Raw genomic sequence first — 57,671 nt, 5'->3', positions numbered from 1 at the left:
ATGCGGGGCCAAGTACTCAGAATACATTCCGGAGAAATCCGGTTACGGAGGAACTGTTGGTGGATGCCCCTATGAGGAACTATGCCCGGACTGTGTGGATGTATGCCGGAGCAGGACGCCGGAGATGAAAGAAATCCAAGAAGGTCATTGGGTGAGATGTCACAAAGTGGGCTGACTGGCAGATAGAATATAATATTGAATTTATAATAAAGTATGGAGGTATGAGATGTTAAATATTAAATACGATATTGTGGGGTCATTTTTAAGACCTGGGAAGATTAAGAAGGCGAGACAAAAATATGCAGACGGCAATCTGTCCTTGGAAGAGTTGAGAAAAATTGAAGATGAGGCTATTAGAGAACTGGTTTCGACGGAGGTTTCCCATGGCCTTGAATTTGTGACAGATGGTGAATTCAGACGAAGGTGGTGGCATCTGGACTGGCTTAAGGAATTTGACGGTTTTACCACAAAGCATTTGGACAAGGAACGCAACGGTGTGGTGAATCATATAGAACTTGGATATATTACCGGAAAAATTTCTTATAGTCAGGAACGTGTGCATCCGGAGATTGAGGCGTTTGATTTTCTTCTCTGCGAGGCTGAAAAATATCCGGGTGTGACAGCAAAAAAATGTATTTCCGGTCCCAATATGATGCTGGTAGATAATTATCTTCAGATGGGGATTAAAGAGGTACCATATTACGGCAGCAATATAAATGCATTGATTGAAGACATCGCTCTTGCATATCAGGATGCCATAAAAGATTTGTATGAACATGGATGCAGGTACCTTCAGATTGACGATACTTCCTGGACCTACATGATTGATGAAAAATTTTTGAAGAAGGTTGAATCCCTTGGATATAAAAAATCAGAAGTGCTGGAGTGGTTCAAGCGTGTTTCCACCAGGGCTTTGGAAGACAGGCCGGCGGATATGGTGATTGCAACACATTTCTGTAAGGGTAATTTTAAAGGGAATCCACTTTTTTCCGGTTTTTATGATTCCGTGGCACCGATTATCAGCCAGATTCCTTATGACGGATTCTTTGTGGAATATGACGATGAACGTTCGGGTTCCTTTGAACCCTGGTCCATATTAAAAGGGACTGGAGCAACCTTTGTTGCAGGACTTATTTCAACCAAAAACCCCGTATTGGAAAGCTACGATGAGATTAAACGAAGATACATGAAGGCGAAAGAAGTTGTGGGCGCCAATATCGCCTTGTCACCACAGTGCGGATTTGCTTCTGTTGAGGAGGGCAATTGTATTGATGAGGATACTCAATGGAAAAAGATTGATCTGCTGGTTAGATGCAAAGATTTCCTGTAATGCTGTTATTTTTCTATTTTGCAATATAACTGCGATTTGGGGATGCTGCCCGCATCCCTGTTGAGAACATGGGGAGCGCCGCTGGGATTTTATATCTGAGCAGGCGCTTTCAGTGATTATATAAAAATTTATACGGAAAAAGATTGAAGAATGTGTCCGGCTTCAGGAAGAAATCGGCCTGGATATACTGGTACATGGGAAATATGAGCGCAATGACATGGTGGAATATTTTGGTGAGTGTCTGGATGAATTCCTGTTCGCGGAAAAGCATGGGTACAGTCCTAGGGGACATGATTTATAAAGCCTTCTATTGTCTGGGAGATGTATCCAGAAGCCGGCCCATGACAGTAGAATACACTGTATATACTCAGAGTCTGACAGAAAAACCGGTTAAAGGTATGCTGACAGGTCCTGTTACAATATTTAACTGGTCCTTCCCACGGTGCTGGAATAGACTTGGATGTGGCATTTATTCTATCAAAGTTGTTTATTATGCTTAGGTAGTTTAGGTGCCATTTATGATTTCTCCTGCATATAGAAAAACATATACCGTTATATGGGTTTTAGATGTGAATAAAAAAAGATATAATGTTAAAATATAACAAAAGATATCATGGACAAACATAAAAAAATAGCAATATTCACAAAAGGAGGTAGTACATGTTAGGGGAATCATTTTACAAAAAGGCGGATGAAATCATTGAGATGCATACGCGGGAGGAGCGGTCGCTGATACCAATCATTCAGGACATTCAGGAGGAATACCGGTATCTGCCCCCGGAACTGCTGACATATGTGGCGAAAGAGATTGGCATAACAGAGGCAAAAGCTTACAGTGTAGCCAGTTTTTATGAAAATTTTTCATTTGAGGAGAAAGGGAAATACATTATCAAAATATGTGATGGCACAGCCTGTCATGTAAGAAAGTCAATGCCTATCTTGGATTATCTATATAAGACGTTAAAACTAAATGCGAAAAAGCATACCACGGAGGATGCACTTTTTACGGTGGAGACCGTTTCTTGTCTGGGAGCCTGCGGTCTGGCTCCAGCGATCACCGTAAATGAGAAGGTTTATCCTAAAATGTCACCTGAGAAAATGAAGAAGCTGCTGGAAGAAATCAAACGGGGGGAGCCAGATGCGGGTTGAGGACAGAACACAATTAGAAATGCTGCAGAGACAGTGCAGGGACAGAAAGGATGGGTATACTTGCAGGATTCTGGTGTGCGCAGGAACCGGCTGTGTTGCCACTGGTTCTCTGGATGTGTATAGTCAACTGCGGGAACTGTGCAAAGAGGACGAGGGCATACGCGTGGAGCTGGAAAAGGACGTTCCTCATATCGGTATCGTGAAAAGCGGGTGCCAGGGTTTCTGTGAATTAGGTCCCCTTGTGAGGATAGAGCCGCAGCACTGTCAGTATGTTAAAGTGCAGCCTGAGGACTGTGAGGAAATTGTTGAGAAAACGGTAAAACAGGGAATACCTGTAGAGCGCCTGTTCTACAAAAAAGAGGGGATTTCTTACGGAGCAGTGGATGAAATCCCATATTTTGCCCGTCAGACCAGAATCGTGCTGGAACAATGCGGAAATATTGATGCAGAATCCGTGGAGGAGTATATGGCTGCAGGCGGATTTAGCGCGTTGAAAAAAGCATTGTTTGCCATGACGCCGGAAGCTGTGATTGCAGAAGTAGAGTTTTCAGGGCTTCGGGGACGCGGCGGCGGCGGATTTCCAGCAGGCCGGAAATGGAGACAAGTGGCTGCCCACAAAGAGGAGCCCCTTAAGTATATTGTGTGCAATGGCGATGAAGGGGATCCGGGAGCCTTCATGGACGGAAGCGTTATGGAGGGAGACCCCTGTCGCCTTATCGAAGGCATGATGCTGGCAGGATATGCAGTTGGTGCATCGGAAGGCTTCATCTATGTACGTGCTGAGTACCCATTGTCCGTGGCAAGATTGAGGCAGGCCATAGGGCAGATGGAGGAAAGAGGACTGCTTGGAGATTCCATTTTAGGCACTGGTTTTTCATTCCATCTGCACATCAACAGAGGGGCAGGCGCGTTTGTATGCGGGGAAGGCAGCGCCCTGACCGCATCTATTGAGGGGCACAGAGGTATGCCCAGGGTTAAGCCGCCCAGGACTGTGGACCAGGGTCTGTGGGGAAAGCCTACCGTGCTCAATAACGTGGAGACGTACGCTAATCTGCCGGGTATTATTGTCAACGGAGGGAAATGGTTTCGCACTATAGGCACAGAAAACAGCACCGGAACAAAGACTTTTTCTGTCACTGGATGTATTGAGAACACGGGCCTGGTGGAGGTCCCTATGGGGACGACCCTGCGGACAATCATTTATGATATCTGCGGAGGGCTGAAAGAGGGAAGTGAATTCAAGGCAGTACAGATTGGCGGACCGTCAGGTGGGTGTCTTACGGAAGAACATTTAGATGAACCCCTGGATTTTGATTCTGTCCAGAAATTCAATGTAATTATAGGATCCGGTGGTTTGGTGGTCATGGATAAGCATACTTGTATGGTGGAAGTGGCAAGATTTTTCATGAATTTTACCCAAAGGGAAAGCTGCGGCAAATGTGTACCGTGCCGGGAAGGAACAAAGCGGATGCTGGAGATACTTGAACGAATTGTGGAAGGGAAAGGGGAGCCAGATGATATTGAACGGTTGGAACAACTGGCGGATATGATATCCAACACTGCGTTGTGTGGACTTGGAAAGAGTGCTCCTCTTCCTGTTATCAGTACCATAAAAGCATTCCGGAAAGAGTATTTGGAACATATTAATGAGAAAAAGTGCAGGGCAGGAGTCTGTCAGAGCATGAAGACGTATATCATTGATGAGGAAACATGCAGGGGATGTTCTAAATGCGCAAAGGGATGTCCGGCAGGGGCGATTGCAGGAGAGTTAAAGCATGTATTTACAATCCGGCAGCAGCAGTGCATTAAGTGCGGGGCCTGTGCGGAGGCATGCCCATTTGGTGCAGTTCATATCCAATCATAGAGCATAGGGGGGGGGGCAGAAAAAATTATGGGATTTATGACAATAGACAGAATACGGGTTGAATTTACGGATGAACCCAATGTTTTATCTGTGATTCGAAAGGCAGATATTGATATTCCAACGCTGTGTTATCATTCGGAGTTATCCATTTATGGAGCCTGCAGGCTGTGTACGGTGGAGAATGAACGAGGGAAGACATTTGCATCATGTTCCGAACCTCCAAGGGATGGAATGGTCATTTATACCAATACGCCGCGTCTCATGAAATACCGGAAGATGATACTGGAGCTATTACTTGCAGCTCATTGCAGGGATTGCACCACCTGTATCAAGAGCGGGGAATGCCATTTGCAGGAATTGGCCCACCGTATGGGAGTGACTCATGTAGGTTATGAAAATACAAAAACGCAGTATCCCATCGATATGAGTTCTCCGGCTATTGTGAGAGACCCAAATAAATGCATACTCTGCGGCGACTGCGTTCGCATGTGCGACAATGTACAGTCCGTCAATGCAATCGATTTTGCCTATCGGGGAACGGAAGCCCTGGTGACACCTGCCTTTAACAAAAACATTGCAGAGACGGATTGTGTGAATTGTGGACAATGCAGGGCAGTCTGTCCCACAGGCGCAATCAGCATCAATACTAATATTGAAGTCATATGGGAGGCATTGGCTGACCCAAATACAAAGGTGGTGGCTCAGGTGGCTCCAGCGGTAAGGGTGGCAGTAGGAGACTTTTTTGGTATGGCGCGGGGAGAGAACGTGATGGGGAAGATTGTAAATGTGCTCCACCGGATGGGATTTGATGAGGTGTTTGATACGGCCTATGGTGCGGATCTGACAGTAATTGAGGAATCCAAAGAATTTCTGGAACGGTTGGTTTCGGGAAAAAACCTTCCACTCTTTACTTCCTGTTGTCCGGCATGGGTAAGCTTTTGTGAAAACCGGTATCCTGAGTTCAAACAAAATCTGTCCACTTGCAGGTCACCCCAGCAGATGTTCGGTGCGGTCATACAGGAGTATTACAGGAATCCCCAGAAAAGTGGTGGAAAGAAACTACTGTCAGTATCCATTATGCCGTGTACAGCAAAAAAGGCAGAAATACTGCAGGAGGAATCCAAGACAAACGGAAAGGCAGACGTGGACTATGTACTGACCACTACAGAACTGGTTACGATGATTAGAAAGTCGGGCATCAGATTTGAAAACATAGACATTGAATCTTCGGACATGCCCTTCGGGATTGGATCCGGGGCAGGTGTCATTTTCGGAAACACAGGCGGAGTAATGGAAGCCGTTTTGCGCCGGTTATGTGAAGGGCATGACAGGACAGAGATGGACCAGATTCGGTACAGTGGTGTAAGAGGGGAAGAGGGATTGAAAGAGATTACTTATGATTACAACGGAAGGAAAATACGGGCAGCCATTGTAAGTGGTCTTGCAAATGCAGACATGCTGATGAAGCGTATCGGGAACAAAGAAGCGGAGTATGATTTTGTGGAGGTCATGGCTTGCAGAAGGGGATGCATCATGGGCGGCGGTCAGCCGGTTCCGGCCGGTCCAAGGACCAAGGCGGCGAGGGCAAAGGGGCTGTATGACACTGATATCAATACACAGATAAAGAAATCCAATGAGAATCCCCTTGTGCTTTCTTTGTATGAGAATCTCCTGAAGGGAAGGGAACATAAGCTGCTGCATCGCAATATGGCAATGGGAGACATTCAGGGCTAGAAGGATTCTGTCACATTTAAACCGGATTAGGTGGCTGCAGGTGGAAAAAAGGTGCGGAATGTGTTATGCTTGTAAAAAGCATTGGAGGGAGTTATGAATCTGACAGACTTAGAATTTGTGATTGCAGTGGAACGGCATGGTTCCATCTCAAAGGCGGCCAAGGAGTTGTTTGTGGCCCAGCCCAATTTGAGTAAGGTAATCAGAACCTTGGAAAAAGAATTCGGGATTGTCATCTTTGAACGGACCTCAAAAGGAGTGGTTACCACCAGCGAGGGGCAGGCATTCATTCAAAAAGCTAAGAATATCATGAAAGATGTGGCCTCCTTGAAGGGCGAGTTTGAGGATACGGCGGTAAAGCAGGAAAAGCTGAGGATATCGGTACCAAGAGCCAGTTATATTACATATGCATTTACAAAATATGTAAATTCAATCCCCCATGAGAGCCAGCTGTCCATATCCTTTGTGGAGTGTAATTCCACTACGGCCATTAATAATATATTGTCGTCCAAATATGGGTTGGGGATTATACGGTATGAGATGACATACGAGGATTATTTCCTTATGTTCCTGCAGTTAAAAGGGCTTCAGCACGAAACGGTTATGGAGTTCGATTACCAGATTCTCCTGTCAGCGGACAGTCCCCTGGCATTGTATCCGGTCATTGCGGAGAAGGACCTGGATGGTTATATTGAAATAGTCCACGGGGATACCCAGCTCCCCAGCGGTGAATATCTGGAGCTGCCGCCGGACAGTGGCCGGGGGAGCCAGGCCGACCGGATTTACGTGTGCGAGCGGGGAAGCCAGTTCGACCTTCTGGCCATGGTGCCCCATACATATATGTGGGTATCCCCCATGCCAAAGCAGACATTGGAGCGGTATGGCCTGGTCCAGAGAAGCAGCGCAGGCAGGCCCAGGAAGATGAAGGACCTTTTGGTGTACCAGATGGAACACAGAAAGAACCGAAGCGAGAAGGCGTTTATTGAGATGCTGAAAGGTACCAGGGATGAAATTATGACACCTGCTAAGCTATAAGGGAAAATATATAAAAAAAGAGTGAAATGGATAGAAAAAAAAGAAACAGTATGGTGATTGTGCTGTTTCTTTTTTGTTGTCATTGTGTAAATGGCACAAAAAATAGAGAATATCTATACATAAAACATATAGGTCGCATATAATTTATAAATGTGAAATAAATAACAAACCGTGCTATAGTTAAGATATCAATAGTGATAAATGAAAGGAGACATCTGAATGGAACGGAAAACAGCGCTTTACGATTGTCATGTGGCTTGCGGAGGGAAAATGGTTCCCTTTGCCGGTTATTCACTGCCTGTTCAGTATAAGACTGGGGTCATTAAGGAGCATATGGCAGTCAGGACACAGGCGGGATTATTTGATGTGTCACATATGGGAGAGGTATTGTTTGAGGGGCCGGATGCACTAAAGAATATCAACTACATACTGACCAATGATTTCACAAACATGTATGATGGTCAGGTCCGCTACAGCGTAATGTGCTACGAGGACGGCGGAGTGGTGGACGACCTGATTGTATACCGTTATAACCAGGAGAAATATCTGGTGGTTGTGAATGCGGCAAATCGTGAAAAAGATGTCAATTGGATGAAGGACCATTTGAATGGGGACGTGGTATTTACAGATATCTCGGACGAATTATCCCAGCTGGCAATCCAGGGCCCTAATGCAGATGCCATCCTGAGAAAACTTACAAAAGATGAAGATATTCCTGAAAAATACTACAGCTTTGTTCCGGAAGGCATTGTAGGCGGCATCAAGTGCATCGTATCCCAGACTGGCTATACAGGTGAAAGCGGCTACGAGCTGTACGTGAACAATGAGGATGCACCTAAATTATGGAACATGCTTCTGGAAGCAGGGGAAGCAGAGGGCCTGATTCCATGCGGACTGGGAGCCAGAGATACTCTTCGTCTGGAGGCAGCCATGCCATTATATGGTCATGAGATGGATGCCGCCATTCACCCATTGGAGACAGGACTTAAGTTTGCAGTGAAGATGCAGAAGGATGATTTCATCGGAAAGAAAGCACTGGAAGAGAAGTCCGTCCTCACACGCAAGCGCGTAGGTCTTAGGATGATTGGAAGGGGCATTGCCAGGGAGAATGAGAAGGTATACGCAGGTGACAGGGAAGTGGGATGGACAACATCGGGGACCCATTGTCCATTCCTGGGTTATGCCATAGCAATGGCCATTCTGGATTTGGATTGTACGGAAATAGGGACAAAGGTGGAAGTGGAGGTCCGCGGGCGCCGCATTGAGGCCGAGGTGGTGGCCTTGCCATTCTACAAAAAAGCAAAATAATATATATAATATTAATTTTCATAACAAAAATCAGGAGGAGGAACAGACATGAACGTTTTAGAGAATTTAAAGTACAGCAGGTCACATGAGTGGGTGGAGGAAGTGGATGAGACCACGGTAAGAGTGGGGCTTACGGACTTTGCACAGCATGAGCTGGGAGATTTGGTTTTTGTAAACTTACCTGAGGTGGGGGATACGGTTACTGTGAAAGAGGCGTTTGCGGACGTGGAGAGTGTAAAGGCGGTTTCCGACGTGTACAGTCCTGTTACAGGCGTTATATCCGCAGTGAACGAGGATATCCTGGACAGCCCGGAGATGATTAATGAGGCCCCATATGAGGCATGGCTTATAGAGGTAAAGGAAGTATCTGAAAGAGAAGAATTAGTGGACAGCGCAGCATATGAGAAGATATGTGAAGAGGAGGGCTAAGGCATGGGAAAATATGTTCCATCTACCTCTGAGGAACAGCAGGAGATGCTGAAGGCCGTGGGAGTCAGCTCTTTTGACGAGCTGTACACAGTAGTACCATCCGGCATGAAGGTTGACAGGCTTGCCATACCGGAGGGGAAGTCGGAGCTGGAGGTCAGCGGAATCGTCAGGGCCATGGCAGCTAAGAATAAGGTATACAGCTCCATTTTCCGCGGGGCAGGCGCCTATAACCATTATATACCATCCATTGTAAAGAGCATTACAGGCAAAGAAGAATTCCTGACGGCATATACCCCTTATCAGGCGGAAATCAGCCAGGGAATCCTTCAGTCCATCTTTGAATACCAGACCATGATTTGTGAACTCACCGATATGGATGTATCCAATGCCTCTGTTTATGACGGCGCGTCCGCAGCCGCAGAGGCCATGGCCATGTGCCATAACCGCAAGAAAAAGAAAACGGTGATATCCGGGGCAGCCAATCCCATGACCATACAGACCATACAGACATACTGCGAAGGAAACAACACAGAGGCTGTGGTGGTTCCGGCCAAGGACGGAAAGACCGACCTTAAAGCCCTGATGGAGGCCATGGACCAGACCACCTCAGGCGTGTTCATCCAGCAGCCCAGCTATTTCGGACAGATTGAGGATGCGGCTGCCATTGGTGAGGCGGTACATGCCGCAGGCGCCAAATTTGTGATGGGCATATACCCCATTGCGGGCGCCGCCCTTAAATCGCCAAGGGAGTGCGGCGCTGATGTGGTCACCGGTGAAGGCCAGCCCCTGGGTATGTCCCTGGCATTCGGCGGCCCTTATCTGGGATTTATGGCTTGTACCCATGACATGATGCGTCAGCTCCCCGGACGTATTGTGGGCGAGACAAAGGATGTGGACGGAAGGCGGGCGTATGTGCTGACGCTTCAGGCAAGGGAGCAGCATATACGAAGGGAAAAGGCATCCTCCAACATCTGTTCCAACCAGGCCCTCTGCGCCATGACGGCAGCGGTTTACATGGCATCCATGGGAACGACCGGCGTCAGCCAGGTGGCTTCCCTGTGCTATTCCAAGGCGCACTATGCAGCGGCAGAAATCAGTAGGATTCCGGGATTTGAGCTGGTAAACCAAGGGGATTTCTTCAATGAATTCGTCACAAAGATTCCCTGCGATGCAGATGTGCTGCTTAAGAAACTGAGCGACCATGATATATTGGGCGGATACCCAGTAGAGGGAGGCATACTCTGGTGTGTCACCGAGATGAATTCCAAGGCGCAGATTGATGCTCTGGCAGAGTGTTTGAAGGAGGTGCGTGCATAATGGAACTGATTTTTGAGAAAAGCAGAGTGGGGCATGGATGCTCACTGCTTCCGGCCTGCGATGTACCTGTTGCAGAGATTCCGGCCCGGGAGGCCAGAAAAAAGGCTCCCAGATTTCCGCAGATGGCTGAAATTGATATCTCCAGACATTATACAGAACTGATGAAACGTACACATGGTGTAAATGACGGATTTTATCCTCTGGGCTCCTGTACCATGAAATATAATCCAAAGCTGAATGAAGAGATGGCAGCCCTTCCTGGCTTTACAGGCGTCCATCCCCTGCAGCCGGAAGAAACAGTCCAGGGATGCCTGGAAGTGCTGGTAAAGGCAGAGGAACTGCTCTGTGAGATTACAGGCATGGACCAGATGACATTCCAGCCCGCGGCAGGCGCCCACGGCGAATATACCGGGTTGCTGCTGATTAAGGCATACCACAAAGCCAGGGGCGATATGAAACGCACCAAAATCATTGTACCGGATACCGCTCACGGAACCAACCCTGCTTCCTGTACCATGGCGGGATTTACCGTAATCAGCATTCCGTCCAATGATGAGGGCTGTGTGGACCTTGATAAGCTGAGGGAGGTTGTGGGAGATGATACGGCTGGACTTATGCTTACCAATCCAAACACAGTGGGTATATTTGACCGCAATATACTGGAAATCACAAAAATCATGCATGAGGCAGGAGGACTGAACTACTATGACGGGGCAAACCTGAATGCCGTCATGGGAATCGCCCGTCCGGGCGATATGGGATTTGACGTGATTCATCTGAACCTGCATAAGACCTTCTCCACGCCTCACGGAGGCGGCGGGCCTGGTTCAGGCGCTGTCGGGTGCAAGGATATACTGGCTCCGTTCCTTCCCAAGTATCATGCGGTGAAATCCGAAAAGGGCTATGCATTTGAGAACCCGGCCCAAACCATTGGTTCCGTAAAGGAGTTTTACGGTAACTTCCTGGTGGTAGTGCGCGCCCTGAGCTACATATTGGTCCTGGGCAATGAGGGTATACCGGAAGCAGCCGAAAATGCAGTGCTCAACGCCAATTACATGCGTGTGAAGCTGCAGGACACCTTTGATATTGCATTCAACAATATCTGTATGCATGAGTTTGTTATGAGCATGACCAGGCTCAAGAAATTGAATGGGGTTTCTGCTCTTGATTTTGCAAAGGGACTGCTGGACCATGGAGTCCATCCGCCGACCATGTACTTCCCGCTGATTGTGGATGAGGCTTTGATGGTGGAGCCCACGGAGACAGAGTCTAAGGAGACTCTGGACAACGTAGTGGATATTTTCAAGGAGATTTATAAAAATTCCGTGGAGAATCCGGAAGCCATGCATGAAGCTCCCCACTCCACGCCGGTACGCCGGCTGGATGAGGTTGGCGCTGCGCGCAATCCGGTGCTAAAATATTCCGGCTGGAAGTAGAGAGAAAAGCAGAGGGTAAAACACCTAGCATACATGTAAGAATGCGCCTGGGGCGCTGACAGCCGTAGTCCGCTACGTCTGGTGTCCCAGGCATGTTTTATATAAGGAGAAGAGTAAAATGGGTGAGAGATATGAATTAATTGTGCTGGGAGCTGGCCCGGGCGGCTATGTTGCGGCCATCAAGGCAGCACAGATGGGGCACAGGGTGGCTGTGGTGGAAAGCCGGGATGTGGGCGGAACCTGCCTGAACCGGGGATGCATCCCCACAAAAACCCTGGTACATGCGGCAGAGGTGCTGGAGGAGATTCGTTCCTGTGAGAAGCTGGGCATTCATGTAGGGCAGGTATCCTATGACTTTGCCGGGATGCATGAGCGCAAGGCAGAGGTGGTGGAACAGCTGCGAGGAGGAATCGAGGGCCTGTTTAAGGCCTATAAGATAGACTTAATCAGGGGATGCGGCATTATACTGGATTCCAACAGAATACAGGTGGGGGACCAGGCTTACGAGACAGACAGGATTCTCATTGCAACTGGTTCCAAGCCTGCCATGCCCCCAATTCCAGGACTGACTCTTCCGGGAGTGGTGACCAGCGATGAAATGCTGGAGGGGAAAGGTGTTTACTGTAAAAAACTGGTAATCATAGGCGGAGGCGTGATTGGCGTGGAGTTTGCAACCATTTACCATGCTCTGGGATGCGAGGTTACAATCATTGAGGCCCTGGACCGTATCCTGCCCACCCTGGACCGGGAGGTTTCACAGAACCTGACCATGATTCTTAAAAAAAGAGGAATCAAGGTGTATACAGGCGCACGGGTGGACCGGGTAGAGCATACGGACCAGTCAGTACAGACAGCGCAGGAGAAGGGGCTGGCGGTGTATTTTATGTCTAAGGAAAAAGAACAGTGTGTAGAGACTGAGCGGGTCCTGGTTTCCATTGGCCGAAGGGCCAATACAGAGGGAATCTGTCCTCCTTCATTAAATTTGCAGATGCAGAGAGGAATGATTCCGGTGGATGACTCTTTTGAAACCTGCATTAAGGGGATCTATGCCATTGGTGATATTGTTCTGGGAGGCATACAGCTGGCCCATGTGGCTTCCGCCCAGGCAGTCAACGCGGTGTGCTCCATGTTTGGGGAAAGGGCACCCATGAATCTTTCCTGTATCCCGTCCTGCATTTACACCAATCCGGAAATTGCAGCGGTGGGCATGACGGCTGATGAGGCCAAGATGCGGGGAATCAGGACCATCACAGGCAAGGCCATCATGTCGTCCAATGGAAAGACTGTGATTGAAATGGCGGACAGGGGTTTTGTAAAGCTGGTCTTTGAGGAAGAAAGCAAGGTGCTTCTGGGGGCGGTGCTTATGTGCTCCAGGGCAACAGACATGATTACCGGACTGAGCGACGGGGTTGCGGGTAAGCTGACCATGAGTCAGCTGGCTGCCACGGTCCGGCCCCATCCCACCTTCAGCGAGGCAATAGGTGAAGCCATTGAGGATGCAGACGGCGGTGCAATTCATGCTGCGCCCAGAAGAAAATAGAGGAGGAAGATAAAATGGGATATAAGAGTGATATTGAGATTGCACAGGAAGCAAAGGCAAGACCAATCAACGAGATTGCAGGCGCACTGGGGATTCCGGAAAAATATATTGAAAATTACGGACCATACAAGGCTAAAATTGACTACCGCTATTACAACGATGCATTAAAGGACAGACCTGATGCAAAGCTGGTGCTGGTGACAGCCATCAATCCCACGCCTGCAGGTGAGGGCAAGACAACCGTGACCATCGGTCTGGCAGACGCCCTGAACCGTCTGGATAAGAAGGCCATGATTGCCATGAGAGAACCTTCCCTGGGACCTGTTTTTGGAGTTAAGGGCGGGGCTGCCGGCGGAGGATATGCGCAGGTTGTTCCTATGGAGGATATCAACCTTCATTTTACAGGCGACCTCCACGCCATCGGAGCTGCCAACAACCTGCTGGCGGCTATGCTTGACAACCATATCCACCAGGGAAACGCCCTGCGCATCGATACCAAGCGCATTACCTTCAGAAGGGCGGTGGACATGAACGACCGCCAGCTTCGGAATATTGTGGACGGATTAGGGGGAAAGCCGGACGGTACAATCCGTCAGGATGGATTTGATATCACGGTGGCTTCTGAGGTAATGGCCGTATTCTGCCTTGCAAACGACATCATGGACTTGAAGGAACGCCTGGCCAGGATTATAGTAGCCTATGACCTGGACGGCCAGCCGGTAACCGCCGGACAGTTAAAGGCCCAGGGCGCCATGGCAGCCCTTTTAAAGGACGCCTTGAAGCCGAACCTGGTGCAGTCCTTGGAGGGAACCCCTGCCTTTGTGCACGGCGGCCCCTTTGCCAATATTGCCCACGGATGCAACAGCGTCATTGCCACAAAGATGGGCTGTAAATTAGCGGATTATATGGTGACTGAGGCAGGATTCGGAGCAGACCTGGGGGCGGAGAAATTTGTGGATATCAAGTGCCGCATGTCCGGGCTGCGTCCAAATGCAGTTGTTCTGGTGGCCACAATACGCGCTTTAAAATATAACGGCGGAGTACCTAAGGCAGAACTGAATAATGAGAATCTGGAAGCCCTGAATAAGGGAATTCCCAACCTGTTAAAGCATATTGAGAATATCACTACCGTATACCATCTGCCGGCAGTGGTCGCTATTAATAAATTCCCGTCCGACACAGCGGCCGAGTTGGAGCTGGTTGAGAACAAGTGCAGGGAGCTGGGAGTCAATGTGGCCCTGACCGATGTATGGGGCAGAGGCGGAGCAGGCGGGGAAGCCCTGGCAAAGGAAGTAATCCGGTTGTCTGAAGGCAGGAGCACCATGGAATTTGTGTATGACACCAATCTGCCTATCAAGGAGAAGATAGAGGCAATTGCAGCCAGGGTGTACGGTGCGGACGGGGTGGAGTTTGCTCCAAAGGCATTAAAGGAAATGAAGAATCTGGAGAGCCTGGGATATGGAAATCTGCCTGTCTGTATGGCTAAGACACAGTATTCCCTTACGGATAATGCCAAGCTTCTTGGCAGGCCCCGGGGCTTTAAAATATCCATTAGGGACATCACTGCATCTGTGGGAGCCGGATTCCTGGTGGCCCTGGCAGGTGATATTATGAAAATGCCGGGACTTCCAAAGGTGCCTGCGGCTGAAAAAATCGATGTGGATGAAAATGGATCTATCTCAGGATTATTCTAAAATGGAGAATGACGATATGATGCTGGATAAGAAGGTAACGGAGTTTCTGGATGTACTGTCAAGCAATGAGCCTGTTCCGGGCGGCGGAGGGGCATCGGCCACAGTGGGGGCCATGGGGGTCGCCCTTGGAATTATGGTTGGCAACTTGACGCTGGGCAAGAGGAAGTATGCGGATGTGGAGCCGGATATAAAGGAACTGATTGAAAAGTCACAGAGTCTCATGGATGAGTTAAAGCATTTGACAGACGAGGACGCAAGGGTGTTTGAGCCTCTATCCAGGGCCTATGGATTACCCAGGGGAACAGAGGAAGAAAAAGCCGCCAGAGAGGCTGTCATGGAACATGCGCTGTTGGAAGCCAGTCTGGTTCCACTGCAGATTGTGGAAAAGGCGTATGAGTCACTGACCCTTTTAGAGGAGCTGGGAGAAAAGGGGACCCGGATTGCTTTAAGCGACGTGGGAGTAGGCGCATTGTTTGCCAGAGCTGCCCTGGAGGGGGCATCCCTGAACATTTTTATCAACACAAAGCTGATGAAGGACCGGACCCAGGCAGAGGATTTGAATGCCAGGACAGAGGAACTCATAGACAAGGGCAGGGCGCTGTCCGACAAGGTGTACGGCGCTGTGCTTAAACACATCAAGTAGCAGGGAGGATGCAATGACAAAGACGAAACATATGGTATGGATGGGTATCCTGATTGCTGTATCCATTGTATTGTCAAGATTTCTATCCTTTTCAGCATGGAATGTTAAAATTGGTTTTGCATTTATACCCATAGTTATTGGCGCGGTTCTCTTCGGACCTGTGCAGGGAGGCATAGCAGCAGCGGCTGCAGATTTTCTGGGGGCCATACTGTTTCCAATAGGAATGTATTTTCCGGGTTTTACAGTAACTGCATTTTTAACCGGACTAACCTATGGAATCCTGCTGCATAAAAACAGGTCTATGTTTCGGATTGCATGCGCCGTGCTGATTGTACAGCTGGTCTACGGGCTTCTGCTTAATACCTGCTGGATTTCACTGCTGTACGGGGCACCCTACCTGGCCCTTTTGTCCACCAGAATCGTCCAGTACGTGGTTCTGATACCGGTGCAGTTTGTAATCATTGCAAGGATGTATGTCCTGGGCAGCAAGAAATACCATATACTTCAGGAAAACTCATAAAAATGATTTCGGGAGGGGGAAAGATATTCCCCTCCTGATTCATCATATACCTGCATTGCCAGAAAGGAGATTGGATATTATGAAAGAGATAAAGGGTTCAGATGTGGCCAGACAGATGAAGGAGCAGATGACGGTCCAGATAGAGGAATTGAAAGGATATATTCCCCATCTGGCAATTATCCGGGTGGGAGAACGCCCGGACGATATCTCTTATGAGAAAGGAGCCACAAAACGTGCCCAGAGATTGGGACTGCGCTGCATATCCTTTTTGTTTCCTGCTGAAATCAGTCATGACCAGTTTGTGGAGGAGTTCCAGAAAATCAACCGGAATCCGGATGTGGACGGAATCCTCATGCTGAGGCCACTTCCAAAGCAGATTGACGAGAAGGAAATCGAGAGCCTGATTGATGTTAAAAAGGATATTGACTGCATCAGTCCCATAAATCTGGCAAAGGTTTTTGCCGGTGATTCGGATGCATATGCGCCCTGTACGGCCGAGGCAGTAATGGAGATGCTTGCATATGAGGGAATTGAGCTGAAGGGCAAGCGTGTGACTGTGGTGGGAAGAAGCCTGGTGGTGGGAAAACCCTTGGCAATGCTGATGCTGGGACAGCACGCGACCGTAACCATATGCCACACAAGGACCGCGGACTTTACAGGGACCTGCCGGAATGCGGAGATTCTGGTGGCTGCAGCGGGTAAGGCCCGCATGATTAAGGCGGAGCATGTGGCAGAGGGGGCTGTGGTCATTGATGTGGGAATTAACGTGGATGAGGACGGAAGCCTGTGCGGCGATGTGGATTTTGACCAGGTGAAGACAAAGGCAGGAGTGCTGACGCCAGTGCCGGGAGGCGTGGGAAGCGTTACCACACTGGTGCTGCTAAAACACCTGATTCGATCTGCAAAAGAAAAGATTGGATAAGCCATGGGGGAACATGTAAAAACATTTTTAGATGCTTTTTTGGCAGGAATCGTCATTGGTATAGGCGGGGTGGTTTACCTGGGTGTAGAGAACCGGATTGCAGGCTCCCTTCTGTTTACTGTGGGCCTTTATGCCATTGTGCTGAATCAGTTTGCTCTCTATACGGGTAAAATAGGATACGCACTGGGGCGTCCACTGGCATATATGGCTGAGATGGGAGTTGTCTGGTTTGGGAATCTGTGCGGAACCTTTACCACCGGCACCCTGGTATCCTTTACCAGGCTTAAGACAGCCCGGGCCGCCGCTGGGATATGCGCCGTGAAACTGGAGGACAGTCTGTCAGGCATATTGATACTGGCCTTTTTCTGCGGGATGCTGATGTACATTGCTGTGGACGGATACAAGTCAAAGGGGAATCCGGTTATCCTGTTTTTGGGAGTCAGCGTGTTCATACTGGCTGGATTTGAACATTGTATTGCCAATATGTTTTATTTTACCGTGGCAGGTGTGTGGTCCCTTAAAGCACTGGTCTATATTCTGGTTATGACACTGGGAAACAGCGCAGGAGGAATGTTCATACCATTTATTCGGAAAGTGGGTCAGAGGACATAAACACACGAATGGCAGACGACCTCCCCTGGTCAGGAATACGAAACCAGGGGAGGTCTTTGCTTTGTTATGTCAATTATTCAGGCATCAGCTGTCTTCTTGAGACAGGACATGATGTGTTCGCAGACCATAACCAGCTGCCCGTTCTGGTTGAAGATTTCCAAAGCCTCTGTTATAAAGCCTCTGTCAGGATGCTTTGGATTTTCGCGTTTTTCTTTTAAGGTAACTTTCACATGGATGGTATCCCCTATGAAAACCGGATGGATAAAGCGCATATGGTCATATCCATAGGAAAAAGCAGCCGGATTAATCAGGTTGGCAGTCATGCCCACTGCAATGGAGAAGGTGAGTGTGCCGTGGGCGATACGTTTTCCGAATTCAGTGGTTTTTGCAAATTCCGCATCCATATGGTGGGGAAAGAAGTCTCCTGTCTGACCGGCATGAAGGACAATGTCCGTTTCTGTAATGGTGCGTCCAATGGATTCGCGGACGCTTCCTATTTCATATTCTTCAAAATAAATAGTCTGTTCCATGTTGATTCTCCTTGTAATATATATATTGATTGTTATGCTGTCCTATAGCAGGGGCAGCTTTTGCGCTTTTATAATGTTCCCTGTCAATGGTAATTGGGCACCGGGTGGTGGCAAACTCTGTTCCGCCAGGGGTGCGGACAGTCTGAAGCATATCTAATTCCTTAAAACCGTCTGTTTTAAATAACTTATCCCAGGTATATACATCCGCGCACCATACATCGGCGGGCTCCAGCTTTGACAGCCAGTATTCTGTGGTTCGGGTTTTCAGGTGGTCAGCTAGCAGCGACTTTATCTCATCCCGCCTGGTACACCATGTTTCAGAGTCCGTGTACCCTATGAGGGAATCACAGCTTATAAGTTTCCCCAGCACAGGCACGGGTACCATGGCAATGGCAAGGTAGCCGTCAAGGGTCTGGTATATGCCGTAAGGCGCATTGATATAGCCATTTGCGTTATTGACTGCAGAACGCTCAGGCGACTGCCCGCCGTCATTCAGATAGGTGGTAAAGACTTCAAACTGCATATCCATCACGGACTCCAGCATGCTGACATGTACATAAGAGCCTTCACCGCAGGAAGCCCGTTTTATGAGTGCGGCCAGGATGCCTTGGGCCAGGTGCTGGCCGGCGAACAAATCCGCCACGGAAAGTCCCATGGGAGTCGGGGGCTGATTCTGGTTCCCATTGAGCCAGGCCAGGCCGGACAGGGACTGGACCAACAAATCCTGGCCAGGCATAGGGCTCCATGGACCCTTTTTTCCATAACCTGTAATCTCACCATAAATCATGGACGGACAGTGCTGCTTTACAGAAGCGTAATCCAGTCCCAGCTTTTCCACCACTCCGGGACGGAAATTCACGACCATGACATCTGCCTTCCCAATCAATGACCATAGTATATCCCGGGAAGCTGGATTTTTTAAATCAATGGATACCCCGTACTTGTTGCGGTTGATGGAGTGGAACAGGGAACTGTCATTCTCTATTATCAGATTGGACACATACAGGGTGCGGCATATATCGCCTCCGTCAGGACGCTCTACCTTGATGACGCGGGCCCCAAAATCTGCCAGACGCAGGGTGGCGGAAGGGGCGGATAAAAACTGGCTGAAGTCCAGTATGGTGATACCTTCTAATGGTTTCATGCTTCCTCTCCCTCCTTTAAATGAAATTCTTCGATGATTTCCAGTGTATGTTCGCCCAGCAGAGGCGCATGGGTTTCATTTTTTATGGGGCCATCACCAAAGGAGATGGGACAGCGGGTGGTAAATATGTCATTGCCTCCGGGCCGCCTGATGTTGAGAAGCATATCCAGAGTATGGAACTGTTCTGACTGGAGCAGCTGGTCCCAGGAGTATACATCGGAGCACCAGTACCCGCCGGCATTAAGGGCTTTAAGCCAGCTGGCCGTGGTCCTGTGTAAGAGGTGGGAGCCAATGAGCTGTTTAATCTCATCCCGCTTTGTGAACCATTCTTCCTGATTGTCGTAAGAACTGAGGGCAGGGCATTCAATAAGCCGGCCCAACTCGGGTATGCTTCCCATGGCCAGGGCTATATAACCGTCTTCTGTCCGGTAGATTCCGTAAGGGGCTCCCAGATATGCATGGGCATTGTGGAAGGCGCTGCGCTTGGGAGGCTTATGTCCATCATTTAAAAAGGTGGTTATGACTTCAAACTGCATATCCAGAATGGATTCTAAAAGGCTGACCTCCACCAAACCTCCCAGGCCCGTGCTGAAACGGCGGAACAGGCAGGCCATAATGCCTTCCGCCAGATGGATGCCGGTGTAGGAATCTGCCAGGGAGAGGGCAAACGGCATGGGCGGCTGTCCGTCATCACCGTTGAGCCATGCCAGCCCGGAAATGGATTGAACCAGAAGGTCCTGTCCCGGTTTTTTGTTCCATGGGCCGGTGGCTCCATAACCGGTAACGGTTCCGTACACCATGCGGGGGTTGATGGATTTGACTGTCTCATAGTCCAGTCCTATTTTTTTCATGACGCCGGGACGGAAATTTTCAATCATTACATCAGAACGCCGGATTAGTTTTTTTACCATATTCATGTCCTCCGGCGATTTTAAATCAGCACAGAAACTTTGTTTATTCCGGTTTATGGTCTGGAACAGGACGCTGTCCCCCATGCTGTCCAGATTGTGCAGCTTCATCTGTCTGGAGCCGTCTCCGCTCCCCGGTCGTTCAATTTTGATGACACGGGCCCCCATATCGGCAAGCCTGAGGGCTGCGGAGGGGCCGGCCAGATACTGGCTAAAGTCCAGGACAATCATATTTTCCAAAGGTTTCATTTGGATTCCTCCCTGGATTTTCTGTAGAGCTGGTTCAGCTGGTCAAGCACATGGGCCGGACTGCCTCCGTTCATAATGTAATCCTGTATATAGTCTCCGGCATGGTCCTGGAAATACAGGTAACCGTTGTAACGGGGACGGAGATAGGAATGGTCCAGAGTATTCAGGGTATCTTTAAAGAAATTCATGGTCATATTGTTGTTGATTTCGTCTAGCCATGCCTTGCGGTGGCCGGGCTGCCCGCCGTTTTCTGTATACAGGGTGGTCTGAATCAGGGGAGAGGCAGCATATTCCGCAAAGCGCAGTGCCGTTTCCCTATTTTCGCATAGGCTGGACACAGCCAGTCCGGTACCCCCTAAGACACTGCGAAGCATCCTGCCGCGGTAGGTAACCAAATCCATGGCCTTTAGAGGATGGCTGCAGTAGCCTCTTCGGGAATAATTGGTGTAGCCATAGGCGTAAGGGCAGTAATACAAATCATTATCCTCAGCCAGTGCTTCATGTACCTGGATTGGGTCCCACTGGAAAATAGATTTGCTGCAGTAGGAAGCCAGCTGACGCATGTCCTCCAGGATACTTACTCCCAGGCTTGTCTCCACGATTTTGTCAGGATCGTCAAAGAAATGCTCGGTGGATGTGGCACAGTACATATAGAAATCCATCAACAGGTTTAATGGGATGCCGGCAAACGCCACATGCCCCTTTCTGGCAAGGTCCATTACATCCTTAAAATCTGCGGGAAGAGGATGTTCTCCGTTTCTAAAATAATCAGGACGGCAGACCGCAACAGGGGTGGCGGCATCAATGGCCAGTGCGCTTTGGAAACCATTGAAATTATAACTCAGGTGAGACGCGCCCACAGAGTTGGCAAGCTGGTCATCCAGATATTCCTTAGACAGATATTTTTCTAAAGGAAGCAGTATTCCTGTAGTGGCCGCGAAACCGGCCCAGGGATGGTCAATCACAAGCAGGTCGTAAGACTTTGCCAGATTTTCAATAGGTGCGTCGGCAAATTCCTGTAAAGAACGTTTTTCCCAGTGAATGGATACATCCGGGTGCAGTTCGCAAAAACGCTGTGACACCGCTGTGATGGAAGTGTAACCACGGCTGTGGGACCAGGTGATTCCATTTAATTGAATGCTCATAAGATATGTACCTCCGGTTTGTTGTGTTGTGGATATTTGTCTCTGTAGTTTGATATGTATACTGTTGATGTGGTACTACCAATAAACAATAAATGAATTAAAAAATAAATTGTTGGTACTACCATAAATGAATTATAGATAGGATAAGTATGTTTGACAATGTTAATAGTGCACAAAAAATACAGAAATTAACTGTTGAATATATGCATTGACATTACATATAACTTATTTTATGATAATCACGAACGGTTCACTGGTAGTACCGATAAATTTATCGATAAAAATCAAGGAAAAGTATAGAACGAAATATTTGGGAGGTATTAAAATGGCTTCAGCATTTTTTGTACTGTTTTTGGCATGTATTTTTCAGGGGAGCTTTGGAATCTGCTTTAAGAAGTATCAACCGTTTTCCTGGGAAGCGTTTTGGGTTCTGTTTTCTTTTATCGGAGTATTGTGTATCCCACATATTTGGTGTATGGTGGAGGTTCCTCATTATTTAAGCTATATAACAGCCACCCCTGTTCCCACGCTGATTGTGGGCGCCTTATCCGGTTTTTTCTGGGGAATCAGTTCTATATGGTACAGCAAAGCGATTGATATGATTGGCGTGTCTCTTGTAACAGGCATTAACCTGGGATTATCAAACCTTTTAGGGAGCTTTGTTCCCATGATTATACTGGGAACCTATCCGCCGGCCCGTGTTCTTGTGGTCCTTCTGTTAGGGCAGCTTATACTTTTGGGCGGTGTGATTGTCCTGTCAAAGGCGGGCTTTATGAAAAATGGAAATAATGAGGGTACTAAAACGGCAAAAGAAAAAGGAACGTCGTCCTTATTTATTACCGGGCTTATCATGGCGCTTGCCTCCGGCGCCGGTTCAGCAGCCATTAATATCGGCGCCACAGCAGCCAATTATCCGGTTGCCCTGGCTGTGAAAGAGGGGGTAAACCCAACCAGCGCAAGCCTTCTGTCCTGGGTAGTGGTATTTGCGGGAGGATTCCTGGCAAACTTTGTTTATGCCATATCAAAACTGATTAAGAACAAGACTTATACGGATTATACAAAACCCGGCTGCGCAAAAGCATACTTTAAGGTTGTGCTGACGTCAATTGTATGGTTCAGTGCGCTGGCTATCTATGGTAAGGCGACAGCCCTATTAGGTACCCTTGGTCCGGTGGTGGGCTGGGTTGCGTTCAATGGACTGGCTCTCATCATTGCCAATGCATGGGGGTTCCTGGATGGAGAATGGAAAGGATTTGAAAAGGCCAAACGTGTGGCCATATATGGAAATGCAGTTATCATAGCCGCTTTGGTGGTGGTTGGCATATCCAATGGTTTATAAAAAGGAATAAGCAGTAAATACTTAAAATCAAGAAAACCATCCGCCTGTCCGGGAGTACTTCTAAAGGAAAGGGAGGCGTGGTACAATAAAATCTGAGTATGATTTGAGGAGGTATTTTAACTATGGCGAACAGGATTGAAGAATTAAATTATGTACCGGAGATGCCTGAAAAGGCAAGGAATATCGTGATTGTCGGGGCAGGAGGAATTGTATCCGGTTCACATCTCCCTGCTTATAAGATGGCCGGGTATCCAGTAGTGGGTATTTATGACCTGGACCATGAGAAGGCTGAAAAGGCGGCAAAGGAATTTGGGATTCCCAATGCAGTGCCGGAGCTGGAACAGTTAATCGAACTGGGAGTAAGGGAAGACGCAGTCTTTGATATAGCGGTACCTGCCTCCAAGACTGCCAGTATCTTAAGGCTGCTGCCCGACAATGCTGCTGTGCTTATGCAGAAACCCATGGGTGAGAGTATAGAGCAGGCCAAAGAAATCCTGGATATCTGCCATGCCAAGAATCTGACTGCAGGTGTGAATTTCCAGCTGCGTCAGGCGCCGTATATGATTGCCGCAAGGAAACTCATCCAGGATGGCGTGATTGGAGATATTGTGGACATTGACTGGAGGGTTGTGGAACTTCATCCATGGCACTTGTGGAGTTTCCTGTTTGGCCTGGAGCGTATGGAAATTAACTATCACAGCATTCACTACATTGACTGTATCCGCAGCTTCGTGGGAAATCCAAAAGGCGTGTATTGCAAAACTATGCAGCATCCCAAGATGCAGGCTCTTTCACAGACAAGGACTGCCATTATCATGGATTACGGCGATACGCTGCGTGTGAATCTTCATATTAACCATAATCACGACTATGCGCCGGATTATCAGGAAAGTACAATGAAGATAGAAGGTATTAAGGGCGCAATCCGCATACAGCTGGGGCTTATATTGGACTATCCGACAGGCCGTCCTGATAAGGTGGAGTATATTACGGAAGACGGCAAGGGCTGGAGGGAACTGGAGGTAAAGGGAAGCTGGTTCAACGAGGCATTTATTGGGACTATGGGCGGCCTGATGAAAAAACTGGAGGATCCCTCTTATCACTATATGAACAGTGTAGAGGATGCCTACCATACCATGTGTGTGGTGGAGGCCTGCTATAAATCCAGCGAAGCCGGAGGGCTGAACGTGGATTATGCGCAGTAGGCGTATAGATTGATATTATAAGCAAGGAGGAGCACCATGAGAATCATTGATACCCATCTGCATATTTGGAATAAGGAAGAATTTTCGCTCCCGTGGCTGGATGGAGAAGGGGAAGTTCTGAACCGTACATATTCGCTGGAAGACTATAAAAACGCACTGGAGCCGGACAAGGGCTATGAGGTTGAGGCGGCTGTATATGTTGAGGTGGACTGCGCAAGAAGGGATAAGGAGAAGGAAAATCTCTTTATTGCCGGATGCTGCGCCAATCCGGGACAGATGTTTGCCGGCGCATGTATATCCGGTTATCTCAACGAGGAGGGGTTTAAGGAGTATATTGATAAATATGCATCCGAATATGTAAAGGGAGTAAGACAGGTGCTCCATGTCCCTGAAGCCTTGCCGGGAACATGCCTGGGACAGCTTTTTGTTGAAAATGTCCGTTATCTGGGAAAGAAGGGACTGGTATTTGAAGGCTGTGTACGGAATGCAGAGCTGGGCGATTTATATGAAACGGCAAAAGCCTGCCCGGATACAACCATTGTCCTGAACCATATGGGAATTGTGGACCCGGATATTATTTCTGTTCAGACGCCTTCGGAGGAAGAACAGCAGTATAAGGAACGCTGGATACTGAATATCAGAAAGCTGGCATCCCTCTCCAATGTGGTATGCAAGATTTCCGGCCTGAATCCGAAAGGGGAGTGGTTTGCGGAAACATTGAAGCCAGCAGTTGACATTGCCCTGGATTATTTTGGAGAAGACAGAGTCATGTTTGCCAGCAATTATCCTGTGTGCAACATTGCAACCGGCCTGTCCCCTTGGATTGAAGCATTGATGAAAATTACAGAGGGAAGAGGCCGTGAATTCCAGAATAAACTGTTCCGTGAAAACGCTAAACGGATATACGGTTTGTAAAGAAAAGGAGAGATACATATGTCAGATGTAAAACGTTATGGAAGTATTTCAAGATTAACACCTGAAAAGGCCGATTACTATAAGAAACTTCATGCAGCGCCGTGGAAACAAATTAATGACATGATAAAGGAGTGCAATATCCGGAATTACTCTATATATTGCCATGGAGAGTACCTATTTTCTTATTATGAGTATACTGGAGATAATTATGAGGCGGACATGGCCAAGATGGCAGCGGATTCCGAGACACAGCGGTGGTGGGGAGAGTGCGTGCCGTGTATGAACCCGCTATCGGCAGACGGTCCATGGATGGATATGCAGGAAATTTATCATTTAGATTAGAGGTCAGACAAATATGAAAAAATTATATGTGGCATCCATCACACCTTTTGATGGAAATAATCAGATAAATGATTCTGCCATGAGACAGTTATGGGATAGGAATCTTGCAGAGGGGGCCGATGGTTTTTTTATTGGAGGAAGCTCCGGGGAATGCTTCCTGCTGTCAAGGGAAGAGCGGGTACATACCTTTGAACTGGCTGGCGAATATACGGATAGGACAGAGATGTTCGCCCATGTGGGAGCTATTAGCACGGAAGAGGCCATATTCTATGCCAGAAAAGCAAAAGAAATGGGAATACAGAACATCGCAGCAACTCCGCCATTTTACTTTGGCTTTTCCGACAAGGAAATAGCAGGATATTACTACGACATTGCTGAGGCAGTGGATATGCCGGTCCTGTATTATAACATTCCTTCCAGCACCCACAGGGAGCTGAATCCGTCCCAGCCGGATTTGGCAGCCCTCCTGAAATCAGGAGCTGTGGGAGCCATCAAACACACCAATCTCAATCTCTATCAAATGGAGCGGATTCACGATGTTAATCCGGATATAAGGTGCTACGGCGGATTTGAAAATTGTATGGTTGCCTTCCTGGCCTTTGGGTGTGACGGCTTCATTGGCAGCAATTTTAATTTCATGCTGCCTCAGTACAAGAAGGTGATGGAGCTGTATCTGTCCCACCATGATGATGAGGCCAGAATTCTGCAGTCCAAATCCAACTGTATTTTGGATGCAGTGCTTAAAAACGGTTTATGCGCAAGCCTTAAATACATAGCATCTTGTCAGGGAATCCAGGCAGGAGAGGTCAGAAAGCCGATGTGTCCGCTGACGGAAAATCAGAAGGCAGAGATTGACCGGGTAATTGGGATGTATATGGAAATCAAGTGATAATGAAATGGCAGATTATTCGGATTGGCCCTGCGGTGCGCGCTGTAGGGCCATTTTTATTCCCTGGACATGAAAGGATAAGCTGTGCTATTATAGTAAGAGTAATGAGGTTATGGAAAGGGAGAGTATCAATATGGAATGTGAGCCGTTAAAGAAAGTCACATTGACGGAACAGATTATGGAACAGATTGCGGGGATGATTACGTCCGGCCAGCTGAAGCCAGGTGATAAGCTCCCAAACGAGAGGGACCTGGCAGAATTGTTTGGTGTTACGAGGAGCCGGATACGGGAGGCGTTAAGGGCCCTTTCTCTTGTGGGAATGCTGACCATCAAACCAGGAGACGGCAGTTTCGTCAGTGAGGAAGGAACAAAGGTTCCCGAAGAGACTGTCATGTGGATGTATTACCAGGAAATGAACAAGCATGATGAAATCTATGCTGCCAGGAATCTGATCGAGACGGAAGTGTATCTGACCTGTTATGATAACCGTACGCCTGAGATTCTGGAGAGGCTGGATGGATTCAGGGACAGGCTGCTGGATGTGGAGACAGAGGAAATTACAGCAGAGGCGTTTTGTCAGCTGCTGACAGATATAGATACATATGTGGGTGATGTGTGTGGCAACGGTATATACGCAAGGTTGATGCAGATTATGGTGCTGATGAGAAAAGAATCGGCCATGAAGATCCTGTCTCTGGCATCATCCAAAGAGAGCGCTGTGTTTTACCGCTGTAAGATACTGAATTCGTTCCATCAGGATGACAGGAATAAAGTAAAGAAATGCCTGAATGATTTCTTTAAATATTCAATCAGGGAAATTTCCATACAAGAATAAACGAGTTATAGGATGATAAAGGGTCAGCTGACGGATAGACAGCTGACCCTTTGGGATATAGTTTAAAACTATGGATAGGCAAATGTTTTATTTTCAAGCGATGCAGGGATTTTGGGCTGTATAACTGTAAATGCCAGGTTTTATGTCTGGATCGTACACATAACATTCATTGGAAGAATGTTATAATGAATCCATATGGATACATCTATAAAGGAGGGACATATGGATAAAACAATGTGTATCAGTGCGGACAAACGGCTGCAGGAATTTCTTGAATCAGTACCGGAGGATCATTCCCATCGCAGAATGGTGCAGCAGGAGGTAAAATGCGGATTTGGCCTGGACGGCGTCTGTTGCAGGCTTTGCTCCAACGGACCCTGCCGTATATCCAAAGCAAGGCCAAAGGGGGTATGCGGAGCGGACAGGGACACCATAGCGGCAAGGAATTTCCTGCGCTCGGTGGCCGCTGGTTCAGGCTGCTATATTCATGTGATGGAGCAGGCCGCCAAAGAATTGAAGTCGGCAGCTCTAGCCGGAAGGAAGCTAAAGGGAGTTGACGCGCTTCACCGTTTGTGCGATGAGTTGGGGATTGGTGAAGCGGATGATTCCCAAATGGCGCTTCGCCTGTCAGAGGCAGTGCTGGAGGATCTGCGCAGGCCATATGAGGAACCCATGCATCTAACGGAAAAACTGGCCTATGCTAAGCGGACCGGGGTGTGGAAAAATGCGGGGCTTCTTCCGGGTGGCGCCAAGGATGAGATATTCAACGCAATCGTGAAAACTTCCACCAATCTGAATTCAGATCCAATGGACATGCTGACCCAGTGTCTGCGGCTGGGAATCTCCACCGGAATATACGGACTTGTGCTGGTCAACCGTCTGAATGATATCCTGATGGGGGAGCCGGAATTAGGGTTTGATCCCGTGGGAATGCGGGTGATCGATCCTGAATGCATCAATATCATGGTTACAGGCCACCAGCACTCTATGTTCGGCAGCCTGACCGGGATGATGGAGCATCCGGAAATCAAGGAGATGGCTGACCGGGCCGGAGCCAGGGGTATACGGATTGTGGGATGTACGTGTGTGGGACAGGACTTCCAGGCCAGAAGCCGCTGTTATGAGAAAGTGTTCTGCGGGCATGCGGGCAATAATTACAGCAGTGAGGCTGTTTTGCTGACCGGATGCATCGATCTGGTGGTATCGGAATTTAACTGTTCCCTTCCAGGGATCGAACCGATCTGTGAGGAACTTTCTATCCCCATGCTCTGTCTGGACGATGTGGCAAAGAAAAAGGGAGCCAGGCACCTGCCCTATCACCCGGAGGACCGCGAAGATGTAAGCGTCAATGTAATTGCAGCTGCCATTGCGTCCTATGTAAGGCGCAGCAGGGCGGGAAAGCGGCAGAATCCCATGCAGGATCACGGATGTAATGAGGCGGTTACAGGTGTGACGGAGAGAACCCTCAAAGGAGCGCTGGGGGGAAGCTTTGCCCCGTTGATTGATCTAATCGCTGCCGGAAGCATCAAGGGAGTGGCGGCTGTTGTGGGCTGCTCCAACCTGCGGGCCAAGGGCCATGACGTATTTACAGTGGAATTGGTGAAAAAACTGATTGCCAGAGATATACTGGTGGTGTCTGCCGGATGTACCTGCGGAGGCCTTGAAAACTGCGGTCTTATGAGCCGGGATGCGGCCGGATTGGCGGGACCGGGCTTGTCACAGGTTTGCCGCAGCCTTGGGATTCCACCAGTACTCAATTTCGGCCCCTGCCTTGCAATCGGCCGTATTGAAGCCGTTGCCGGGGAGCTGGCCGGAGCGTTGGGAGTGGATCTGCCCAAACTTCCGGTGGTGGTTTCCGCACCCCAATGGCTGGAAGAACAGGCATTGGCGGATGGGGCGTTTGCACTGGCCCTGGGCTTTCACTTGCATCTGGGGCTGGCGCCATTTGTGATGGGAAGCCCTGTAATATTGGATGTGCTGTGTAATCAGATGGAAGGAATAACAGGCGGAAAGCTGATGGTGGAGACAGAGATTGATGCGGCGGCCGAAAAGATCGCTGCTGTCATATCAGATAAGAGAAGGGGGCTGGGACTGAATGAGTGAACGTTATCCTAAAAGTGTTCCTGTATCCCCGGATAACCCTGCAATTGAAAAGGATGAGGACATCTGTGCGAATTGCAGCCATTGCTTGGCCGTATGCGCAGAAGAAATAGGAGTGGCACAGCCGTGTAAAGTCACGGGAGCGGATGATTTTACATGTATTCACTGCGGCCAGTGCGCGGCTGCCTGCCCGGAGCGGGCAATCCGCGCAAAGAGCCAGTGGCGGGAAGCTGCCATGGCTGTAAATGACCAGCAAAAAATTGTTATATTTTCCACAGCACCGTCTGTGCGCGTGGGGCTGGGGGAATGTTTTGGCGGAAAGCCCGGAGACTTTGTGGAAAGCTATATGGTTTCTGCGCTCAGGAAGCTGGGAGCGGACTTTGTGCTGGATGTGGCATTTTCAGCGGATCTGACCATTATGGAGGAGGGGACGGAGTTTCTCAAACGATTTATAGCCGATTCCCATCCATTGCCCCAGTTTACAAGCTGCTGTCCGGCATGGGTAAAATATATAGAAACATTTCACCCGGAACGGATTCCGTGCCTGTCCAGTACAAAAAGCCCGATCAGTATGCAGGGCGCCCTGATTAAGACATATTTTTCTAAAGAAAAGGGGATTGACCCGCGGCGGATCGTGAATATCGCGGTTGCCCCGTGCACTGCCAAGAAATTTGAGATTTCCCGGGAAGAATTGTGCTCTGCAGGAGCGTATCTGGGGATTCCGGGACTTAGGGACAATGACTATGTATTGACCACAAGGGAACTGGCGGAGTGGATACGGGAAGCAGGTATTGGTTTTTATGATCTGACCCCATCTGCATTTGATTCCCTTATGGGAGAAGGCAGCGGGGCAGGGGTGATTTTCGGCAATACGGGCGGCGTGATGGAGGCCGCTCTGCGCATGGCATATTCGGTTGTGAACGGGATTGAACCGCCTGATCTGCTGATGCAGTACCAGCCGGTGAGAGGGCTGGAACAGGTGAAGGAATCTGTGGTATCTCTTGGCGGCCGCGATGTGCGTACCGCGGTTGTCTACGGCACCAGGGCGGCGGAACAGCTGATTGCAACAGGAGCTGTGGATGACTATGATTTTGTGGAAGTAATGACCTGTCCCGGCGGGTGTATTGGCGGCGGAGGACAGCCGGACAACGGTATACTCCCTGTTCCGGACCAGCTTCGGATGGCGAGAATCCGGTCACTTTATTTGGCTGATCAAGAGAGAAGTTTCAGAAATTCCCTTGAAAATCAGGAGATTAAACATCTATATGAAACATTTATCGGGGAACCTATGAGTAAAATGGCGCAATTACTTCTGCACACCAGTTATCACAGCAGAAAGCGCGGGATTTAAATATATAGGATGTGAAATTATGAACAAACAGAGGGGGAACTTTTGTTATGGGAGTTATTGATTTAATCAAGATTCACGCCATAGTTTATAAAAACAATTGTATTTAAGCATTTCGGCTGTCTTCAACGGTAGAACGATTGACACCGGCATGGGCAGCCAATGGAAAGAGAGACCGGGAGGTCGTTATCTCACCCCCTGATTCTAAGCTGAGCGTACTGGTTAATTCCCGCCAACAAAGAACTGGCGATTGCAAGAGAAAAGCTTGCGATCGTGGAGTCTGTATCATAAAAAATGATGGCCGGTGTACAGGTGATTTAGAAATTTGTACGCCAGCTTTTTTTGTGCTCAATTTTTCCTGTATTTAGTTGAAAATGTCTTAAAAGTACCATTTTTTCGTATGAATAGCATAAGGAAAAACAGCCTCCGGGATGATAAAATCTATATAACATAATACATTTGGGAAAGGAGGGTAGGGGTACATAGAAGTGGATTGCCCACGGGCAGATAAAAAGAAGGGAGAATATAGGCATATGAATTTGTTTGCATTAGTAGCATCATTTGGAGGAGGAATCATAGGTGCATATATGGGAGCGCTTCCCGCGTTTATATTGACCGGCGTGATCGCCATTGCAGGGGCTGTGGCGGCTATGGCCGGAGGGGCAGACATGACGGTGGGATTCATTGCGTTCGGTTCCTATCTTGGCCCGCATATTGCGTTTGCCGGCGGCGTGGCAGCGTCCGCATATGCAGGTAAGACCAAAAAACTGGGAAGCGGAACCGATATTCTGTCCTGCCTTAACGGGCTGGCGGATCCGGCCACACTGCTGGTAGGCGGCGTGTTCGGTGTGATTGGTTTTCTGATTCATTATGTGATCGGGGCAGTTCTTCACCTAAACACAGATCTTCCTGGATTCACCGTTATCATATCCGCCGTCATTGCGCGTCTGGTATTTGGCTCCAGTGGCCTGATAGGAAAAGCCGCTCCCGATGAGACGAGAGAGTATTTTACCGGCGGAAAGGGAATGCTTTGTAATGTGATTCTTGGTTTGGGTATCGGAACCACAACCGGATTTGTGTATCAGGCGCTGGTGGACGGTGGGGCATCGGCGGCATCCATTGGTAGTTATCCGGTTCTCTGCTTTGGAATCGCAGCGGTATCCCTTATTTTTGCCCAGACTGGGTTTGCCATGCCGGCAACCCACCACATTGCGCTGATCTCAGCACTGGCGGCCGTTACCGCCCAGAACCCTGTTATGGGTATCGTATTCGGTATATTGACCTCGCTGTTCGGTGATTTTATAGGCAAGACCTTTAACAGCTGCTGCGACACCCATATCGATCCTCCTGCATTTACCATATTTATATTTACATTTATTGTAAATGTACTGTTCGGAAGCGGATTCTTTAGCGTTTAAAGCAGCAGCTCCTTGATTTTATCAAGACGGAACCCGGAGATCTCATGGCTGCCGATCACGGTCACAGGAAGTGCGGTATAGCCGCGGCTGTCCATAAAAGCCTGGCCCTGCATATCGCTGTCCAGATCGATTTCCTCATAGGAAATTCCGTTGTCGGCAAGAAATTCCTTGACCTGGCGGCAGTAAGAACAGCCGGGAAGGGTATAAATTCTCACCGTTTTGTCAGAAGCGAAGGAGTCGGGAAGAGAGGGCCGGTCCTCTTTCAGGGGCTGGCTCCCGATGGTCCAGTTGGCACCACAGAGCGAACCGGTCTGAAGCGCTTTTAAGACCCGCAGAACCTCCTGGGTGTTTCTGCCGATGTTGTTGTCGTGGATCACGCTGTAGCGGATCGTCTGGTCAGGATCAATAATAAACAGGCCGCGCAGCGCAACTCCCTGGTCCTCCAGAAGTACTCCGTAGTCAGCCGCCATGGACAAGGTCTTGTCGGCTCCCAGGGGATAACCAATGCGGCCAAGGCCGTTGCGGATCCAAGCCTGATGCGTGTATTCGCTGTCTGTGCTGACTGCCAGAAGTTTGGCATCCGCTTCATCAAACAGATACAGGTCATTGCTAAACGTGGTGATCTCGGTGGGGCAGACGAAAGTGAAATCCATGGGATAGAAGAACAGGACCAGCCAGTGCCCCTTATAGGTATCAAGGCTCACATCAAAGAAATCCTCTCCATCCCCGGAGACAGCCTTTAAGTGAAAGTCAGGAGCTTTTTTTCCAATGATTCGGTTCAATTTTGATTCCTCCTTTATTTGCATGATTGTTTCTGTTATAATGATATCACAGATAAAGAAGAAATACACCACATTTTCGTCACTGCACTAAGCTCGACAGGACCTCGCCAAGTGCCAGTGACATGTATCGCACTTAGAGACCAGAATACGGTCTCTAAGTGCTCATAACTAGGAGGTAACAGCATGAGTGATAAGAAGTACTCCGGTAATTTTTATAAAACGGACAAGATAGAAGAAACTCCAGACGACTGCCCAAACTGCCTATATCAGAACAAGAAAGCAGAGAAGGACCCGGATGAATGCCCCAACTGTTATTACATTCCCAACAAGAAGAAGAAGGAAGGGCAGGAGTAACCGTACTCAGTAAAAGACAGTAAAAGATAGGAGACATCCGGAAGATTCCGGTGTCTCCTCAGACTGTAGACAAAGCCCAAGGCTCACGCCTCGGATTTTTCGTTAAAAGAGCTATAAATATTCCTGTTTTCAGGATTTTATAGCTCTTTTCTGATAGAATGGAAGTATCAAAGGAAGGTGGGATATTTCTATGATGACTCAAAATAAGGACAAGAAAAGAGGAAAGATTCAGATATTCTGTATGGATGACATGGTTCCCCAGGATCATCTTCTGCGAATCATTGATAAAGCGATTGACTGGAACTTCATCTATGGCCTTGTAGTGGACAAGTACAGTCCTGATAATGGACGCCCCAGTATGGACCCGGTCATGTTGATAAAGCTTCCATTCATCTAGTACCTGTATGGTATCAAAAGCATGCGGCAGACCGTAAAGGAAATCGAAGTAAATGTAGCTTATCGATGGTTTCTTGGACTTGAAATGATGGATAAGGTCCCTCATTTCTCAACGTTCGGAAAAAACTATACCCGCCGTTTTAAGGACACTGGCCTTTTTGAGCAGATATTTTCCCATATACTGCAGGAATGTTATAAATTTAAACTGATAGACCCAAGTGAGGTCTTCGTGGATTCTACCCATGTAAAAGCCAGGGCAAACAATAAAAAGATGCAGAAGCGGATTGCTCAGGAGGAGGCTTTGTTTTTTGAAGATTTGCTAAAGAAGGAAATCAATGAAGACCGTGAAGCACATGGTAAACGGCCTCTGAAAGAAAAGGATGATGACAGTAATCCGCCATCCGGCCCATCCGGTGGCAAAGAAGAAAAGACGATTAAAACAAGTACTTCTGACCCTGAAAGTGGATGGTTCCACAAAGGGGAACATAAAAGTGTATTTGCCTATGCAGTACAGACCGCGTGTGATAAGAATGGCTGAATACTTGGTTATAGTGTTCATCCGGGAAACCATCATGACAGCAGAACCTTTAAGTTCCTGTATGACAAGATAAAAGAGATTGGAATCAAGACGCTGATAGCCGATGCAGGATATAAAACCCCCGGTATAGCAAAACTCCTGATAGATGATGGGATCAAGCCGCTTTTGCCATACAAGTGTCCCATGACCAAAAAAGGGTTCTTCAAGAAATATGAGTACGTTTATGATGAGTATTATGATTGCTATATCTGTCCAAACAATCAGGTACTGTCCTATCGTACAACCAACCGTGATGGATATCGTGAATATAAGAGCAGCGGAACGGTCTGCGAAAACTGTCCATACCTGGAGCAGTGTACCCAAAGCAAGGATCATGTAAAGGTTGTTACACGCTACATATGGGAGCCATACCTGGAAACGTGTGAAGATATCCGTCATACGCTTGGGATGAAAGAGTTATATTCGCAAAGAAAAGAAACCATTGAACGAGTATTCGCAAGTGCAAAGGAGAATCATGGATTCCGGTATACACAGATGTATGGAAAAGCCCGAATGGAAATGAAAGCCGGGCTTACATTTGCCTGCATGAATCTCAAAAAACTGGCGAAGATTAAGGCAAAATGGGGACTCCTGGAAGAAGGGGAGCCACACAAAATTTCTATTTTATACACAATTCGGATAATAAGAGAAAAATGGCTCTGGGATACAAATCCCAGAGCCGCTTTGTCTACAGTCTGAGGAGACATCCGGAAGATTCCGGTGTCTCCTGTTTTTTCCGTATTGTTTGTTTTAATCCAGTGATAACGCGTGTCTGGCCACGGTCATGTCCTGTTCCACAGTGCCGCCGGATACGCCCAGACCGCCGATACAGCGTCCGTTCTTCATGATGGGGATTCCTCCGCCGAAGATACAGAACTTGCCGGGATGGGTCTGCTGGAGCCCGTATAAGGACTGTCCCGGCAGGATATCCCTGGCGGCTTCCCCGGTTGGCGCGCGGAGCGCCGCCGCCGTGTACGCTTTCGAGTAGGAGATGGAGATGCTGGCCAGGAGGGAGTCATCCATCCGGTGCATGGCAACTGTATTGCCACCCTCATCCACCACTGTGATAACCATGGGTACATGGATGATCTCTGCCATTTCTTCGCCTTTTTCAATCATCTGCAAGGCTTCTTTTAAACATAATCCCTGATGCTTCAGCGCGTCCAAAAGGGCGGCTGTTATTTCTTTTGCTGTATGTGTTTCATTCATAATGTTGTCTCCTTTATCAAAGCAGGCTGCGGTACAGTTCCTTGTCCGGATGGGCAATCACAACCTTTTCAAGCAGTGCGCCGCTGTTTTCTGCTGTCTTTGCACCTGCCTCCACGCTTTCCTCCACCGCGCCCACATCCCCTGTAAAGGTTACAAAGGATTTGCCCCCAATCCCTGTTCCCAGGCGGATTTCGATTAGGGATACATTGGCCGCCTTGGCCGCTGCATCGGCGGCGATGATTGCGCCTGTGACGGAGAAAAACTCCAGAATGCCCAGCGCCTTTAGGCTGGAGGGCATGGAGGACATGTTGATGGCCTCAATCACCTGCGGGTTTACTCTGGGGATGAGAAGCCGGTCCACCACATTGGTTTTAGCGCTTTCCTCACCGATCCTCAAAGCTGATTCCACGGCTGAAACTTCCCCTGTTATTAAAATCTGATACTTGCCGGGACAGCTGGGCCTTGCAGAGACAAGCTTGATTTCCGCTGCCTTGAGCATCATGTCTGCGGCCAGGATTCCTTTGGCAATGCTGTTTAATTCTAAAAAACCGATGGTAATCATATGATTTTCCTCCTAACTACTGCCTGTCAGCAGAAATAACAATTTCAGTATCAGTAACCTGTACGACGGTTCCGGATATACTCGCATGAATGTTGGCACCCAGCGCCTCCGCAGGAATCGCTCCGATCAGCTGCCCGCACGAAACCGTGTCACCTGTCTGTACCACAGGTTGGCTGGGGGCGCCGATGTGCTGTCTTAGGGAGATCCGAACTGTGGCGGGATCAGCGGCTTTGCAGCTGTCAATATGATAGTCATAATACTGGTCGACACCCAGGCGGACCGCCATGCGCTTGGACGGCGCTTTCCGGTAGCTTCGTTCCTCCAGCTGTGTAAATGTCTCTGAAGGCTTGGGATAGCGGTATTTATTCTGCCGGAGCAGATTCTTGACATAAATATTGACCTGGCGCGGCTGAAGTCCCATGGGACAGGCATATGTTTCACAGAGTCCGCACTCGCTGCATATCATGGCCTGCCTGACATGCTCGTCCTCCAGAACCTCCTCGGGAGACTGGGCATAGGCGAGCTTTCGCATAATCATATGCGGCTTTAACGGATGTCCCGTGAGGTAACGCGGACACATCTGGGTGCAGTAAGAGCATTGGATACAGCACATTTTGGCCCGCTTCAGCGAAACGGATATGGGAATATTATGCTTTTCCACCAGGGGCGTATCGTCAGCGACAATGATGTAGCCGGAAGTGGTTTTTGTGACGGTCAGTCCCGCGGCTTCCTCCTTTCTGTAGCATTTACCCATCATGGGGCCGCCTGCGATTACGTGAAAGGAGGAAAGACTGCTTCCTCCGGCCAGCAGAAGGCACTCTGCAAAGGAAGTACCCAGAGGAGCGCGGACAATGCAGGGGGAGTTCACCGCCCCGGTAACCGTCAGGTATTTTTCGGTAAAGGGCTGTCCCTGGGATGCATTGTAAATGGAATAAACGGTGGCCAGATTGGATACCACGGCACCCACGTCAAGGGGGATTCCGGAAGGCGGAACCGTGCGCCCCGTAACGTCGCAGACCATGATCTGTTCATCGCCGGCCGGGTAGAAGTTCTTCATCTTATAAAGCTTGACAGGACTGTGAAGTTCTGTAATGGCAGCTTCCAGTGCGGCAATCTCTTCCGAGTATGTTTCTTTCAGTACTATATAACGTTTACCCGCCTGTACCATATCTCCGATCATACCGGCGGCCGTGACGATCTCCCTGGCCTTATGGAGCATAAGAAAACGGTCGGTCCGCAGGAGCGGTTCACATTCGGCGGCATTGATAATCAGATATTCCACGGTACAGTTCAGCTTGACATGGGTAGGGAAGCCGGCCCCGCCGCACCCGACGATTCCCGCTTCTTTTATTTGTTCTAACAGCGTCATATATACTCTCCCTTCATATATCACTCAAATCCCTTTCTTTTTAATTATAAAGAAAAAAGATATCCTATACAATGAATGGGCAGTCTAAAAAATGGTATTATCCAATACTGTCCGACTCATTGCGTACAAGTCTGTATAATACAAAAAATCAGTTTGTCTAGTACTAAAGGAAACTTTTATAAAATGTTACAATATAAAAATAAAGGCGGAAAGGTGATGGTGATAAATGGAAATAAAAAACTGGAATGGAAGCCAGGGGGACCTGATGAGGATTATACAGGAATCAGTGCCCGGCAAACAGATTACCATGGCTCATATAATAGCCAGCCCGGATGAGGTGATTTACAAAAAACTGGGACTGGATCCAAAGGTTGATTATCACCGTTCGGCCATCGGAGTACTGACCCTTACTCCCAGTGAGACAGCAATCATAACAGCGGATCTGGCCATCAAGGCTTCTAATATACAGATTGGTTTTATCGACCGGTTCAGCGGTACGCTCATTATCACGGGAACCATTTCTGATGTCAATATCGCCTTTGAGCGGATTTTGGAGTACACGTCCTCAGAACTTGATTTTACGGTATGCAGGATCACAAAGGCCTGATTACATGCTGCTTAGCCGGGAAGGAGCGTCAATGAAAAAGATCATGCTGGTGGGGCGCAGCGGAGCGGGAAAGACCACGCTGACACAGGCGATGAAGGGTAGAAAGATAACATACCATAAGACGCAGTACATTAATAATTACGATGTTATTATCGATACGCCCGGAGAGTATGCGGAGAACAAAACCCTGGCAAGGGCGTTGATTCTGTATTCCTATGAGGCTGACATTGTGGGACTGCTGATGAGCGCCATTGAGGACTATTCACTGTACAGCCCCAATATTGTATCCATGGCAACCAGGGAAGTCATAGGGATCGTGACACAGATTGACCAGCCGGAGGCAAGGCCGGACCTAGCCACCATGTGGCTGGAACTTACGGGATGCAAGAAGATATTCTATGTCAGCTCCGTGACCGGCGAAGGGGTGGGAGATATTCTTAATTACCTGCGGGAAGAGGGCGATACCATGCCATGGGAAAGAGAGGAGGAAACGGATGAAGCGAGTTCTGATGCTGGCGGGCGACTATACGGAGGATTATGAGGTGATGGTGCCGTATCAGGCATTACTGATGGCGGGGGTGGCGGTGGATGTGGTCTGCCCGGACAAGACTGCGGGAGACACCATAAGGACAGCGATTCATGATTTTGAAGGTGACCAGACCTATTCTGAAAAACCGGGGCACAATTTTGTGCTCAATGCTTCGTTCCAGTATCTGAAGCTGGAACAATACGACGGACTGTTCCTTACCGGGGGAAGGGCGCCCGAGTATCTCAGGCTGAATTCCAGGGTAATAGATATGGTACATTACTTTATGGATCTGAAAAAACCGGTGGCGGCCATATGCCACGGAGTACAGATCCTGACCGCGGCCAGAGTGCTGAAGGGAAAAAAGGTGACTGCTTATCCGGCGGTGCGGCCGGAGGTACTGGCAGCCGGAGGCATTTTCATGGAAAAGGAGCCGTATGAAGCGGTAATCTTTGAAAATCTGGTAACTTCCCCGGCCTGGCCCGGGAATGTGGAAATTCTAAAAGGGTTTCTCAAGCTGCTGGGCGTCACAATTTCGTGATGAAAAGTCTGTATTTTACATCTATTACGTTTTAATAATATGTCTTCTTTTTCGTCCGTATAGGATATTATGAGGAGGAGGGACGCCCTGGAATTGATGGACGGGCAAATCCCGGAAACTGAAAACTATGCAATAGAAAACAAAATAAAGGAGGATATTTGTATGATAGCAAAGGGGTTTACAGAGCCAACCGAGAGAGTGAAACGTCTTAAAAGAGCAATTGTCGATGCAATTCCGTACGTTGAGTCTGAGAGGGCGGTTCTGGTAACAGAGTCCTATAAAGAGACAGAGGGACTGTCTCCTATTATGCGCCGTGCCAAAGCAGCAGAGAAAATTTTTAACAATCTTCCGATTACCATTCATGATGACGAGCTGGTTGTAGGCGCAATCACAAAGAATCTGCGTTCAACAGAGATTTGTCCTGAATTTTCTTATGACTGGGTTGAGAAGGAATTTGAGACAATGGGCACCAGAGTTGCCGACCCGTTCCAGATTCCAAAAGATACCGCAGCAGAGCTGCATGAAGCATTCAAATACTGGGAAGGAAAGACCACCAGCGCTCTGGCAGATTCCTATATGTCACAGGAGACTAAGGACTGCATCGCAAACGGAGTGTTTACGGTAGGCAACTACTTCTACGGCGGCGTTGGACATGTGTGTGTAGATTACGGCAAGGTTCTGGATATCGGTTTCACCGGAATCATTAAACAGGTAATCGAGACCATGGAAAAGCTGGATACAAGTGATCCGGAGTACATCAAGAAGAAAAATTTCTATGAGGCGATTGTAATTACATATACGGCAGCAATCAACTTTGCACACCGCTATGCTGCCAAGGCAAGAGAGATGGCAGCTTCATGCCCGGATCCTGTAAGAAAAGCAGAACTGCTCCAGATCGCTGCCAACTGCGACAGGGTTCCGGAACGGGGAGCAACCAATTTCTACGAAGCATGCCAGGCATTCTGGTTTGTACAGATCCTCCTTCAGATCGAGGCCAACGGCCACTCCATTTCACCAGGACGTTTTGACCAGTACATGTATCCGCATCTGGCCGCAGATAAAAACATCTGCCCGGAATTTGCACAGGAACTGGTTGACTGTATCTGGGTTAAATTAAATGATGTCAACAAGACGCGTGATGAGGTCAGCGCACAGGCATTTGCCGGATACGCAGTATTCCAGAACCTGATCGTGGGCGGCCAGACAGAGGACGGCCTGGATGCAACCAATGACGTATCCTATATGTGTATGGAAGCTGTTGCCCACGTAGCTCTGCCGGCGCCTTCCTTCTCCATCCGCGTTCACCAGAATACACCGGATGAATTCCTCTACAGAGCATGCGAAGTGACCCGTCTCGGACTGGGCGTTCCGGCTATGTACAATGATGAAGTAATTATCCCTGCACTGTGCAACAGAGGCGTGTCTCTAGCAGATGCAAGAAGCTACTGCATCATCGGCTGTGTAGAGCCGCAGTGCCCGCACAAGACAGAGGGCTGGCATGACGCAGCGTTCTTCAACATTGCAAAGGTTCTGGAAATCACCCTGAACAACGGCAAGGTGGGCGACAAGCAGTTAGGCCCGCAGACCGGTGATATGACTTCCTTTACCAGCATTGAGGATATTTTTGCGGCATACAAAAAACAGATGGAATATTTCGTATATCATCTGGCAGAAGCCGACAACTGTGTTGACTTCGCACATGCAGAGAGAGCGCCGCTTCCATTCCTGTCAGCACTGGTAGATGACTGTATCGGAAGAGGCAAGAGTGTACAGGAAGGCGGAGCAATTTACAACTTTACAGGCCCGCAGGCATTCGGCGTGGCCGATTCCGGAGACTCCCTGTGTGCCATCAAGAAACATGTATTTGAGAGCAAGGAAGTAACCATGGCTCAGCTGAAAGAAGCAATGGCAAACAACTTCGGTTATGCATGCAATGCCTCCGCACCTGCTGCTACGGCTGACGAGTGCACGGACGAAGCAAGGATTTATGAAGCAGTCAAGAGAATCCTTAGCAATAACGGCTCCATCAACCTGGCGGATCTTCAGGCACAGCTTGCCGGACCTGCACAGGCATGCCGCTGGCCGTCACCCGCAGAGCCGGCCAAGACAGAACCGGCCTGTGTGAACCCTGATTATGCACACATTAAGAGACTGATGGAGAACACCCCATGGTTTGGAAATGATATTGACGAAGTTGATATGATCGCAAGACGCTGTGGACAGATTTATTCCTACGAAGTGGAAAAATACACGAATCCGCGCGGCGGACAGTTCCAGGCTGGATGCTATCCTGTATCTGCCAATGTGTTATTCGGAAAGGATGTAAGCGCTCTTCCGGATGGAAGGCTGGCTAAGACTCCTCTGGCTGACGGCGTTTCCCCGAGACAGGGAAAGGATACCAACGGACCGACGGCGGCAGCCATGTCCGTGGCAAAACTGGATCATGCAAACTATTCCAACGGTACGTTATACAACCAGAAATTCCTTCCTGACGCACTTGCAGGGGATGAAGGCCTGAAACGTTTCGCATCCGTGGTACGCGCATATTTTGATCACAAGGGCATGCATGTGCAGTTCAACGTTATTGACAGAGCAACCCTGCTTGCAGCACAGGAGCATCCGGAGGATTACAAGGATCTGGTAGTCCGTGTTGCAGGATACAGCGCACAGTTTACCGTTCTGGCAAAAGAAGTTCAGGACGATATTATCAGCCGTACAGAGCAGACCTTTTAGTGCGGTTCCAGTATAATACAGTGAAGGGAGTTCGGCATGGATTCAATCAATTATAATTTAATGGGAACCGTGTTCGACATACAAAGGTTTTCCCTGCATGACGGACCGGGAATCCGGACGATCGTGTTTTTAAAGGGCTGTCCTCTCTCCTGCCAGTGGTGTAGTAATCCTGAATCCCAGAGTATCAAACCAGTTATTATGTATAAAGAAGATGATTGCCTTCATTGCGGCCGTTGTATAACGGCCTGCAAGAGAGGGGCAATCAGTCCGGAAAATAAAACCTGGATTAACAGAGAGCTGTGCAGTGGATGCGGCGAATGTGTCAATGCATGTCCGGCAGGCGCCTTGGTGCTGAAAGGAAAGACAATGTCGATCCAGCAGGTAATCCGGGAACTGAAAAAGGATGCCACAACCTACAGACGTTCCGGCGGAGGCATCACTTTATCCGGCGGTGAGCCGCTGATGCAGTATGAATTTGCTTCCGAGCTTCTGCAGGCATGCAAGGGGCAGGGATGGAATACCGCCATTGAGACCACTGGAGTGGGGAGCCGTGAAGCGATTGAGAAGGTAATTCCTTATGTGGATACGGTGCTTCTGGATATTAAGCATATGGACGGTGAGCAGCATAAAAAGTTCACGGGGGTTAGCAATGACCTGGTTATTAAAAATGCTCCCGAGATCTGTAAAATATCCAATACTGTAATCCGTGTTCCGGTGATTCCGGGCTTTAACTACTCGGTGGAGGATATTAAGGCGATCGCAGAGTTTGCCAGAACCCTGGTGGGTATACGGACTATACATCTGCTGCCGTATCATTCCTTTGGCGAAAACAAGTATGGTTTGTTGGGCCAGGATTACACACTGAAACAAATTAAGCCGCTGGCTCCGGAGGATCTGGAGGAATGTAAGGCAGTGGTGGAGAGTTATGGTTTTCAATGTATCATTGGCGGTTAGACAAGATTTTAGAATGGAGGAAGAAAAATGGATCAGCAGTTAATTGAGAAAGTAATGAAGCAGGTTTCCGATGAACTTGGCATCGGGAAAGAGGAGTGCAAGGCAGAGGCGCCAAAGGAAGAATGCTGCGGTAATATTGGATTAACCGAGTTTGTGGGAACGGCAATCGGCGATACGATCGGCCTTGTTATTGCCAGCGTGGATCCTATGTTAGTGGACGTTATGAAGTTAGGTAAATACCGTTCCATCGGTATTGTGGGAGGCAGAACCGGAGCGGGCCCTCAGATATGGGCAGTTGATGAGGCTGTAAAGGCAACCAACACAGAAATCATTTCCGTAGAGCTTCCAAGAGATACGAAGGGCGGTGCCGGACACGGCAGCTTGATCTATATCGGAGCAGATGATGTATCGGATGCCAGAAGAGCAGTTGAGATTGCCCTTCAGGTTCTTCCAAAATACTTCGGCGATGTATACGGCAACGATGCGGGACATCTGGAGTTCCAGTATACCGCAAGAGCCAGTTACTGTCTTGAGAAGGCGTTGGGTGCGCCGGTTGGAAGAGCATTCGGCATGACATGCGCGGGACCGGCTGCAATCGGCACGGTTCTGGCGGATATCGCGGTAAAGGCTGCTAACGTTGAAGTGGTAGGCTACTGTTCACCAGGTAACGGCGGAACCAGCTATTCAAACGAGGTTATCCTCACATTTACCGGTGATTCCGGCGCTGTACGCCAGGCAGTGAAGGCTTCCATCGAAGCGGGCAAGAAAATGCTTGGTGCATTAGGTGATGAACCTAAGTCTACAACAACTCCATATATCTAATAAGATAAATCTGGAGAATGTGAATCAATTAAGGAGGTTCTAATATGAATGCAGATGCATTAGGTATGGTCGAGACAAAAGGATTGGTCGGTGCAATTGAAGCAGCGGATGCCATGGTTAAAGCTGCCAACGTTACACTGGTTGGATATGAGAAAATCGGATCCGGACTTGTTACCGTTATGGTAAGAGGCGATGTAGGTGCGGTTAAAGCAGCTACCGATGCCGGCGCAGCTTCTGCGGCAGCAGTGGGAGAGGTTGTATCTACCCACGTTATTCCACGCCCTCATACGGATGTTGAGAAGATTCTTCCACATCTTGAATAAAGGCAGCAGATAGAATCAATTATCTGGCAGCGGTTGCAGCGGGGAATGCCCCTATCCGTTGGATAGGGGCATTCCTTGAAACGAGGTGAAGGAATTGAAAATCAGCGAAGAACAGTTGAAAGAGCTGGTGCTGCGTGTACTCGGAGAGCTGGAGGCAGAAAGAAAAGCAGACAACGCGAACCATCCCGGACAGAAGCTTTATATGCTGTGCGTGTCGCCATGGAGCGACCGGTACATGGAATTTCTAAGGGAAATGGAAACGTCGGATCAATATGAGATCGTACCTGTGATTCCTTCCTCGTGGAAGGACATGGGATATGAAGCAAGACTCATGGAAACGAAAGCCTGCAGCCACATTCTGCACCGCTCCTGTGAAAAACCTGCGGATCTGGAAACGGCGATTACAGTGATGCCGGTGGTTCCGAGAGATGTTCTCGTAAAAACTGCATTGTGTATCAGCGATACATACGAAACCTCCTGGATATCGGAATGCATGGATAAGGGGAGCCGCGTAGTGCTTCTGCGTTCTGGCCTTGCGAGATTTTCCGGAAAGGAAAAACCTGCTTACCGGAACCGGGTCATGAATTATTACAGGCAGATTCTGGAGTATGGAGTCGAGATATGCAGCGTGGATGAATTCACAGGCAGAGCGCCCTATGAATCCCCTGGTCATTCTCCGGCCGGAGAGACGGCATCGGGAAATGATACGCAGCATCCTGATACAAAGAAAAAAAGGGTTATATCATCGTCCAATGTGGAACAGTTTGCATCCGGCGGTGTTATATTCCTTCAGCAAGGCGATATTGTAACGGACCTGGCTAAAGACAGGGCGAAGTTTCTGAATATCGTATTCAAATAAACAGGAGAGCGAGGTGATAGGATGAAACAGGCGTTGGGATTAGTTGAAATCAGTGGACTGTCCACTGCGGTTGTGGTGGCCGATACCATGGCCAAAGCAGCCAATGTACGGATCCTGGAGATTGAAAACACAAAAGGTCTTGGATATATGACCATTAAAATCATCGGGGATGTAGGCGCTGTCAATGCTGCTGTCAATGCAGGAAAGCAGATTGGAACCGCAAACGGAAAGCTGGTTTCATGGAAGGTCATTCCAAGGCCGTCCGACTATGTCGATCAGACATTTTGTTGTCCTGAGCCACCAGTACCGCCTTCCCCTCCTAAGAAAGAAGCACAGGAGGAGACGGAGGCTGAGGTTGAAGTAAAGGCTGAGACAATGGAAGCGGTTAAGGCGGGAGAACCGGAAGAGACTGGGCTGGAAGAAATAGCGCCGGAAGATACGGAGCAGGAGACTGAAGCGGAACCAGCAGAGGCCGGACCGGAGCCGAAGATTGAAGCAGAGCCGATAGAAATTAAATCGGAGCCTCTGGTTGAAGCAGAACCGACCAGGACCGGGACCGTAGATCCGGCAGAACCGGAAGTCCCGGATTCTCCGGAAACGCCGCCCGAAAGGCCCAAAAAGACGGCTAAACGCACGACATCTGCGAAGAGCACCAGTACTACAAGGCACAAAAAGAATTAATGGAGAACAGGAGTTCCGGTAAGAAATATTTAAACACGCTCCTGAGACAGCCGGATTCTCCGTGAAAGGAATGTGAAGAGTATGAGATTGGCTAAGATAATAGGCACAGTAGTAGCTACCAGGAAGGACAATTCGCTGGTTGGCTACAAACTGATGATTATCAGACGGATTGATGGACACGGTAATTTCATTGATTCAGAGGAAGTGGCTGTGGATTATGTCGGAGCCGGAATCGGTGAGACGGTCCTGATTGGTTCGGGCTCTTCTGTCCGCGTGGACCAGTCCAAACGGGAGGCTGTCATCGATATGGCGATTATCGGAATTGTAGATACAATGGATATTTAGTGTAAAATGAATTATTTTTAAGGAAAGGAGGTAATGAATGACATGAAAAGCAGTATTTACTCCAGTGTGACCGATGCGGTGGCTGCTGCAAAGGGAGCTTACAGCAGATATTCAAAGCTGACTCTGAATGAACGGCAGGAAATTCTGGAAGGAGTGAAAAAAGCACTTCGTCCGATTGCCAATGAACTGGCAGCCATGACCGTTTCAGAAACAGGCATGGGAAATGTCTGTGATAAGGCACAAAAAATAAAGCTTGCCATTGAGAAGACGCCCGGCGTGGAGGACCTGATAACAGAAGTGAATACAGGTGACCACGGTATGACGCTCTATGAACTTTCCCCTTTTGGTATTGTTTGTGCGGTACAGCCATGCACCAACCCCTGTGCGACACTCATCAGTAACACCATTGGAATGCTGGCTGCAGGCAATGCGATCATCCATTGCCCACATCCGAGAGCAGTAAAAGTTTCACAGTTTTTGACAACGATTATCAGTGAGACGATCCGCAGCATCAGCGGTATAGATAACCTGGTAGTTACCCTTCACGTAAGCCTGATGGGATTTACCACAGAGGTTATGAGCCACCCGGACGTGGATTTGGTTGTCTGCACAGGAGGTAGCGGCTCGCTGCGCCAGGCCATGACTTCCGGCAAAAAGGTAATCGGAGCCGGACCAGCCAATCCTGTCGCCATCGTGGATGCCACAGCGAATTTCGAAAAGGCTGCAAGGGACATTGTCCGTGGAGCTTCTTTTGACAACAATCTGATGTGTACGTCGGAAAAGTGTATGGTTGTGGAAGAAAAAGCAGCGGATCGTTTTATATTTGAGCTTCTGAAAAATGGAGTTTATTATGTCAAAAATGAGGAAGAGATTCAAAAACTTCTGGACGCGGCAGTCACCGGGGATTTTGTGATTAACAAAAAACTGGAAGGTCGGAGCGCCAATGAAATTCTTGAATATGCAGGTATTCCCTGTAATGGAACCATCAAACTGATCGTAGCAGAGACAGAGCGGATTCATCCGTTCGTTACGCTGGAGCTTCTGATGCCTCTTGTGCCTCTTGTGAAGGCGGCTGACTTTGAGGAAGCTCTGGAGATTGCTTTGGATGTGGAACAAGGTTATAAACATACGGCAACCATTCATTCAGAGTCCATCGAACATTTGAACCAGGCGGCAAAAGAAATGCAGACCTCTGTATTTGTAAAGAACGGCCCCTCCTTTATGGGAATTGGATTTGACAAAGAAGGTCACACCAGTTTTACAATCGCAACAACAACAGGAGAAGGGACGACCACAGCAAGGCATTTCGCCCGTAGAAGAAGATGTACGTTGACAAGCGGATTTTCGATCCGCTGATTGCAGTAAGAAAGCAGGTTGATGGAATGATGGAAGGACGGGATGACAGATTTTATTATGTGACATCGGAATCTGTAACAGAGGGCCATCCTGACAAGGTATGTGATCAGATTTCAGACGGTATATTGGATGCATATCTGGGAAAGGATCCAAAATCCAGGGTGGCGATCGAGGCTATGGCATCTGCCAATACGCTAATGCTGGCGGGTGAGGTTACATCAAGCGGTCATGTAGACGTTGTTGCAAAGGCCAGAGAGATTATCAGAAACATAGGATACACGGAACATGGAAAAGGGTTTGATGCCGATACATGTATGATTTTTACCAATATACATAACCAGTCGCCGGATATTTCCATGGGAGTTACCAGAAGCGCCGGAACCGGCAAAGAAGTTCTGGGCGGAGGAGATCAGGGTATCATGTATGGCTATGCTGTCAATGAGACGGAAAGCCTGATGCCGCTGTCCTGTCATCTGGCCAACCGCTTGGCGGAACGTCTGGCTTATGTGAGAAAGGTTCAGAAAGCAGACTTTCTGTATCCTGACGGAAAAACCCAGGTTACAATGAAGTACAATGAGGCGGGAAAGCCGGTTTGCATCCACAGTATTGTTGTATCCACACAGCACAGTGAAAATATTTCACACAAGTTGCTGGAAGCATTTATACGCTGTACTGTCATAGAGCCTGTGATTGATCCGCAATGGATCACGCCGAAGACAAGGATCCATGTGAATCCCACGGGGCGTTTCGTCATAGGAGGGCCTGCCGGGGATACAGGTGTCACCGGAAGAAAAATCATGGTAGACACCTATGGAACTGTGGGAAAACACGGCGGAGGCGCTTTTTCAGGAAAAGATCCGACCAAGGTGGACCGTTCGGCCGCTTACATGGCCCGTTATGTGGCCAAGAATATTGTAGCCGCGGAGCTGGCGGACCGATGTGAGGTTGCACTGGCTTATGTGATCGGAGGCATTGGACCGGAAGCAATTACAGTCAATACTTTCGGAACCGGCAGGATACCGGACAGCAGTATTGAGGAGCTGGTTAAATCCGTGTTTTCCTTTGGAGTAGCTGATTATATTTCAGAACTGAACCTGAGAACGCCACAGTTTTTAAAAACAGCAGCATACGGCCATTTCGGAAGAGATGACCAGGGCTTCCGTTGGGAAGAGACCGACAAGGCCTGGCTGTTGAAACAGTTAGCATTTTAAATTTTACTATAATAACTAAAACATATCATTCAGGAGGAAAAAAATATGTCAAACGAAGCATTAGGAATGGTTGAGACCAAAGGTTTGGTAGGAGCAATTGAGGCGGCAGATGCAATGACAAAGGCTGCTAATGTAGCGCTCATCGGTTATGAGAAGATTGGTTCCGGACTTGTAACAGTTATGGTACGCGGCGATGTAGGCGCAGTAAAGGCTTCCGTGGATGCAGGCGCAGCCGCTGCGGCCAATGTAGGCCAGGTAGTTTCCCAGCATGTAATTCCAAGACCACACACAGACGTAGAGAAAATCTTACCAAAGTCATTATAATGTATCAGTAAGTATATACCGGCCAATACGGCCGGTTTATAAACTTCCGAAAGGGGTTGAACATGATGGTAAATGAAGAACTGCTGAAACTGATTACTGAACGGGTAATGGAGAAAGTTGTAAACTATAATACTTATAAAATCCCTGTAGGAGTATCCAATCGGCACGTTCATGTGACTCGGGAAGATCTTGAGACCTTGTTTGGAAAAGGATATGAACTAACTGTAAAAGGCGAATTAAAGCAGCCGGGGCAGTTCGCCAGTAACGAGACAGTGACGATCCGTGGGCCAAAAGGAGAGTTTGAACGGGTACGTATCCTGGGCCCGGTCAGAAAACAGAGCCAGATCGAGATATCCAAAACGGACAGCTTTCGGCTTGGAGTGAAAGCGCTGATCAGAGAATCAGGAGATTTGTCAGGAACGCCTGGCCTGGAGCTAGTGGGACCAAAGGGAACGGTCCTGCTGCCGCAGGGAGCGATTGTCGCGCTTCGCCACATTCATATGACCCCACAGCAGGCGGAGGCCATGGGAGTATGGGATAAGGATATCGTGGAAGTGGAAACATTCGGAGAGAGACATGGAGTATTTGGAGATGTATTAATCCGGGTGTCGGATCAGTTTGAATTGGAGATGCATGTGGATGTGGATGAAGCCAATGCATGTGCGCTGAAAAACAATGATTATGTAATCATCCGGCATTAAATTAAAGAGATAGAAAAGAGGGGTTATATGCTCATGACCAAAGAAGTGCTGTCTGAATTTGCAGAACTGATTAGGGAAAACAAGTGCAATCCTTATTCAGGGAACCTAAAGACGGGCGTGGATTTGGGAACAGCCAATATTGTGATTGCTGTCACAGACGAAGATAACCATCCCGTTGCAGGTGCGACTGCGGTTTCCAAAGTGGTAAAGGACGGCATTGTGGTGGATTTCGTCGGCGCGATGCAGACGGTCCGCAGACTGAAAGCTCAGCTGGAAGAACTGCTTGGAGTAACATTGGAGACAGCGGCCACCGCGGTTCCTCCGGGTATTATGGATGGGAATGTGAAATGCATTTCCAATGTGGTGGAAGGCGCAGGATTTGAAGTGATCAATGTGATCGATGAACCGACTGCGGCAGCTTCCGTTTTGGAGATCACAGACGGCGCGGTTGTGGATGTGGGCGGCGGAACCACCGGAATCAGTATACTGAAAGATGGAAAGGTAATTTTTACCGCTGATGAGCCAACCGGAGGAACCCATATGACTCTGGTCCTGGCCGGATATTATGGAATCCCGATCGAAGAAGCAGAAAAGCTGAAAAAGGATAAGGACAAGGAAAATGATGTGTTTCCTATTATAAAACCGGTGGTAGAGAAAATGGCTTCGATTGTAAAGCGATTCCTTTCCGGTTATGATGTGGACTGCGTCTATGTAGTAGGCGGAGCCAGTTGTTTTGACGAGTTTGAACAGACATTTGAGAAGGCATTAGGGATAACAACTGTTAAGACAAATGATGCGCTCCTTGTTACCCCTCTTGGCATTGCATGGAATGCCGCTGCCGACTGCGCATAAATGAAAGAAGGTGTGATACGCTTGGATATGGATATAAAAGTAATTGAACAGCTGGTAGAACAGGCTTTAAAAGAGATTAAGGCAGAGCAGCCTCTGAAGTTTACAGCACCCAAATTAGAACGGTACGGTGTGTTTAAGACAATGGATGAGGCCATTGCCGCTTCTGAAGAGGCCCAGAAAAAGCTGTTGTTCTCAAAAATTTCAGACAGACAAAAATATGTGGATGTGATCCGGTCAACCATAATCAAGAGAGAGAATCTTGAGCTGATTTCCAGGCTGTCTGTGGAAGAAACCGAGATTGGTGACTATGAACACAAATTAATCAAAAACCGCCTGGCTGCCGAGAAAACACCCGGTACAGAGGATTTGCTGACCGAGGCCATTACCGGTGACAACGGTCTGACCTTAGTGGAATACTGCCCATTTGGGGTAATCGGTGCTATTACGCCTACCACCAATCCCACCGAGACAATCATCAACAATTCCATTTCAATGATTGCCGGCGGCAATACGGTTGTTTTCAGCCCTCATCCCAGAGCCAAAAAAGTTTCACAGATGACGGTGAAAATGTTGAACAAGGCGCTGATTGACAACGGCGCACCGCCAAACCTGATTACCATGGTGGAAGAACCGTCCATTGAAAATACCAATAAGATGATCGACAACCCAAGTGTCCGCCTCCTGGTAGCCACAGGAGGACCTTCTATTGTAAAGAAAGTCCTTTCCTCCGGCAAAAAGGCGATTGGCGCAGGGGCAGGCAATCCTCCGGTAGTGGTCGATGAGACGGCTGACATTGACAAAGCGGCAAAGGATATTGTGGATGGATGCAGCTTTGACAATAACGTTCCATGTATCGCGGAGAAGGAAGTGTTTGCAGTAGACTCGATCTGCGATTATCTGATCCACCACATGAAAGAAAACGGCGCGTACCAGATCACGGATCCAATGCTGTTAGAGCAGCTGGTAGCGCTTGTTACTACGGAAAAAGGCGGTCCCAAGACATCCTTTGTAGGAAAGAGCGCCCGCTATATCCTGGATAAGCTGGGTATTACAGTGGATGCCAGCGTGAGGGTGATCATCATGGAAGTCCCCAAGGATCATTTGCTTGTTCAGGAGGAAATGATGATGCCGATTCTCCCTGTTGTACGTGTATCCGATGTGGATACAGCCATTGAATATGCCCATCAGGCGGAGCATGGAAACCGCCATACGGCTATGATGCACTCTAAAAATGTAGAAAAGCTCAGTAAGATGGCAAAGATCATGGAGACTACCATCTTTGTAAAAAACGCTCCATCCTATGCAGGTATCGGCGTGGGAGGCGAGGGCTATACCACATTTACAATTGCCGGTCCCACAGGAGAAGGTCTGACATCGCCGAGAACCTTCTGCAGAAAGCGCAAATGCGTCATGACGGATGCCTTCAGTATCCGTTAATGTAAAGGAGAAGCGCACATGTCAAATGTATATATAAAAACAAAGATACGAAGCGGAAATTATGCAATGGAATACCTGCGTAAGATCCGTAAAAAACGGATTCTGGTTGTATGCGACAAATTTCTTGCGGAGAGTGGGGCAATCAATTATATACTGGATTCTCTGGACTCAAGCAACTCTGTGGAGCTGTTCGACCAGGCTATACCGGATCCCACCATTGAGATCGTGGGCAAGGGGCTTGGGGTGCTCTGCAGGGTACGCCCTGATATTGTTATCGGTTTTGGAGGAGGCTCTGCCATTGATACGGCAAAGGCAATGATTTACTTTGCCGGTGTGCGTGAGCTGGTTCCCAAACCCAGGTTTGTCACCATCCCCACAACCAGCGGAACCGGTTCAGAGGTTACCTCCGCTGCCGTGATAACTGATTCGGAAACAAAGAGCAAGCATCTGATCTCATCCGAAGATATCCTGGCCGATGTGGCGATCCTTGATCCAAGGCTGACCCTGTCTGTGCCTCCGGCTATCACCGCGAATACGGGTATGGATGTGCTGACACATGCTTTGGAAGCCTATGTTGCGAACGGCTGCAATGTGTTCTCCGACGCATTGTCGGAAAAGGCAACGGAACTGCTGATCAAAGCTCTCTTAAAATGCTACCGGGACGGAAAAAACCTGGAAGCGAGAACCCTGATGCATGAGGCGTCCACACTAGCAGGCATGGCTTTCAACACAGCGGGCCTGGGGTTGAATCACAGCATCGCTCATCAGCTTGGGGGAACCTTCCATATTCCTCACGGGTTAGCCAACGCTATGCTGTTAAATAAGGTGATTGAGTATAACAGCGTCAACCATGATATTATGAACAAGTATGCGACTCTTGCATATAAAGTTCAGTTAGTCGGTATGAACGAGGCCCCGGAGATGGCTGTTAAAACCCTTGAGGAGCTGATTCGGTCTCTGATGTGCTGTATGGATATGCCGGCATCTATCAGAGAGCTGGGAATCAGCAGAGAAGCGTATGAGGGGCAGCTTCAGAATATGACTGACAATGCTCTTATGGATAATTGTCTTATAAGTAATCCGAGAGAAGCTGGAACAGAGGCTATTAAGGAAATTTTATTAAGCATCTATTAATATACAGATGAAATACAGAACAGATGCCTTATGACAAGATAGACATAAGACCGTGCCGCCCAAAGGGATACAGCACGGCCTTTTGCCGTTCCAATCCAACCCTCTGCATTGAAAGATGATTGTTATAAAGAAATAAAAGTGATAAAATAGCAGTGACAGGCAGTAAAGAGAGGGATAATCAGATGGCGGAATATCACAAGATGATGCACATGGATGAAGTGGAACCAGATGCATTGGATGAATATCTAAGCATAAATGAAGAGGACCGTATCAACGAACTGGATATCATTCATCTGTTCGGAAAAGAGAAACTGGAGACCATTCAGGAGAGCCTTTCCAAAGCAACCGGGCTGGCTTTTATAACCGTGGATTTTAAGGGGGATCCCATTACATCTGCTACATCCTTTTCACGATACTGTGAAAAGGTCCGGAACAATCCGGTGGCAATGGAACGGTGCAAATCATCCGATGCGTTCGGATCCATCCAGGCAGCGGTTACACAGAAAACAAACGTATACTTCTGCCCATGCGGACTTTTGGAGGTTGCGATACCAATTATCGTGCGCGGTCATTATCTGGGCGGGTTTATCGGCGGTCAAATCCAATGTAATGACGCACCCGATTCGGTGAGCCGGTTATCGTCCGTGATGCACGCGGCAAAAGCGGATGAAGCGGTGGTCCAATACAAATCGTTGCTCGATGAAATTCCTGTTTATTCATATGAAAAATTTCTGGACATAGCCAATCTTGTTTTTCTGGTTATCAATCAGTTAAGTGAGAACGAGATCAGCCAGCATCTCCAGGAAGATATTTTAAAAAAGCGTATTAAAAAGATACAGACGGTAAACCATGGTTACGCCAAGGAGATTGTACAGAAGAACAAGAGAGTACAGGAGCTGGAAATGCGCGGCAACCAGTATGAACTTCTGGACATGCTGACATCGCTGCTTAATTTGACAATTATAGAGGACGCGCCCAGAACAAACGAACTGCTGAGCTCTTTCATTGATTATATAAAGTATAAATACATGGAAAAGAGTACCTTCGTGCACATCTCCGGAGAGCTTGAACATGCGGAACAGTATCTGCTGTTTCAGAAAAAAAAGACGGGAGACCGGCTGGAATATTCGATTCAGGTACCGAAAAACCTGCATATGCAGAAGATGCCCTCCGACGTATTGATGCCCTTTATCCAAAATGCTTTTTATAATGGCGTGATGCTGAAAAAAGAAGGCGGACAGATCACTGTAACGGGTTACGTGCGCAACGGTAATGTAGTGCTGGAAATTAATGATACCGGTCCGGGGTTGACGGAAGCTGAGCTGGATATCAAGTATGAAACATACAAAGACAAACACGAAGGATATTACATCAAAATGGGCATGGAATACGCCAGGGAAAAAATGAAGCGCCTGTTTGGAGAGGAGTACAGCATAATCTCAGAAAGCTACAGAAACAAGGGATCAAAAACTATTTTACTATGGCCTGAACATTATGAAGAAAGGACTGAGTAATCATGTACAGGGTTTTGATAGCTGATGATGATATACTTATGCGCGAAGCGCTGAATATAATGATTGCGAAGGACAGTGCGTTCAAGGTGGTTCATATGACGGGAACCGGCGAGGGGGCGGTGCGGGCTTGTAAAGAGGACGTGATCGATATTGTATTCATGGATATGCTGATGCCGGGAATGACCGGCCTGGAAGCCAGCAGGATTATTCACCAGTCAAATCCGGAGATTAATATATATATCCTTTCTGCCCATGCTGCCAATATTCTGATCCGCAGCGCAGCTCACAGCCAGGTAAAGGATTTTCTGGAAAAACCGATTACATACAACTTTCTGAAAAAGATCCTGGAGAACTATAAGACAGAGCACGAAGATTCTGTGCAGAACCAGCTTGAGACGCTTGCTTCATATCTCAGAAACAAAAATTTCGGAGATTTTTACGGCGGGATTGCCGGAGTCATCGATGAGATCTATGGGATTGCCGGGGAGGATTCAGTCCGGCTTATTAAGCTATTCACTTATCTGGGACAAAACCTTTTGGATACCAGAAGCATGTATGGCGACAGCGGGAATATATCAGAGCTGTTTCCTATTAACGAGGTGTTGATTCTGGACCGGAAAACATCCGAGCTTTGGCTTTTCAGGGTGATGGATTTTCTGTTCCAGCAAAACAGTATCGGCCGTTATCCGCTGTTGGAGAATATTTTTATTTATATAGAGAAACATATAAAAGAAGATATCACGCTTAACAGTATTATTGAGAACTGCGCCATCAGCCAGGGATATCTGAGCCGGATTTTCAGGGAGCAGTTTCAGGTCAGTGTTACAGAGTATCTTCATATGAAAAAACTGCATCTGGCCAAGGGATATTTTTACTTTACCGAGGACAGTATTGCGGAAGTTGCGTTCCGTCTCGGATACAATGAAAGCAGCTATTTCAGTAAAGTGTTTAAAAAGTTTGAAAATATGACGGTTAAGCAATACAAGAACAAAATTCGTCAAAGTTCTCCTGGAAAAAAAACGGAAACTGGCCGTTGCGGGAATCGCTAATCGGGTTCTGATTATGACATGCGCCAGATATCCGGATTCTGTGAGAGTTTCTTTTCATCTGGAGCTCGACCAGTTGGTTGGTAATGAGTTAACCTTGAACATGCCCTGGGTATCTCCAGGGCATGTTCTGCGTGGATGCAGGTTTGGATTGTCCTGTTTTATCAAAAATGTCCCCGGCTTATACATGTGGTGTCTAAAATGACATGTATAAGCCGGGGAATTAATTTTTTTTATTTGAAAGAAGTCTGTATTGTGAGATTTTTTAGCTTATATATTGAATCGGTTTTTTATAGAAATTAGGGTATGATGGTGGTAGAAAAATAATATATAAGGAGGATGTTAAATGATAGCAAAAGGCTTTACAGAACCAACTGAACGAATAAAGCGCTTAAAGAAAGCGTTTGTGGCTGCTGTACCGGAAGTTGAGTCGGAGCGTGCCGTACTGGTCACAGAATCGTACCGCGAAACGGAAGGGATGCCTATCCTTATAAGGCGCGCAAAAGCGCTGGAGAGAATCTTAAACCATCTTCCCATCGTAATTAGAGATGACGAGCTGGTTGTGGGTGTAATTACTAAAAATCTCCGCTCCGCCCAGATCTATCCGGAGTTTTCGTTCGAATGGGTGGAAAAAGAGTTCGATACCATGGATAAGAGAAGCGCCGATCCTTTTAAGATCAGCGAAGCTGCAAAAAGTGAGTTAAAGGAGGCTTTCAAATACTGGAAAGGTAAGACAACCAGTGATTTGGCATCCGCGTATATGTCGGAGGCTACAAAAGAAGCTATTTCCAACGGTGTGTTTACGGTGGGCAACTATTTTTACGGCGGAATAGGACATGTGTCCGCGGATTATGGGAAAGTTCTGGAGCTTGGATTTTCCGGTCTGATTAAACTGATTGTGGAGACAATGGAGAAACTGGATCAGAATGATCCTGATTATGTAAAAAAGAGAACCTTTTATGAATCGATGATTATTTGCTACAACGCATCCATTCAGTTTGCCCGCAGATATGCGGTTAAAGCCAGGGAGATGGCGGCTTCATGCAGTTGCGCGGTCAGGAAGGCAGAATTACTTCGTATTGCTCAGGTATGTGACAGGGTTCCAGAGCATGGGGCGACTAATTTTTATGAAGCATGTCAGGCATTCTGGTTTACACAGATTCTGATCCAGATAGAATCCAGTGGACATTCGATCTCCCCGGGAAGATTTGACCAGTATATGTATCCATATCTGAAAATGGATCATAATATTTCAGAGGAATTTGCACAGGAGCTTCTGGACTGTTTATGGGTAAAATTCAACGGACTCAGCAAAATCAGAGATGAAGTATCCGCACAGGCATTTGCCGGTTACGGCGGATTCCAGAACCTGATTGTCGGCGGTCAGACCGGCGATGGACTGGACGCAACTAACGATGTCTCCTACATGTGTATGGTGGCGGCAGCCCATGTGCAGCTTCCGCAGCCCTCCTTCTCGATCCGTGTTCACCAGAATACTCCGGAGGAGTTTCTGTACAGAGCATGTGAGGTGGTACGCCTGGGAACCGGCGTGCCGGCCATGTATAATGATGAGACAATTATACCCGCCCTCTGCAACCGCGGTGTATCCCTGGCGGATGCGAGAAATTACGGCATGATCGGCTGTGTGGAGCCGCAGAGCCCGCACAAGACGGACGGCTGGCATGATTCGGCCTTTGTAAATGTGGCGAAAATACTGGAGCTTACATTAAATGGCGGAAAGAACAACGGACACCAGGTGGGGCCGGATACGGGAGATGTTACGTCGTTCAAGAGTATTGAGGATGTGTGGCGCGCATTTGAGAAACAGATCCAGTACTTTGTACATCACGTAGTAGAAGCCTGTAACAGCGTGGATTATGCGCATACAGAGAGAACTCCGCTTCCATTCCTTTCCGGTCTGGTCGATGACTGTATTGGCAAGGGACTCAGCCTGCAGCATGGTGGGGCTGTCTATAATTTTACAGGACCTCAGGCGTTCGGTGTTGCTGACTGCGGTGACTCCATTTATGCGATGCAGACGCATGTCTTTGAGAATAAAGAACTTACCATGGCTCAATTAAAGGATGCGCTGGATCACAATTTCGGCTGCGGCTGCTGTGAGACCGCTTCCGACGATGAGGCCAGGATTTACGAGGCTGTAAAACGGATTCTCAGCAGTAACGGTTCCATTGACGTATCAGCCCTTCAGTCACAGCTTTCTGCATCGCAGACCGCGAATGCAGGGGACGGGGAATACGCGAGGATCAAACGCATTATGGAGAACACCACATGGTACGGAAATGATGTGGATGATGTGGATCTGCTTGCCAGACGATGTGGCCAGATCTACTCACGTGAAGTGGAAAAATATAAAAACCCAAGAGGCGGAGTATACCAGGCAGGATGCTATCCTGTATCGGCTAATGTATTGTTTGGAAAGGATGTTGGAGCTCTGCCTGACGGACGTCTTGCAAAACAGCCGTTGGCGGACGGTGTATCGCCAAGACAGGGCAAGGACACAAACGGTCCGACTGCGGCAGCTATGTCGGTTGCAAAGCT

General features: G+C 48.2%; 54 protein-coding genes and 2 pseudogenes (2 of these 56 running past the window's edge). 48 read left to right on the top strand and 8 right to left on the bottom strand.

The annotated features are described in order from the left end of the window. The 17 genes and pseudogenes from CGC65_RS24145 to CGC65_RS24065 form a co-directional block, all read left to right on the top strand. Positions 1-175, top strand: the 3' portion of a protein-coding gene (locus CGC65_RS24145) for an ABC transporter ATP-binding protein (RefSeq protein ID WP_002568868.1). 749 nt of this gene lie to the left of the window's left edge; the window shows 175 of its 924 coding nt (coding positions 750-924); its start codon lies off the left edge, out of view; its stop codon occupies positions 173-175. Between the two features lie 51 nt (positions 176-226). After that, entirely contained in the window at positions 227-1,330 is a 1,104-nt protein-coding gene (locus CGC65_RS24140; RefSeq protein ID WP_002568867.1) for a uroporphyrinogen decarboxylase/cobalamine-independent methonine synthase family protein, read from the top strand. Positions 1,331-1,457: 127 nt separating this feature from the next. Then, positions 1,458-1,773: pseudogene (locus CGC65_RS32595) on the top strand (5-methyltetrahydropteroyltriglutamate--homocysteine S-methyltransferase); the annotation flags it as partial. Between the two features lie 217 nt (positions 1,774-1,990). Next, entirely contained in the window at positions 1,991-2,479 is a 489-nt protein-coding gene (locus CGC65_RS24130) for an NADH-quinone oxidoreductase subunit NuoE family protein (protein WP_002568865.1), read from the top strand. Then, positions 2,469-4,343: an NADH-ubiquinone oxidoreductase-F iron-sulfur binding region domain-containing protein gene (locus CGC65_RS24125; protein WP_002568864.1), complete on the top strand. Its 1,875-nt coding sequence runs from the start codon at positions 2,469-2,471 to the stop codon at positions 4,341-4,343. Before CGC65_RS24130 ends, CGC65_RS24125 begins: the two co-directional genes overlap by 11 nt. 27 nt (positions 4,344-4,370) lie before the next feature. Continuing rightward, positions 4,371-6,077 carry a [FeFe] hydrogenase, group A gene (locus CGC65_RS24120; protein ID WP_002568863.1) on the top strand — a complete coding sequence of 569 codons (1,707 nt, stop codon included), beginning with the start codon at positions 4,371-4,373 and terminating at the stop codon, positions 6,075-6,077. Positions 6,078-6,170: 93 nt separating this feature from the next. Beyond that, on the top strand, positions 6,171-7,109 hold the full coding sequence (locus tag CGC65_RS24115) for a LysR family transcriptional regulator (protein ID WP_002568862.1): 939 nt from the start codon (positions 6,171-6,173) through the stop codon (positions 7,107-7,109). 219 nt (positions 7,110-7,328) lie between these two features. Next, on the top strand, positions 7,329-8,417 hold the full coding sequence (gcvT, locus tag CGC65_RS24110) for a glycine cleavage system aminomethyltransferase GcvT (protein WP_002568861.1): 1,089 nt from the start codon (positions 7,329-7,331) through the stop codon (positions 8,415-8,417). Between the two features lie 48 nt (positions 8,418-8,465). After that, positions 8,466-8,846, top strand: a complete 381-nt coding sequence (gcvH, locus tag CGC65_RS24105) for a glycine cleavage system protein GcvH (protein ID WP_002568860.1) — start codon at positions 8,466-8,468, stop codon at positions 8,844-8,846. Between the two features lie 3 nt (positions 8,847-8,849). Then, complete coding sequence (gene gcvPA, locus CGC65_RS24100; protein WP_002568859.1) at positions 8,850-10,163, top strand: aminomethyl-transferring glycine dehydrogenase subunit GcvPA; 1,314 nt, start codon at positions 8,850-8,852, stop codon at positions 10,161-10,163. Next, positions 10,163-11,599: an aminomethyl-transferring glycine dehydrogenase subunit GcvPB gene (gene gcvPB, locus CGC65_RS24095; RefSeq protein ID WP_002568858.1), complete on the top strand. Its 1,437-nt coding sequence runs from the start codon at positions 10,163-10,165 to the stop codon at positions 11,597-11,599. Before gcvPA ends, gcvPB begins: the two co-directional genes overlap by 1 nt. Positions 11,600-11,717: 118 nt before the next feature. After that, the gene (lpdA, locus tag CGC65_RS24090) at positions 11,718-13,139 is read left to right on the top strand and encodes a dihydrolipoyl dehydrogenase (RefSeq protein ID WP_002568857.1); all 1,422 of its coding nucleotides are present in this window, start codon (positions 11,718-11,720) and stop codon (positions 13,137-13,139) included. Positions 13,140-13,153: 14 nt separating this feature from the next. Continuing rightward, on the top strand, positions 13,154-14,833 hold the full coding sequence (locus CGC65_RS24085) for a formate--tetrahydrofolate ligase (RefSeq protein WP_002568856.1): 1,680 nt from the start codon (positions 13,154-13,156) through the stop codon (positions 14,831-14,833). Positions 14,834-14,849: 16 nt separating this feature from the next. Beyond that, complete coding sequence (locus CGC65_RS24080; RefSeq protein ID WP_002568855.1) at positions 14,850-15,476, top strand: cyclodeaminase/cyclohydrolase family protein; 627 nt, start codon at positions 14,850-14,852, stop codon at positions 15,474-15,476. A gap of 13 nt (positions 15,477-15,489) precedes the next feature. Next, positions 15,490-15,996, top strand: a complete 507-nt coding sequence (locus CGC65_RS24075; RefSeq protein ID WP_002568854.1) for a folate family ECF transporter S component — start codon at positions 15,490-15,492, stop codon at positions 15,994-15,996. 79 nt (positions 15,997-16,075) lie between these two features. Then, the gene (locus CGC65_RS24070) at positions 16,076-16,918 is read left to right on the top strand and encodes a bifunctional 5,10-methylenetetrahydrofolate dehydrogenase/5,10-methenyltetrahydrofolate cyclohydrolase (RefSeq protein WP_007038541.1); all 843 of its coding nucleotides are present in this window, start codon (positions 16,076-16,078) and stop codon (positions 16,916-16,918) included. A 3-nt stretch (positions 16,919-16,921) separates the two neighbouring features. Next, entirely contained in the window at positions 16,922-17,530 is a 609-nt protein-coding gene (locus CGC65_RS24065) for a formate/nitrite transporter family protein (RefSeq protein ID WP_002568852.1), read from the top strand. Positions 17,531-17,607: 77 nt separating this feature from the next. Here CGC65_RS24065 and CGC65_RS24060 read toward each other — a convergent pair whose 3' ends face one another. Genes CGC65_RS24060 through CGC65_RS24045 form a run of 4 tightly spaced genes read right to left on the bottom strand, consistent with a single transcriptional unit; the run spans position 17,608 to position 21,506 of the window. Continuing rightward, positions 17,608-18,060 (bottom strand): MaoC family dehydratase, encoded by a 453-nt coding sequence (locus CGC65_RS24060; protein WP_002568851.1) that lies wholly within the window; start codon positions 18,058-18,060, stop codon positions 17,608-17,610. Further along, positions 18,038-19,204, bottom strand: coding sequence for a CaiB/BaiF CoA transferase family protein (locus tag CGC65_RS24055; protein WP_002568850.1), 1,167 nt, complete (start codon positions 19,202-19,204; stop codon positions 18,038-18,040). Before CGC65_RS24055 ends, CGC65_RS24060 begins: the two co-directional genes overlap by 23 nt. Further along, positions 19,201-20,361 carry a CaiB/BaiF CoA transferase family protein gene (locus CGC65_RS24050; RefSeq protein WP_002568849.1) on the bottom strand — a complete coding sequence of 387 codons (1,161 nt, stop codon included), beginning with the start codon at positions 20,359-20,361 and terminating at the stop codon, positions 19,201-19,203. The genes CGC65_RS24055 and CGC65_RS24050 overlap by 4 nt, the downstream gene beginning before the upstream one ends. Next, complete coding sequence (locus CGC65_RS24045) at positions 20,358-21,506, bottom strand: type 2 periplasmic-binding domain-containing protein (RefSeq protein ID WP_002568848.1); 1,149 nt, start codon at positions 21,504-21,506, stop codon at positions 20,358-20,360. The genes CGC65_RS24050 and CGC65_RS24045 overlap by 4 nt, the downstream gene beginning before the upstream one ends. Before the next feature lie 325 nt (positions 21,507-21,831). Between CGC65_RS24045 and CGC65_RS24040 the strand changes: the two genes are divergently transcribed. From CGC65_RS24040 to CGC65_RS24000, 9 genes are all read left to right on the top strand, one after another. Then, positions 21,832-22,845 (top strand): L-rhamnose/proton symporter RhaT, encoded by a 1,014-nt coding sequence (locus CGC65_RS24040; RefSeq protein ID WP_002568847.1) that lies wholly within the window; start codon positions 21,832-21,834, stop codon positions 22,843-22,845. A gap of 122 nt (positions 22,846-22,967) precedes the next feature. Continuing rightward, complete coding sequence (locus CGC65_RS24035) at positions 22,968-24,050, top strand: Gfo/Idh/MocA family protein (RefSeq protein ID WP_002568846.1); 1,083 nt, start codon at positions 22,968-22,970, stop codon at positions 24,048-24,050. A gap of 36 nt (positions 24,051-24,086) precedes the next feature. After that, entirely contained in the window at positions 24,087-24,965 is an 879-nt protein-coding gene (locus tag CGC65_RS24030; protein ID WP_002568845.1) for an amidohydrolase family protein, read from the top strand. 18 nt (positions 24,966-24,983) lie between these two features. Continuing rightward, entirely contained in the window at positions 24,984-25,307 is a 324-nt protein-coding gene (locus CGC65_RS24025) for an L-rhamnose mutarotase (protein WP_002568844.1), read from the top strand. A gap of 13 nt (positions 25,308-25,320) precedes the next feature. Beyond that, on the top strand, positions 25,321-26,196 hold the full coding sequence (locus tag CGC65_RS24020; protein WP_002568843.1) for a dihydrodipicolinate synthase family protein: 876 nt from the start codon (positions 25,321-25,323) through the stop codon (positions 26,194-26,196). Positions 26,197-26,308: 112 nt separating this feature from the next. Then, a complete protein-coding gene (locus CGC65_RS24015) occupies positions 26,309-27,031 on the top strand; it encodes a FadR/GntR family transcriptional regulator (RefSeq protein WP_007038669.1) in 723 nt (240 codons plus the stop codon). 222 nt (positions 27,032-27,253) lie between these two features. Next, complete coding sequence (gene cooS, locus CGC65_RS24010) at positions 27,254-29,134, top strand: anaerobic carbon-monoxide dehydrogenase catalytic subunit (RefSeq protein ID WP_002568841.1); 1,881 nt, start codon at positions 27,254-27,256, stop codon at positions 29,132-29,134. Beyond that, the gene (locus CGC65_RS24005) at positions 29,127-30,482 is read left to right on the top strand and encodes a [FeFe] hydrogenase, group A (RefSeq protein ID WP_002568840.1); all 1,356 of its coding nucleotides are present in this window, start codon (positions 29,127-29,129) and stop codon (positions 30,480-30,482) included. Before cooS ends, CGC65_RS24005 begins: the two co-directional genes overlap by 8 nt. A 530-nt stretch (positions 30,483-31,012) precedes the next feature. Continuing rightward, positions 31,013-31,897 (top strand): DUF7973 family transport facilitator, encoded by an 885-nt coding sequence (locus tag CGC65_RS24000; RefSeq protein ID WP_002568839.1) that lies wholly within the window; start codon positions 31,013-31,015, stop codon positions 31,895-31,897. Here CGC65_RS24000 and CGC65_RS23995 read toward each other — a convergent pair. Further along, on the bottom strand, positions 31,894-32,679 hold the full coding sequence (locus tag CGC65_RS23995) for a redoxin domain-containing protein (RefSeq protein ID WP_002568838.1): 786 nt from the start codon (positions 32,677-32,679) through the stop codon (positions 31,894-31,896). The two genes, CGC65_RS24000 and CGC65_RS23995, sit on opposite strands and share 4 nt — an antisense overlap. Positions 32,680-32,862: 183 nt before the next feature. On the opposite strand from CGC65_RS23995, the gene CGC65_RS31425 reads away from it, so the two are divergent. Together CGC65_RS31425 and CGC65_RS23990 are read left to right on the top strand one after the other, a co-directional pair. Continuing rightward, the gene (locus CGC65_RS31425; protein WP_002568837.1) at positions 32,863-33,033 is read left to right on the top strand and encodes a hypothetical protein; all 171 of its coding nucleotides are present in this window, start codon (positions 32,863-32,865) and stop codon (positions 33,031-33,033) included. A gap of 184 nt (positions 33,034-33,217) precedes the next feature. Then, a pseudogene (locus tag CGC65_RS23990) lies at positions 33,218-34,705 on the top strand (IS1182 family transposase). 51 nt (positions 34,706-34,756) lie between these two features. Here CGC65_RS23990 and CGC65_RS23985 read toward each other — a convergent pair. From CGC65_RS23985 to CGC65_RS23975, 3 genes are read right to left on the bottom strand one after another with little or no spacing between them, the layout of a single operon-like run. Further along, positions 34,757-35,215 (bottom strand): GlcG/HbpS family heme-binding protein, encoded by a 459-nt coding sequence (locus tag CGC65_RS23985; RefSeq protein ID WP_002568833.1) that lies wholly within the window; start codon positions 35,213-35,215, stop codon positions 34,757-34,759. Between the two features lie 16 nt (positions 35,216-35,231). Further along, positions 35,232-35,777 (bottom strand): BMC domain-containing protein, encoded by a 546-nt coding sequence (locus CGC65_RS23980; protein ID WP_002568832.1) that lies wholly within the window; start codon positions 35,775-35,777, stop codon positions 35,232-35,234. A gap of 16 nt (positions 35,778-35,793) precedes the next feature. After that, positions 35,794-37,146 (bottom strand): 4Fe-4S dicluster domain-containing protein, encoded by a 1,353-nt coding sequence (locus tag CGC65_RS23975; RefSeq protein WP_002568831.1) that lies wholly within the window; start codon positions 37,144-37,146, stop codon positions 35,794-35,796. A 226-nt stretch (positions 37,147-37,372) separates the two neighbouring features. Here CGC65_RS23975 and CGC65_RS23970 point away from each other — a divergent pair, with 226 nt between their 5' ends. The 20 genes from CGC65_RS23970 to CGC65_RS23870 all read left to right on the top strand — a co-directional run. Beyond that, positions 37,373-37,753, top strand: coding sequence for a BMC domain-containing protein (locus tag CGC65_RS23970; RefSeq protein WP_007038675.1), 381 nt, complete (start codon positions 37,373-37,375; stop codon positions 37,751-37,753). A gap of 31 nt (positions 37,754-37,784) precedes the next feature. Next, positions 37,785-38,294: a EutP/PduV family microcompartment system protein gene (locus CGC65_RS23965; protein ID WP_002568829.1), complete on the top strand. Its 510-nt coding sequence runs from the start codon at positions 37,785-37,787 to the stop codon at positions 38,292-38,294. Continuing rightward, positions 38,248-38,820 (top strand): DJ-1/PfpI family protein, encoded by a 573-nt coding sequence (locus tag CGC65_RS23960; RefSeq protein ID WP_002568828.1) that lies wholly within the window; start codon positions 38,248-38,250, stop codon positions 38,818-38,820. The genes CGC65_RS23965 and CGC65_RS23960 overlap by 47 nt, the downstream gene beginning before the upstream one ends. A 162-nt stretch (positions 38,821-38,982) precedes the next feature. Next, entirely contained in the window at positions 38,983-41,553 is a 2,571-nt protein-coding gene (locus CGC65_RS23955; RefSeq protein ID WP_002568827.1) for a glycyl radical protein, read from the top strand. Between the two features lie 36 nt (positions 41,554-41,589). Continuing rightward, on the top strand, positions 41,590-42,507 hold the full coding sequence (locus CGC65_RS23950; protein ID WP_002568826.1) for a glycyl-radical enzyme activating protein: 918 nt from the start codon (positions 41,590-41,592) through the stop codon (positions 42,505-42,507). A gap of 27 nt (positions 42,508-42,534) precedes the next feature. Next, entirely contained in the window at positions 42,535-43,329 is a 795-nt protein-coding gene (gene pduB, locus CGC65_RS23945; protein WP_002568825.1) for a propanediol utilization microcompartment protein PduB, read from the top strand. 44 nt (positions 43,330-43,373) lie between these two features. Continuing rightward, positions 43,374-43,652, top strand: coding sequence for a propanediol utilization microcompartment protein PduA (gene pduA / locus CGC65_RS23940; protein WP_002568824.1), 279 nt, complete (start codon positions 43,374-43,376; stop codon positions 43,650-43,652). Between the two features lie 85 nt (positions 43,653-43,737). Then, positions 43,738-44,511, top strand: coding sequence for a hypothetical protein (locus CGC65_RS23935; protein ID WP_007038679.1), 774 nt, complete (start codon positions 43,738-43,740; stop codon positions 44,509-44,511). Positions 44,512-44,532: 21 nt separating this feature from the next. Then, positions 44,533-45,192 (top strand): BMC domain-containing protein, encoded by a 660-nt coding sequence (locus CGC65_RS23930; RefSeq protein WP_002568822.1) that lies wholly within the window; start codon positions 44,533-44,535, stop codon positions 45,190-45,192. A gap of 81 nt (positions 45,193-45,273) precedes the next feature. Beyond that, positions 45,274-45,537: a EutN/CcmL family microcompartment protein gene (locus tag CGC65_RS23925; RefSeq protein WP_002568821.1), complete on the top strand. Its 264-nt coding sequence runs from the start codon at positions 45,274-45,276 to the stop codon at positions 45,535-45,537. Positions 45,538-45,570: 33 nt separating this feature from the next. After that, positions 45,571-46,893, top strand: coding sequence for an aldehyde dehydrogenase (locus CGC65_RS23920; protein WP_007038680.1), 1,323 nt, complete (start codon positions 45,571-45,573; stop codon positions 46,891-46,893). A gap of 26 nt (positions 46,894-46,919) precedes the next feature. Next, positions 46,920-48,104 carry a methionine adenosyltransferase gene (gene metK / locus CGC65_RS23915; protein WP_002568819.1) on the top strand — a complete coding sequence of 395 codons (1,185 nt, stop codon included), beginning with the start codon at positions 46,920-46,922 and terminating at the stop codon, positions 48,102-48,104. Between the two features lie 45 nt (positions 48,105-48,149). Beyond that, a complete protein-coding gene (gene pduA, locus CGC65_RS23910; protein WP_002568818.1) occupies positions 48,150-48,428 on the top strand; it encodes a propanediol utilization microcompartment protein PduA in 279 nt (92 codons plus the stop codon). A gap of 62 nt (positions 48,429-48,490) precedes the next feature. Continuing rightward, positions 48,491-49,129, top strand: a complete 639-nt coding sequence (locus CGC65_RS23905) for a phosphate propanoyltransferase (RefSeq protein WP_002568817.1) — start codon at positions 48,491-48,493, stop codon at positions 49,127-49,129. Between the two features lie 27 nt (positions 49,130-49,156). Next, positions 49,157-49,981, top strand: a complete 825-nt coding sequence (eutJ, locus tag CGC65_RS23900) for an ethanolamine utilization protein EutJ (RefSeq protein ID WP_002568816.1) — start codon at positions 49,157-49,159, stop codon at positions 49,979-49,981. 21 nt (positions 49,982-50,002) lie between these two features. Then, positions 50,003-51,418 (top strand): aldehyde dehydrogenase family protein, encoded by a 1,416-nt coding sequence (locus CGC65_RS23895; protein ID WP_002568815.1) that lies wholly within the window; start codon positions 50,003-50,005, stop codon positions 51,416-51,418. Positions 51,419-51,436: 18 nt separating this feature from the next. Beyond that, positions 51,437-52,552: a 1-propanol dehydrogenase PduQ gene (locus CGC65_RS23890; protein ID WP_002568814.1), complete on the top strand. Its 1,116-nt coding sequence runs from the start codon at positions 51,437-51,439 to the stop codon at positions 52,550-52,552. Positions 52,553-52,734: 182 nt separating this feature from the next. Then, complete coding sequence (locus CGC65_RS23885) at positions 52,735-54,066, top strand: PocR ligand-binding domain-containing protein (RefSeq protein WP_002568813.1); 1,332 nt, start codon at positions 52,735-52,737, stop codon at positions 54,064-54,066. Between the two features lie 2 nt (positions 54,067-54,068). Further along, positions 54,069-55,115: a helix-turn-helix domain-containing protein gene (locus CGC65_RS23880; protein ID WP_002568812.1), complete on the top strand. Its 1,047-nt coding sequence runs from the start codon at positions 54,069-54,071 to the stop codon at positions 55,113-55,115. 343 nt (positions 55,116-55,458) lie between these two features. Further along, positions 55,459-57,671 carry the 5' portion of a glycyl radical protein gene (locus tag CGC65_RS23870; protein WP_002568811.1) on the top strand. Its footprint extends 295 nt past the window's final position, so the window shows 2,213 of its 2,508 coding nt (coding positions 1-2,213); the start codon lies at positions 55,459-55,461; its stop codon lies beyond the right edge, outside the window.

This window comes from Enterocloster bolteae, from assembly GCF_002234575.2.
Lineage (GTDB): Bacteria > Bacillota > Clostridia > Lachnospirales > Lachnospiraceae > Enterocloster > Enterocloster bolteae.
This window is presented reverse-complemented; position numbering and strand designations above follow the sequence as displayed.

Bases quoted from the DNA above. Each gene is read 5' to 3' on its own strand.
- CGC65_RS24140 (WP_002568867.1), top strand. From the start codon at position 227: ATGTTAAATATTAAATACGATATTGTGGGGTCATTTTTAAGACCTGGG.
- CGC65_RS24130 (WP_002568865.1), top strand. From the start codon at position 1,991: ATGTTAGGGGAATCATTTTACAAAAAGGCGGATGAAATCATTGAGATG.
- CGC65_RS24125 (WP_002568864.1), top strand. From the start codon at position 2,469: ATGCGGGTTGAGGACAGAACACAATTAGAAATGCTGCAGAGACAGTGC.
- CGC65_RS24120 (WP_002568863.1), top strand. From the start codon at position 4,371: ATGGGATTTATGACAATAGACAGAATACGGGTTGAATTTACGGATGAA.
- CGC65_RS24115 (WP_002568862.1), top strand. From the start codon at position 6,171: ATGAATCTGACAGACTTAGAATTTGTGATTGCAGTGGAACGGCATGGT.
- gcvT (WP_002568861.1), top strand. From the start codon at position 7,329: ATGGAACGGAAAACAGCGCTTTACGATTGTCATGTGGCTTGCGGAGGG.
- gcvH (WP_002568860.1), top strand. From the start codon at position 8,466: ATGAACGTTTTAGAGAATTTAAAGTACAGCAGGTCACATGAGTGGGTG.
- gcvPA (WP_002568859.1), top strand. From the start codon at position 8,850: ATGGGAAAATATGTTCCATCTACCTCTGAGGAACAGCAGGAGATGCTG.
- gcvPB (WP_002568858.1), top strand. From the start codon at position 10,163: ATGGAACTGATTTTTGAGAAAAGCAGAGTGGGGCATGGATGCTCACTG.
- lpdA (WP_002568857.1), top strand. From the start codon at position 11,718: ATGGGTGAGAGATATGAATTAATTGTGCTGGGAGCTGGCCCGGGCGGC.
- CGC65_RS24085 (WP_002568856.1), top strand. From the start codon at position 13,154: ATGGGATATAAGAGTGATATTGAGATTGCACAGGAAGCAAAGGCAAGA.
- CGC65_RS24080 (WP_002568855.1), top strand. From the start codon at position 14,850: ATGATGCTGGATAAGAAGGTAACGGAGTTTCTGGATGTACTGTCAAGC.
- CGC65_RS24075 (WP_002568854.1), top strand. From the start codon at position 15,490: ATGACAAAGACGAAACATATGGTATGGATGGGTATCCTGATTGCTGTA.
- CGC65_RS24070 (WP_007038541.1), top strand. From the start codon at position 16,076: ATGAAAGAGATAAAGGGTTCAGATGTGGCCAGACAGATGAAGGAGCAG.
- CGC65_RS24065 (WP_002568852.1), top strand. From the start codon at position 16,922: ATGGGGGAACATGTAAAAACATTTTTAGATGCTTTTTTGGCAGGAATC.
- CGC65_RS24060 (WP_002568851.1), bottom strand. From the start codon at position 18,060: ATGGAACAGACTATTTATTTTGAAGAATATGAAATAGGAAGCGTCCGC.
- CGC65_RS24055 (WP_002568850.1), bottom strand. From the start codon at position 19,204: ATGAAACCATTAGAAGGTATCACCATACTGGACTTCAGCCAGTTTTTA.
- CGC65_RS24050 (WP_002568849.1), bottom strand. From the start codon at position 20,361: ATGAAACCTTTGGAAAATATGATTGTCCTGGACTTTAGCCAGTATCTG.
- CGC65_RS24045 (WP_002568848.1), bottom strand. From the start codon at position 21,506: ATGAGCATTCAATTAAATGGAATCACCTGGTCCCACAGCCGTGGTTAC.
- CGC65_RS24040 (WP_002568847.1), top strand. From the start codon at position 21,832: ATGGCTTCAGCATTTTTTGTACTGTTTTTGGCATGTATTTTTCAGGGG.
- CGC65_RS24035 (WP_002568846.1), top strand. From the start codon at position 22,968: ATGGCGAACAGGATTGAAGAATTAAATTATGTACCGGAGATGCCTGAA.
- CGC65_RS24030 (WP_002568845.1), top strand. From the start codon at position 24,087: ATGAGAATCATTGATACCCATCTGCATATTTGGAATAAGGAAGAATTT.
- CGC65_RS24025 (WP_002568844.1), top strand. From the start codon at position 24,984: ATGTCAGATGTAAAACGTTATGGAAGTATTTCAAGATTAACACCTGAA.
- CGC65_RS24020 (WP_002568843.1), top strand. From the start codon at position 25,321: ATGAAAAAATTATATGTGGCATCCATCACACCTTTTGATGGAAATAAT.
- CGC65_RS24015 (WP_007038669.1), top strand. From the start codon at position 26,309: ATGGAAAGGGAGAGTATCAATATGGAATGTGAGCCGTTAAAGAAAGTC.
- cooS (WP_002568841.1), top strand. From the start codon at position 27,254: ATGGATAAAACAATGTGTATCAGTGCGGACAAACGGCTGCAGGAATTT.
- CGC65_RS24005 (WP_002568840.1), top strand. From the start codon at position 29,127: ATGAGTGAACGTTATCCTAAAAGTGTTCCTGTATCCCCGGATAACCCT.
- CGC65_RS24000 (WP_002568839.1), top strand. From the start codon at position 31,013: ATGAATTTGTTTGCATTAGTAGCATCATTTGGAGGAGGAATCATAGGT.
- CGC65_RS31425 (WP_002568837.1), top strand. From the start codon at position 32,863: ATGAGTGATAAGAAGTACTCCGGTAATTTTTATAAAACGGACAAGATA.
- CGC65_RS23985 (WP_002568833.1), bottom strand. From the start codon at position 35,215: ATGAATGAAACACATACAGCAAAAGAAATAACAGCCGCCCTTTTGGAC.
- CGC65_RS23980 (WP_002568832.1), bottom strand. From the start codon at position 35,777: ATGATTACCATCGGTTTTTTAGAATTAAACAGCATTGCCAAAGGAATC.
- CGC65_RS23975 (WP_002568831.1), bottom strand. From the start codon at position 37,146: ATGACGCTGTTAGAACAAATAAAAGAAGCGGGAATCGTCGGGTGCGGC.
- CGC65_RS23970 (WP_007038675.1), top strand. From the start codon at position 37,373: ATGGAAATAAAAAACTGGAATGGAAGCCAGGGGGACCTGATGAGGATT.
- CGC65_RS23965 (WP_002568829.1), top strand. From the start codon at position 37,785: ATGAAAAAGATCATGCTGGTGGGGCGCAGCGGAGCGGGAAAGACCACG.
- CGC65_RS23960 (WP_002568828.1), top strand. From the start codon at position 38,248: ATGAAGCGAGTTCTGATGCTGGCGGGCGACTATACGGAGGATTATGAG.
- CGC65_RS23955 (WP_002568827.1), top strand. From the start codon at position 38,983: ATGATAGCAAAGGGGTTTACAGAGCCAACCGAGAGAGTGAAACGTCTT.
- CGC65_RS23950 (WP_002568826.1), top strand. From the start codon at position 41,590: ATGGATTCAATCAATTATAATTTAATGGGAACCGTGTTCGACATACAA.
- pduB (WP_002568825.1), top strand. From the start codon at position 42,535: ATGGATCAGCAGTTAATTGAGAAAGTAATGAAGCAGGTTTCCGATGAA.
- pduA (WP_002568824.1), top strand. From the start codon at position 43,374: ATGAATGCAGATGCATTAGGTATGGTCGAGACAAAAGGATTGGTCGGT.
- CGC65_RS23930 (WP_002568822.1), top strand. From the start codon at position 44,533: ATGAAACAGGCGTTGGGATTAGTTGAAATCAGTGGACTGTCCACTGCG.
- CGC65_RS23925 (WP_002568821.1), top strand. From the start codon at position 45,274: ATGAGATTGGCTAAGATAATAGGCACAGTAGTAGCTACCAGGAAGGAC.
- CGC65_RS23920 (WP_007038680.1), top strand. From the start codon at position 45,571: ATGAATGACATGAAAAGCAGTATTTACTCCAGTGTGACCGATGCGGTG.
- metK (WP_002568819.1), top strand. From the start codon at position 46,920: ATGATGGAAGGACGGGATGACAGATTTTATTATGTGACATCGGAATCT.
- pduA (WP_002568818.1), top strand. From the start codon at position 48,150: ATGTCAAACGAAGCATTAGGAATGGTTGAGACCAAAGGTTTGGTAGGA.
- CGC65_RS23905 (WP_002568817.1), top strand. From the start codon at position 48,491: ATGATGGTAAATGAAGAACTGCTGAAACTGATTACTGAACGGGTAATG.
- eutJ (WP_002568816.1), top strand. From the start codon at position 49,157: ATGCTCATGACCAAAGAAGTGCTGTCTGAATTTGCAGAACTGATTAGG.
- CGC65_RS23890 (WP_002568814.1), top strand. From the start codon at position 51,437: ATGTCAAATGTATATATAAAAACAAAGATACGAAGCGGAAATTATGCA.
- CGC65_RS23885 (WP_002568813.1), top strand. From the start codon at position 52,735: ATGGCGGAATATCACAAGATGATGCACATGGATGAAGTGGAACCAGAT.
- CGC65_RS23880 (WP_002568812.1), top strand. From the start codon at position 54,069: ATGTACAGGGTTTTGATAGCTGATGATGATATACTTATGCGCGAAGCG.